The 57,671-nt window shown below is 45.5% G+C and carries 52 protein-coding genes, 1 tRNA gene and 3 pseudogenes (1 of these 56 running past the window's edge); 5 read left to right on the top strand and 51 right to left on the bottom strand.

Annotation, left to right across the window (positions count from 1 at the left end; translation table 11 throughout):
• The 3 genes in view from QYT14_RS13235 to QYT14_RS13225 are tightly spaced (at most 16 nt apart) and all read right to left on the bottom strand, a layout consistent with a single transcriptional unit that may run on beyond the window.
• On the bottom strand, nucleotides 1-602 hold the 5' portion of the coding sequence (locus tag QYT14_RS13235; protein ID WP_008772033.1) for a helix-turn-helix domain-containing protein. Its footprint begins 220 nt before the window's first position; only the first 602 of its 822 coding nucleotides appear in the window; its start codon is at nucleotides 600-602; its stop codon lies beyond the left edge, outside the window.
• A 16-nt stretch (nucleotides 603-618) separates the two neighbouring features.
• Nucleotides 619-1,293 (bottom strand): HAD hydrolase-like protein, encoded by a 675-nt coding sequence (locus tag QYT14_RS13230; RefSeq protein ID WP_008772034.1) that lies wholly within the window; start codon nucleotides 1,291-1,293, stop codon nucleotides 619-621.
• Nucleotides 1,294-1,295: 2 nt separating this feature from the next.
• Complete coding sequence (locus QYT14_RS13225; protein ID WP_288325785.1) at nucleotides 1,296-1,895, bottom strand: sugar O-acetyltransferase; 600 nt, start codon at nucleotides 1,893-1,895, stop codon at nucleotides 1,296-1,298.
• 127 nt (nucleotides 1,896-2,022) lie between these two features.
• Between QYT14_RS13225 and QYT14_RS13220 the strand changes: the two genes are divergently transcribed.
• Complete coding sequence (locus QYT14_RS13220; RefSeq protein ID WP_008772036.1) at nucleotides 2,023-2,865, top strand: AraC family transcriptional regulator; 843 nt, start codon at nucleotides 2,023-2,025, stop codon at nucleotides 2,863-2,865.
• A gap of 565 nt (nucleotides 2,866-3,430) precedes the next feature.
• Here QYT14_RS13220 and QYT14_RS13215 read toward each other — a convergent pair.
• The 39 genes from QYT14_RS13215 to QYT14_RS13025 form a co-directional block, all read right to left on the bottom strand.
• Nucleotides 3,431-4,732, bottom strand: a complete 1,302-nt coding sequence (locus QYT14_RS13215) for an ATP-binding protein (RefSeq protein WP_286156708.1) — start codon at nucleotides 4,730-4,732, stop codon at nucleotides 3,431-3,433.
• Between the two features lie 11 nt (nucleotides 4,733-4,743).
• Nucleotides 4,744-5,292 (bottom strand): DUF4157 domain-containing protein, encoded by a 549-nt coding sequence (locus QYT14_RS13210; protein ID WP_286156707.1) that lies wholly within the window; start codon nucleotides 5,290-5,292, stop codon nucleotides 4,744-4,746.
• A 29-nt stretch (nucleotides 5,293-5,321) separates the two neighbouring features.
• Nucleotides 5,322-9,593, bottom strand: coding sequence for a contractile injection system tape measure protein (locus QYT14_RS13205; protein WP_286156706.1), 4,272 nt, complete (start codon nucleotides 9,591-9,593; stop codon nucleotides 5,322-5,324).
• A 15-nt stretch (nucleotides 9,594-9,608) separates the two neighbouring features.
• Entirely contained in the window at nucleotides 9,609-11,834 is a 2,226-nt protein-coding gene (locus QYT14_RS13200) for a hypothetical protein (protein WP_286156705.1), read from the bottom strand.
• 21 nt (nucleotides 11,835-11,855) lie between these two features.
• Nucleotides 11,856-12,539 (bottom strand): hypothetical protein, encoded by a 684-nt coding sequence (locus QYT14_RS13195; RefSeq protein ID WP_286156704.1) that lies wholly within the window; start codon nucleotides 12,537-12,539, stop codon nucleotides 11,856-11,858.
• 8 nt (nucleotides 12,540-12,547) lie between these two features.
• On the bottom strand, nucleotides 12,548-15,160 hold the full coding sequence (locus QYT14_RS13190) for a hypothetical protein (protein WP_289307567.1): 2,613 nt from the start codon (nucleotides 15,158-15,160) through the stop codon (nucleotides 12,548-12,550).
• A 696-nt stretch (nucleotides 15,161-15,856) separates the two neighbouring features.
• Nucleotides 15,857-16,669: a KilA-N domain-containing protein gene (locus QYT14_RS13185; protein WP_288325787.1), complete on the bottom strand. Its 813-nt coding sequence runs from the start codon at nucleotides 16,667-16,669 to the stop codon at nucleotides 15,857-15,859.
• 500 nt (nucleotides 16,670-17,169) lie between these two features.
• A complete protein-coding gene (locus QYT14_RS13180; protein ID WP_288325788.1) occupies nucleotides 17,170-17,376 on the bottom strand; it encodes a hypothetical protein in 207 nt (68 codons plus the stop codon).
• A gap of 129 nt (nucleotides 17,377-17,505) precedes the next feature.
• Nucleotides 17,506-18,369, bottom strand: coding sequence for a RhuM family protein (gene rhuM, locus QYT14_RS13175; protein ID WP_288325789.1), 864 nt, complete (start codon nucleotides 18,367-18,369; stop codon nucleotides 17,506-17,508).
• A 466-nt stretch (nucleotides 18,370-18,835) separates the two neighbouring features.
• Nucleotides 18,836-18,952, bottom strand: a complete 117-nt coding sequence (locus tag QYT14_RS13170; RefSeq protein ID WP_288325790.1) for a DNA-binding protein — start codon at nucleotides 18,950-18,952, stop codon at nucleotides 18,836-18,838.
• A gap of 201 nt (nucleotides 18,953-19,153) precedes the next feature.
• Nucleotides 19,154-19,417, bottom strand: coding sequence for a GNAT family N-acetyltransferase (locus QYT14_RS13165; RefSeq protein ID WP_288325791.1), 264 nt, complete (start codon nucleotides 19,415-19,417; stop codon nucleotides 19,154-19,156).
• On the bottom strand, nucleotides 19,390-19,665 hold the full coding sequence (locus QYT14_RS13160) for a hypothetical protein (RefSeq protein ID WP_288325792.1): 276 nt from the start codon (nucleotides 19,663-19,665) through the stop codon (nucleotides 19,390-19,392). Before QYT14_RS13160 ends, QYT14_RS13165 begins: the two co-directional genes overlap by 28 nt.
• 8 nt (nucleotides 19,666-19,673) lie before the next feature.
• The gene (locus QYT14_RS13155) at nucleotides 19,674-19,832 is read right to left on the bottom strand and encodes a hypothetical protein (RefSeq protein WP_237038469.1); all 159 of its coding nucleotides are present in this window, start codon (nucleotides 19,830-19,832) and stop codon (nucleotides 19,674-19,676) included.
• A 380-nt stretch (nucleotides 19,833-20,212) separates the two neighbouring features.
• Entirely contained in the window at nucleotides 20,213-20,794 is a 582-nt protein-coding gene (locus QYT14_RS13150; protein WP_288325793.1) for a hypothetical protein, read from the bottom strand.
• Between the two features lie 412 nt (nucleotides 20,795-21,206).
• Complete coding sequence (locus QYT14_RS13145) at nucleotides 21,207-21,926, bottom strand: DUF6261 family protein (RefSeq protein WP_288325794.1); 720 nt, start codon at nucleotides 21,924-21,926, stop codon at nucleotides 21,207-21,209.
• Between the two features lie 374 nt (nucleotides 21,927-22,300).
• Nucleotides 22,301-24,079 (bottom strand): fimbrillin family protein, encoded by a 1,779-nt coding sequence (locus QYT14_RS13140; RefSeq protein WP_288325795.1) that lies wholly within the window; start codon nucleotides 24,077-24,079, stop codon nucleotides 22,301-22,303.
• The gene (locus tag QYT14_RS13135; protein ID WP_237038464.1) at nucleotides 24,076-24,510 is read right to left on the bottom strand and encodes a GPW/gp25 family protein; all 435 of its coding nucleotides are present in this window, start codon (nucleotides 24,508-24,510) and stop codon (nucleotides 24,076-24,078) included. Before QYT14_RS13135 ends, QYT14_RS13140 begins: the two co-directional genes overlap by 4 nt.
• A 209-nt stretch (nucleotides 24,511-24,719) precedes the next feature.
• Nucleotides 24,720-24,884, bottom strand: coding sequence for a hypothetical protein (locus tag QYT14_RS13130; RefSeq protein WP_288325796.1), 165 nt, complete (start codon nucleotides 24,882-24,884; stop codon nucleotides 24,720-24,722).
• Between the two features lie 39 nt (nucleotides 24,885-24,923).
• Nucleotides 24,924-25,235, bottom strand: coding sequence for a HigA family addiction module antitoxin (locus tag QYT14_RS13125; RefSeq protein ID WP_288325797.1), 312 nt, complete (start codon nucleotides 25,233-25,235; stop codon nucleotides 24,924-24,926).
• 9 nt (nucleotides 25,236-25,244) lie between these two features.
• Nucleotides 25,245-25,562, bottom strand: a complete 318-nt coding sequence (locus QYT14_RS13120; protein WP_288325798.1) for a type II toxin-antitoxin system RelE/ParE family toxin — start codon at nucleotides 25,560-25,562, stop codon at nucleotides 25,245-25,247.
• Between the two features lie 154 nt (nucleotides 25,563-25,716).
• Nucleotides 25,717-26,019 (bottom strand): PAAR domain-containing protein, encoded by a 303-nt coding sequence (locus QYT14_RS13115; RefSeq protein ID WP_288325799.1) that lies wholly within the window; start codon nucleotides 26,017-26,019, stop codon nucleotides 25,717-25,719.
• A 15-nt stretch (nucleotides 26,020-26,034) separates the two neighbouring features.
• Nucleotides 26,035-27,810, bottom strand: a complete 1,776-nt coding sequence (gene vgrG / locus QYT14_RS13110) for a type VI secretion system tip protein VgrG (RefSeq protein WP_288325800.1) — start codon at nucleotides 27,808-27,810, stop codon at nucleotides 26,035-26,037.
• Nucleotides 27,811-27,814: 4 nt separating this feature from the next.
• On the bottom strand, nucleotides 27,815-28,474 hold the full coding sequence (locus QYT14_RS13105; protein ID WP_288325801.1) for a hypothetical protein: 660 nt from the start codon (nucleotides 28,472-28,474) through the stop codon (nucleotides 27,815-27,817).
• Nucleotides 28,475-28,486: 12 nt separating this feature from the next.
• Nucleotides 28,487-28,672: a hypothetical protein gene (locus QYT14_RS13100; protein WP_288325802.1), complete on the bottom strand. Its 186-nt coding sequence runs from the start codon at nucleotides 28,670-28,672 to the stop codon at nucleotides 28,487-28,489.
• A 6-nt stretch (nucleotides 28,673-28,678) separates the two neighbouring features.
• Nucleotides 28,679-29,164 carry a phage tail protein gene (locus QYT14_RS13095; RefSeq protein WP_288325803.1) on the bottom strand — a complete coding sequence of 162 codons (486 nt, stop codon included), beginning with the start codon at nucleotides 29,162-29,164 and terminating at the stop codon, nucleotides 28,679-28,681.
• 6 nt (nucleotides 29,165-29,170) lie between these two features.
• Entirely contained in the window at nucleotides 29,171-29,632 is a 462-nt protein-coding gene (locus tag QYT14_RS13090) for a phage tail protein (protein ID WP_288325804.1), read from the bottom strand.
• 52 nt (nucleotides 29,633-29,684) lie between these two features.
• On the bottom strand, nucleotides 29,685-31,232 hold the full coding sequence (locus QYT14_RS13085) for a phage tail sheath C-terminal domain-containing protein (RefSeq protein WP_288325805.1): 1,548 nt from the start codon (nucleotides 31,230-31,232) through the stop codon (nucleotides 29,685-29,687).
• 25 nt (nucleotides 31,233-31,257) lie between these two features.
• Nucleotides 31,258-33,054 carry a phage tail sheath C-terminal domain-containing protein gene (locus tag QYT14_RS13080; protein ID WP_288325806.1) on the bottom strand — a complete coding sequence of 599 codons (1,797 nt, stop codon included), beginning with the start codon at nucleotides 33,052-33,054 and terminating at the stop codon, nucleotides 31,258-31,260.
• Between the two features lie 48 nt (nucleotides 33,055-33,102).
• Nucleotides 33,103-33,882: a hypothetical protein gene (locus tag QYT14_RS13075; RefSeq protein ID WP_288325807.1), complete on the bottom strand. Its 780-nt coding sequence runs from the start codon at nucleotides 33,880-33,882 to the stop codon at nucleotides 33,103-33,105.
• Between the two features lie 12 nt (nucleotides 33,883-33,894).
• Nucleotides 33,895-34,425 carry a DUF4255 domain-containing protein gene (locus tag QYT14_RS13070; RefSeq protein ID WP_288325808.1) on the bottom strand — a complete coding sequence of 177 codons (531 nt, stop codon included), beginning with the start codon at nucleotides 34,423-34,425 and terminating at the stop codon, nucleotides 33,895-33,897.
• Nucleotides 34,422-35,006 carry an N-acetylmuramoyl-L-alanine amidase gene (locus QYT14_RS13065; RefSeq protein ID WP_288325809.1) on the bottom strand — a complete coding sequence of 195 codons (585 nt, stop codon included), beginning with the start codon at nucleotides 35,004-35,006 and terminating at the stop codon, nucleotides 34,422-34,424. The genes QYT14_RS13070 and QYT14_RS13065 overlap by 4 nt, the downstream gene beginning before the upstream one ends.
• Before the next feature lie 110 nt (nucleotides 35,007-35,116).
• A complete protein-coding gene (locus QYT14_RS13060) occupies nucleotides 35,117-36,136 on the bottom strand; it encodes a fimbrillin family protein (RefSeq protein ID WP_288325810.1) in 1,020 nt (339 codons plus the stop codon).
• 171 nt (nucleotides 36,137-36,307) lie between these two features.
• On the bottom strand, nucleotides 36,308-37,246 hold the full coding sequence (locus QYT14_RS13055) for a fimbrillin family protein (RefSeq protein WP_288325811.1): 939 nt from the start codon (nucleotides 37,244-37,246) through the stop codon (nucleotides 36,308-36,310).
• 39 nt (nucleotides 37,247-37,285) lie between these two features.
• The gene (locus QYT14_RS13050; RefSeq protein WP_288325812.1) at nucleotides 37,286-38,275 is read right to left on the bottom strand and encodes a fimbrillin family protein; all 990 of its coding nucleotides are present in this window, start codon (nucleotides 38,273-38,275) and stop codon (nucleotides 37,286-37,288) included.
• 35 nt (nucleotides 38,276-38,310) lie between these two features.
• Complete coding sequence (locus QYT14_RS13045) at nucleotides 38,311-39,237, bottom strand: fimbrillin family protein (RefSeq protein ID WP_288325813.1); 927 nt, start codon at nucleotides 39,235-39,237, stop codon at nucleotides 38,311-38,313.
• A gap of 17 nt (nucleotides 39,238-39,254) precedes the next feature.
• Nucleotides 39,255-40,208, bottom strand: a complete 954-nt coding sequence (locus tag QYT14_RS13040) for a FimB/Mfa2 family fimbrial subunit (RefSeq protein ID WP_288325814.1) — start codon at nucleotides 40,206-40,208, stop codon at nucleotides 39,255-39,257.
• A gap of 674 nt (nucleotides 40,209-40,882) precedes the next feature.
• A complete protein-coding gene (locus tag QYT14_RS13035) occupies nucleotides 40,883-41,845 on the bottom strand; it encodes a tyrosine-type recombinase/integrase (protein WP_177797670.1) in 963 nt (320 codons plus the stop codon).
• Nucleotides 41,846-42,527: 682 nt separating this feature from the next.
• Nucleotides 42,528-42,872: a type II toxin-antitoxin system HicB family antitoxin gene (locus tag QYT14_RS13030; protein WP_288325815.1), complete on the bottom strand. Its 345-nt coding sequence runs from the start codon at nucleotides 42,870-42,872 to the stop codon at nucleotides 42,528-42,530.
• The gene (locus QYT14_RS13025) at nucleotides 42,869-43,120 is read right to left on the bottom strand and encodes a type II toxin-antitoxin system HicA family toxin (protein ID WP_288325816.1); all 252 of its coding nucleotides are present in this window, start codon (nucleotides 43,118-43,120) and stop codon (nucleotides 42,869-42,871) included. Before QYT14_RS13025 ends, QYT14_RS13030 begins: the two co-directional genes overlap by 4 nt.
• A 144-nt stretch (nucleotides 43,121-43,264) precedes the next feature.
• On the opposite strand from QYT14_RS13025, the pseudogene QYT14_RS13020 reads away from it, so the two are divergent.
• Both QYT14_RS13020 and QYT14_RS18895 read left to right on the top strand, forming a co-directional pair.
• Nucleotides 43,265-43,339, top strand: a pseudogene (locus tag QYT14_RS13020) (DUF3873 family protein); the annotation flags it as partial.
• A 6-nt stretch (nucleotides 43,340-43,345) separates the two neighbouring features.
• Nucleotides 43,346-43,432: pseudogene (locus tag QYT14_RS18895) on the top strand (type II toxin-antitoxin system HigB family toxin); the annotation flags it as partial.
• 48 nt (nucleotides 43,433-43,480) lie between these two features.
• Here the strand turns inward: QYT14_RS18895 and QYT14_RS13015 are convergent.
• The 6 genes from QYT14_RS13015 to QYT14_RS12990 form a co-directional block, all read right to left on the bottom strand.
• Nucleotides 43,481-43,554: transfer RNA gene (locus QYT14_RS13015), tRNA-Arg, on the bottom strand.
• A gap of 77 nt (nucleotides 43,555-43,631) precedes the next feature.
• Entirely contained in the window at nucleotides 43,632-44,339 is a 708-nt protein-coding gene (locus QYT14_RS13010; RefSeq protein ID WP_237038443.1) for an AbgT family transporter, read from the bottom strand.
• A complete protein-coding gene (locus QYT14_RS13005) occupies nucleotides 44,329-45,057 on the bottom strand; it encodes a DUF5932 domain-containing protein (protein WP_237038442.1) in 729 nt (242 codons plus the stop codon). The genes QYT14_RS13010 and QYT14_RS13005 overlap by 11 nt, the downstream gene beginning before the upstream one ends.
• 30 nt (nucleotides 45,058-45,087) lie before the next feature.
• On the bottom strand, nucleotides 45,088-49,482 hold the full coding sequence (locus tag QYT14_RS13000) for a DUF5113 domain-containing protein (protein WP_288325817.1): 4,395 nt from the start codon (nucleotides 49,480-49,482) through the stop codon (nucleotides 45,088-45,090).
• Nucleotides 49,483-49,729: 247 nt separating this feature from the next.
• Nucleotides 49,730-49,906, bottom strand: coding sequence for a histone H1 (locus QYT14_RS12995; protein WP_237038440.1), 177 nt, complete (start codon nucleotides 49,904-49,906; stop codon nucleotides 49,730-49,732).
• A 100-nt stretch (nucleotides 49,907-50,006) separates the two neighbouring features.
• The gene (locus tag QYT14_RS12990) at nucleotides 50,007-51,506 is read right to left on the bottom strand and encodes an L-lactate permease (protein WP_288325818.1); all 1,500 of its coding nucleotides are present in this window, start codon (nucleotides 51,504-51,506) and stop codon (nucleotides 50,007-50,009) included.
• Nucleotides 51,507-51,739: 233 nt separating this feature from the next.
• On the opposite strand from QYT14_RS12990, the gene QYT14_RS12985 reads away from it, so the two are divergent.
• Nucleotides 51,740-53,500, top strand: coding sequence for a 1-deoxy-D-xylulose-5-phosphate synthase (locus tag QYT14_RS12985; protein ID WP_288325820.1), 1,761 nt, complete (start codon nucleotides 51,740-51,742; stop codon nucleotides 53,498-53,500).
• 308 nt (nucleotides 53,501-53,808) lie between these two features.
• Here QYT14_RS12985 and QYT14_RS18890 read toward each other — a convergent pair whose 3' ends face one another.
• Nucleotides 53,809-53,967, bottom strand: a complete 159-nt coding sequence (locus tag QYT14_RS18890) for a transposase (protein WP_353886573.1) — start codon at nucleotides 53,965-53,967, stop codon at nucleotides 53,809-53,811.
• Nucleotides 53,968-54,495: 528 nt separating this feature from the next.
• On the opposite strand from QYT14_RS18890, the pseudogene QYT14_RS12980 reads away from it, so the two are divergent.
• Nucleotides 54,496-54,655: pseudogene (locus QYT14_RS12980) on the top strand (IS66 family transposase); the annotation flags it as partial.
• A 485-nt stretch (nucleotides 54,656-55,140) separates the two neighbouring features.
• Here QYT14_RS12980 and QYT14_RS12975 read toward each other — a convergent pair.
• Together QYT14_RS12975 and QYT14_RS12970 are read right to left on the bottom strand one after the other, a co-directional pair.
• A complete protein-coding gene (locus QYT14_RS12975) occupies nucleotides 55,141-56,484 on the bottom strand; it encodes a mechanosensitive ion channel domain-containing protein (protein ID WP_288325819.1) in 1,344 nt (447 codons plus the stop codon).
• Between the two features lie 923 nt (nucleotides 56,485-57,407).
• Nucleotides 57,408-57,671, bottom strand: a 264-nt coding sequence (locus tag QYT14_RS12970) for a hypothetical protein (protein WP_289714099.1), incomplete at its 5' end; no start/stop codon positions are given.

The following is a 57,671-nucleotide window of genomic DNA, read 5'->3' as shown; positions in this document are numbered from 1 at the left end:
AATCCAGTGAATTGTTTAAACTTCCGCTCAAAATGCCGTTGACAAAGACAGATTTTATCAACAAGATTTTGAATAGGCAATACCCCATAAGAGAGGTCTATTTGCCTAACCGCATAGCGAATATTTTTATCAACTTCATAGTAATTGCGGTAAAGGTAGTTTTGCAAAAATCGTTCAATGAAAGCAATTTGTTCTTCAACGGTTTCTTTTTCACATAAAATATCGGTTAGAGTATCTGTAAAAATTGTCTGTAAGTCAGCTGTATGTATTCTTGTATTTGAGAGTTCATATAACGGTTGCCGAATGAAAGAAGCGACACCACATGGAAGAAAGCGGATAGCGAATTGGTGTACACAATCTGTTTCTGCTACCAATGTTGAAAATTTCGTCATGTTCCCTACAAAATAGGAACGGTACGGACGAATATAAAATGGATTTTCCACCGTATTCAGAGACCCACCCAATGTAAATACAAAATCAGTACAGCCATCCGGTAGGATGTTGAAGCGAGTACCTTTTGTTACATTACCCTTAAATACCCAATACTTATCTATATATGAAGACAGTTGGGAACATGGAGAATATTCACGGTATAAATCCATACAGCTATTTTTTACATTATCTGTCAGTATGCAAAGTTATTCTATTATCTGATGCCAAGAGATAATCAGATAAGGACGGTATCGAACAAAATACATTTTTAGGGTTACTGCTTTCTAAGGTTGTCACTTCATTTTGTGGAATACTCCAAGCGGCAGACAGGCACATCACATTGGCTTTCCTGCACTCCGTTATATCTGAAAGCGCATCCCCGACATATACAATTTCATTTGCAGCCAAATGATAATCATGTAAGAGACCTTTCAATGCTTCCGACTTGATGTTCCTTTCTGCATTTCCCGTAATGACCTTTGCAAAGCAAGTCTTCATCTTGAATTGCTTTAAGGTTATATCACAACTGTTCATCCCCTTTCCGGTGACAAGCACCACAATGATACCCTTTTGCTTTAACAAGGCTATCAACTCACGTATTCCCTCGAAAGGTGTCGGACACATTTCCTGATGCAGTTCCTTATAAATCACATAAAAGTCATTCAATGCCTGTTGTCGATAGGGTTCATCAACGACACACCCAATCATGCCTTCTTCATTCAAGCCAAAAGTATGAACCACTTCTTCGTCCGACAATTTATGTCCGATATATGGTTGTGTGGCTTTCTTGAAAGCCTGTATGCACATTGGCAAGGTATTGCCTATCGTGCCGTCCAAATCGAAAGCGACTAATTTAATCATAGCTATATGGATGTATTGATTTTCCGAATTACTTTACATGGATTTCCTACGGCAAGGCTGTTTGCCGGAATGGATTTGGTGACAACACTTCCCGCCCCGATAACGCTTCTCCGACCGATAGTAACACCCGGCAGGATAATGACACCGCCGCCAATCCAACAACCGTCCTCAATGGTAACAGGCAGGGCATACGTGTGACGGATATATGCTGTCCCGCTTTCCGTTTCTGTCGGTGTCAGCCGCTCATTCAAATCAACAGGGTGGGTAGCCGTATAGATTTGCACATTGGGGGCTATCAATACATTGTTGCCGATAATGATTTTGTTACAGTCCACAAAGGTGCATCCGGTGTTTATGCTGACATTGTTACCTATGCTGATGTTACAGCCATAATCACAGATAAAAGAATGTCCTACTGAAACTTTCTTGCCGATACTTTCAAACATTTCTTTCAGTATGGCATACTTCTCTTCCTTACACTCATACGACAAAGAATTGTATTTCAGCAACAACTCATGCGTTTTTCTTTTAAACCCCATAAATACGGGAGCATGGCAATCGTACCATTCGCCTGACAAGCATTTTTCCAGTTCATTCTTCATACCTAATCCTAATAAGAGTTACTGATTTATTTTGTTTGTGGCAAAGTTATACATATTCAAGTGTAAATATATGTATTACTTTTCTTTTTATTTGTATATTTACACCCAAATAACAAAAAATCATAAGATGAAAAGGGAAAATCTACACCAACCGTTTGAAATCTGTTTCAGTGAACTGGACGAATCGCAATTAAAGGAACACGACCATACTTTCTTTGAACTGGTCTATATTCTATCAGGAACAGGTATTCAGTGGATAAACAACAACAAATTTCCGTATCATGACGGACATCTTTTTATGATTACTCCCGGTGACATACATTCTTTCGACATTCACACTACCACTAAGTTTGTTTATATAAAATTCAATGACATTTACATCCATTCGGCTGTCTTTGGAACGGAGAATATTCAACGGTTGGAATTTATATTGCAACACGCCAATCACCGTCCCGGCTGTATATTGCGCAATCAAACCGATAAATTGCTGGTAAAGCCGATGATAGAAGCGATTATCCGTGAATATGTGAACAGGAACATATACAGCAGTGAAATTATTACGCAGTTAATCAATACGATTGTGATTGTTGTCGCCCGCAACATTGCCATGTTCCTGCCAGAACAGATAAATGAAAATTCGGAAGAAAAGTCACTGAACATCTTGCAATATATCCAATCCAACATTTGCTATCCCGAAAAGATAAAAACCAAAGCGATAAGCCAGCATTTTGGCATTTCCCCTAATTATCTTGGGAGGTACTTCAAAAAGCAGACCAACGAAACTATGCAGCAGTATATCTTAAACTATAAGATGAAAATGGTGGAAAGTCGGCTTTTACACAGTGAAATGAGAATCAGCGAAATTGTGGAAGAACTGGGATTTACGGATGAAAGCCATTTGAATAGGCTATTCAAGAGATACAAAGATTGCAACCCTACTGATTTTAGAAAGAAACATAGGGGACAATAAGGACAATTTTTTAGTGCAAGGTGCAAGTATATATCTATATATATAGCTTGCACCTTGCACTAACCTAAAAACATTTATTATCAATGATTTGCGAGTTTCAAAATAAAGTTGTATCTTTGAACCGAAGATAAAGGCAGACACAATACCGACAAGGGAAGCCAAATGTTCTTTGAAAAAAGTGTCTAATTCGTACCCCCTAAAAGACTGTGGTACGCTAAAATATTGATTTTAAGACTTGTGAACCGCTCGGTTCAAGACCCAGGCGGATCACTTGAAAAAAGAGAGTTACATCAAAGTAACTCTCTTTTTTTATGCCTGAATTGCGCTGGTTTACATGGGGCCAGCCGGGTTCTCCCACGGAAACCGGTAACATCAATCACATCCTGCTACACATACGGTGGCATAAGCCTGCACGTATATATGTCATTGTGTTAGGTTCCGCCGCATCATAGGCATCTTCATCAGCCAATCCTAAAAGATCAGCTTTTATTCCTAATAAAATAAAGAACGGAAGTTTTTGAAAACAAACGGAACTATTCCCACTGAATTTCTATTAAAAATATAATCAGACTTTCATTTTCTCTTTTTCCAACGCCTCCTTCAATATTGTTCTATCAAGTTGCCCGGTACCAGAACGGACTATATACAGGGCGCACCGCCGCACCACATTGGCTATGGAGCCACCTGAAAGCTCTGTCTGGGCTGCCATATTTATCACTTCTTCAGCATCATTGTCCAACCAGTCCAACCAGTCGGAAGGGAGCATCTTGCGCCACAGTTCGGCACGCAGTTCCTCGGTGGGCATGGGGAAATAAATGACCGACTGGAAGCGGCGGGAGAACGCCTCGTCAATGTTCGAGCGCAGGTTCGTCGCCAGGATGATGATGCCTGGAAAATCCTCTATACGCTGTAACAGATAAGCCACTTCCTGGTTGGCATGGCGGTCATTGGAGGTGTTCGTGGAGGTACGCTTGCCGAACAGCGCGTCCGCCTCATCGAAGAAGAGAATCCAGTTGCGGTTCTCGGCAAGGTCGAACACGCGGGCAAGATTCTTTTCCGTCTCGCCAATGTATTTCGATACAATCATTGACAAGTCCACCCGATAAACATCCATTCCGTTCCTTTTACCCAACAAGGTGGCTGCAAGCGTCTTTCCTGTGCCCGGAGGACCGTAGAACAGCGAACGATAACCGGCTTTTAGGAATCTGGACAGCCCCCAATCATCCATTATGATTTTTCCTGATTCTATCCATGTGCATATCTCGTCCAACTCGGAAGCGACCTGATAATCCACGACCATATCTTCCCACTCCAGTGCCGTAGTTATGCGCTTGGCAGGAAAGCCTATATTATAGTCCGGCTTGTACTCCTTATCAAGCATCACGCGGCTGAGGAATTCTTCCGACACCCTCAGTTGTCCGCTCAGGAAAGGCTCACCTTCGTTGGCTCCTTCCAGCCGGAGGATGTTTCTGCCGTAGAACCAGTGGTCTTTCTGGAACATGCTGACTACCGATTTCCGTTTCTCCACATCCTCTCCGGCGATGATGAACGAGGCCGTCTCGCCTGTAGGCAGGAAGCCTCCGTGCGAGAGTCCCTTCCAGCCGCCGAACTCCGTATATTGGCGGTCGAAGTTCTTGTTCTGCACGAAGAAGATGTCCAATGCCTGCGGACAGACATGGGGCATCAGGGCCAGCATCACGACTGTCCGTTCCTGAAAGGTTATCTGCTGTACTCCTGTCTTTTCCTCCATCCAGCCGTTGGCAGGTGGTTTTACTTCCGCCAGTGAGGTATATTCGCATTCTTGCTCGAAATAGAGCTGTATGGCAACCCTCAGAACTTGGTTGAACCAGACAATATAATCATTCATACCTTTTCTATTTACAGACTGTTAGCCTTTGCACCCATCACATCCGCTTCATGTTCCAAACCGGCATTATCATTCACAGGCATTCCGCCTATTTCTGTTGTCGGTTCCACACGTCCCGCCATCTGTTGTGCCACGTGCCATGCCTCATGGGGCAGATGCTGTTCCTGTCCGGGAGCCACGTGTATGTCCGTTCCCTGTGTGTAGGCCAGTGCCTGCACGGTGGCAGGTTTGTCCGAGTTATAATGCACCCGCACATCGTCCATCGCAAAGCCGGACAGACTTTCTACACCGGCTTTCAGATTGTCCGGCATTCCGGTCTCATTCGGTTTCTGTTGCATAGTAGTGTCCGATTTCATCTGTGAAGCTTCGTCCTCCTCTTCCTCGCGTTGGATGGTTCCGTCAAATTTTCCTTGCAGCGTATCGTCCTCTTCATCTTCGCCCACACGCTGCAATGCGGCATTCAGACTGCGGTTGTCAACGAATTGCAATGCGCCGCCACCGTCCTGCTTCTGCTGGAGGGTGCGTGCCGTCTTTTCCTGATATACTTTCTCTGCTTCCATATTTTCTATTTTTATAATGGATAATCCGATTAAAATCTCTGTTTCTCATGCCAGGATACCTGTATGTATTTCTTCAGCCATGGGAAACGTATCTGCCGGAATGCCCATGGGATGGTGTCGAGCAGGATGTCGTACGCACGGCTTTCAATCGTCAGCAACCATTTCTCGTCCTGTTGTTCCAGCCGTCCGTCACGCTGGATGAAGCTCTGACGGAATCCGTTTACCGATGTACCGTCCATTCTCGACCAGTTGTTTTTTATGCCTGCCAGCATTTTGTCGGCCATGTCTTTTTCTTCGTCCGTCAATTCTACCCGTTTCGGCAGCGGAACCTGTGCGGGCAGGGCGACAAGCAGCCGGTTGAAGGCCAGTTCCAGCTCCCGGTAGTCTTTTTCTTCTGGGTTTACTAAATATTGCAGCAGGAACACGGCGCGGATTCTTGATGCGGTGTCCTTGAAATTTCTTCTCTCCTCGTCCTGATAACCAAGTAGGAAGAACAGGCGCGGGAACCAAGGCCAGAGCAGGCACAGTCCGGCATTGCCGACAAGTGTCACCTCCAGTTCATCTTCCTGGCTACTCTCCAATACTCTTTCTTCTTCCGGGGTTATCCCCAGACTTTCCAACATGTTACTCATAATTTCTTCTTTTTTATTTTCAGTTATATTTTGTATGACAGGAAGCGACAGCACGAATGAGTGTGTTACTTCCATTTTATCTACATAATAGGCGAACTTTACGGCATCATTTTCCGCAAGGTATGTTGCCACTCCGTATGTCAGCGTCGCTTCATCCGCCAACTTGCTTTGTTCCAGATATCCAACGACCTGCCGCAACAGTTCCTCCAAGGTGAGGGACACGCTTGCCGCCAGGCACAGCCATTCTGAAAGTTCGGTCCATTCCGTCCATTTATCCAACGGCAGCCTGCCTTGTGCCGCCAATCTTTGTATATAGCTCAACAGTTCCGTTGGACGTGAACGCATATAGCCGCGAAGCAATCGTTTCCGTACCTCTTCGGGCAGAGCGTCATCCGTAAGCATTTCCAAAGGAAGGCCGGTAGCATCCTCACTTCCATAAAGGTGTGACAGGAAGAAGACCGTCATCTGCCGGATGCTCTGTCTTTTCCAGTCCGTAGTGCCTGTCCATAGCAGAAGAGCGTTCATCATGTTCGTTGCCGATATCCGGTCAGCCGACCGGATACCCAGCCATTCCATCAATTTTATAAAAGCGGTAGGATTCCCCAATCCGGATACGGAAGAAAGCACGGTTATCATACGTCTGAGCATTGCCTTGTCCGCCACATGGGATATACACCGAATAAATTCCGTATCAGAATTATTCTCTGACAGTTTAACGAACGCTTCCGGCTCTTTATCCAATACGCCAGCTACAAGTTGATATAGTTCCGCATCATTCAACCGGCTGTATTCAGCCAGCAGTCTTTCGGAAGTCGCGTCCTCTGATGACGGGAGTGCTGTAGTATCCTTGCCTCCCAAGCCCAGTCCATCGGTCACTTCGTCCTGCAAATGCTTCCATTCCTTATTGTCGTTGTAGTCCGTTCTCCTTGTATATACATAATACAGATGTTCCAGGAACTTCCCGACCACTTCCTGCTCCGTCAGATTCCTTCCCCTTAGAGTGTCTTCGTCCTGCATGAACAGCAGAAACGCTTCCGACAACGCGGTTGTAAAGGACAAGTTGGTATGAGAGAGGAAAGCGAACCATCCCCGCTCTTTCTGCAACCAGTCCACTGTCCGTGCAAGCAACAGAGCCTGTTTCGCATCCACTTTTTCCACTACGCCCGACAACATTTCTGTAGGAATACAGGTTGACATAAAGGAAACCGCTTCTTCGTTCTGTGGCAGCTTACGGAGTATCATGATCAGTTCCTGCGGCTTCTCCCGTGCCAGTGCCTGCAACAGCTCGCGTTTGGATTCGGCAATGACCTCGGTACTTTCCAGCCATTCCATAAAGCCGTCGGAGGTATTCCAATCACTTTCCAACAGTGTTTGAACAGTATTTGAATGCACCTTGATATGCTGCGACCATTGTTCAAACACGGATATGGTACGACGCACACGGAAACCACCGGTATAAGACAGCAACTCCATCAGTTCAAAAGTCTCGTCCTCTTTCATTCCGTCAGCCGCAATGTCTCCAGCCATTCCATATAATAACCATTTTGTTGCCGCAGAAACATTTTCCTTTCCGAACAAGGCAGTTAGAAAAAGAGAGGATAGTATCGGGAACGGACTTGCCATACCTGTTTGTACTTTTACTTCTTTTGCCAGCCATACGAGCACCTGTACGCTCAGTGTCAGGGAGCTGTCTTGCAGGTATGCGGAAACCGCGTTTCCCTCGGCAAATAACCGGTCAATCAACAGCAGCAATTTTTCCGCCTCTTCCGTCCCGATGTGGCGGACAACCATCCGCCTGATGACGGATTCCGTTGCAGAAATGCTGATCCGATTGATTGCACTTGCCAAAACGCCTTGTCCATACAGTTTTTCTATTACATTCTCATAGTTGTCCTTATGCTGTTCCAGAAAAGAAACAATCAGCCTCCGTTTCACCGTCTCAGAAATATTCCCAGCAGCCAATAGCATTCCGAGCCGTCGGATGCTTTCTTTTATTTCCTCATCGTCTTTCATGTCAAAAGACTCAAAAGCTTCTGCCTTGTTTTCCGACAAATGAAGTTCATTCATCCATTCCTCAACCACCGTCTCATCATTCTTGCCGGTTGTTCCGCTTATTTCCTTGTGCATCCATTGCAACAAGGACTTACTCTTTTCATAACCGAGAAGGGCATAGTCGTTGCCTTTTATCCAAAGCAGCACCGCTTTACGGAATGCAAAAGAAAAACTTTCGTGGGATAATCCGTCCGCCAGCCTGTTATCTTTAACAAGACCAGACAGATACCTTACAACTCCATCCATCGTTTTCATCGCCGCCAACGATGTGGCTGCAAGCAACCGTTTCCATGTCCTCTCATCCATCAGTCTTGCAGCAATAGCTATCAGTTCACCATCATCCGTGACCTCGCTTTTTAGCCATGAGATAAAAGCCTCCGGTTTTTGCCGCACCATTATGGCTATCAACATTCGCTTGTCCGCGTCACTTCGCTTTGCATCTTTCAAGAAGGCGCTTACATTTTTCCTGCTGAAATCTGTCAGCGAAGAAACCATCTTTTCCACTGAAACGGTTTCATCAGTAGTTTCATCTCCTGAAATATTCATGCCGGGCGAGAAAGCCAGCAGCGACAACTGCATGAATACACGATAAAGTTGAAGATTGTAATATCCGTCAGACGCAGGCGAACCGTCGGCACGGCGTGGTTGCATATTGTATATCGCATTCAGCACCTCCTTGTAGTAGGTTGCTCCGAACACTTCCAACAGGAAGGCTGCGGTCAGTTCCGGCTTTGACAGGTAGAGCGTATGGTTACGTTTGCGGACAAAGGTCAGCAGCCGGTAGTGCAGGTGGCTGATGAAGTCACTCTTACCGCCGAATATGGCGACCCCATTATATGGGTAATATTTGATAAGCCATTCGTACAGGTAATGCCAGTAGGGTGGCAGGTCCACCTCGGCGTGCTCTCCGGCTTCCTCCTCCATAATCTTGCGTACGGAACGGGTGCCGAGCAGTTCCGCCATACCGTGCAGCCGCCCGTCCTCCTCTGTCTCGTGGATAAAGCGCATGGGGACATCCGGCTGTATCTCCAAGAAAATCTCCATGAAGCGGCGTTTCCCGTCCTTTACGGAAAAAGTCCGGTCCATGGCGATGGAATACAGGCGGACAAGCATGGCGGCATGGTCTGTCTGCAACAAAATCCGTCTCAATACATACTCGTTTGCCATGCATAGGCCGGCAATCTTTTCCAGACAGCTTTTATCCGGTCCAGCCACGCTTTCAAGTTCTCTTGAAAGGTCAAAATCCATGTCAGTCCATTCAGTCTTCTGTATTCCATATTCCAGATAATACAGCAGATTGGCCAAACGCGCCTCCGCCGTTGTCGCTTCTTTCCCATCCGCAGGTGCGGATGGCAAGTAAGGCAACGCTTTCATCAGTTCCTCGCGCAACCTCCTTGGAAATTCCGAATAGAAATCCTCCTGCGGAATGCTGCCCAAGTCAAGGTCGAGCTTTTCTATTTCGTGCAGCACCTTGTCTTTGTCATACACGGAAAGGCATTCCTCCACTATATTCTCAAGACAGGTATGGCAGAAGCTGTCCCAGTCCGCATACAATCCTTGCGCGAACCGTTCGTCATCCATGACGAAATCAAACGACAGATGGTCAATGCTTATCATTATCCCGCCTTTTCCTTATTTTACTTTTTCAAGCAGGTCGCACATGCTCCTGTACAACACCATCTTGTATTTATACATCTCCTTGTTTCCCATCGCCATCATGATTCCCCTGTAGCATTTCTCGAACTCCATCATCTGCTGCTGGTCGAGCCAGTAGAGGCGGTAAGTCAGGTGGGCCGGAATGATGGTCCGTAACAATCCGTCGCACATCTCGCGGAAGCGTGCCGAGTGGAAACGGCAGGTCCATGACGGGAGCACAAGGTCAAGCTCGAAGGGCCGGCTCTCGTCCAGAAGCACCGGTTCGAACACATAGAGGGTCTCGCACTCCCTGTTGAGCTTCCACAGGAATCTGCGCAGGACTACTGCCAGCGCGTTCAGCTTATTCCTGTCCCGGTCACGTCCGAGGTTCGTCCAGCCCTTCCTTTCCCGGTTATGGAACACCAGCATGTAGTAGCCCCGGCCGGCATTCACTATCCGGTAGTTGTCCAGCCGGATGCCGTTGCGGAAAAGGTCGCGGCTTATCTTGTTCTCGTTAAATATCGGCAGGTCCTGGCGCAGGCGGGTGTAGTCGTCACGCGGGTCTTCCTCTTCTTCCGCCTTGTCCATATCTATCTTCTCCACCTTGTCGGCATCCAGCATCCGCTCGTCAATCAGTGCGGATTCCGCTTCCGCCGACCAGCTTTCCCCTTTCTCCTCCTCGATGAACCTCAGATTGTAGCCGGGCAGCACGTTCCCCACCGTACGGTCCTCGCTTCCGTTCGTTCCCAGCATCAGGCAGAACCATTCCTTCACCACGGGCACGTTGTCCTCGAAACGGGGGTAGGTGATGTCCCTCGCCTTCGGGCGGTTCTTGGTCAGATAAGCCGCATGCCGCAGGAAAGCCATACGCCGTTGCAGGGTTTCGTGGGGTGTTTCCCCATAGCTGTCGAACTCGTTGAGCCATCCGGGGTGGCTCTCCACTCCGTATAGATTGTCGAGGAAGTCGAGATAGAGGCTTTTTAGTCTGTACAGGCCCTTTGCCGCCGGACGTTCCGCTTCTTCCTCCTCAATGGAGAGTGCCTGCGGCAGGTTTTCCACCTCGTCCAGGCCTTTCTGTATCACCCGGTCATACAGTTTCAGATACGCCTCGAACGAAGTGGGCTTCTCCCGGTTCTCCGTCAGGCGGTAACACAGGGGGAAGTCCCCGGCCAGCGGAGCCTGTGCGAAGATGTCCCGGTAGTTCGCTTCCGGTCCGTCCCAGTCACATACCTTTGGGGACACGTCTTTGTTGATGCGTCCTTGCGTATAATAGAGGGTACGCAGCAGGTTTCCGAACCGTTCGATGTCCACGGGCATCTCCGTCTGTCCGCAACGGATGCGCACTTTCAGTTCGTCCTTCTCTTTCGGGATTTCCAGGCCATACCCTTTCGAGAAGTCGCTCTGCGGCTTGCCGTCCTTCATCAGATAGCAGATGCTGAACGCGCGTATGCCGTCCAGTCCGCGCAGTTTCTTGTAAAGCTCGTATTCCGTATATTGTTGGCTTGCCATGATGATACGCGTGCCGTCCTCCGAGCCTTCCAGCCATTCCTCCGGCGGAAGTTCCGAGGCCAGGCGTTCCTCCTCCGTACAGAAGTGTGCCGTTCCCGACAGGTAATGCAGTATCGTGCCGTATATCCGGGCGAGCAGCAGTGTAGCGTCGCATCCCGGCTCCAGTTCCAGTTCGGCCTGGAACTCCAGCTTGTCCTGCAGCACCACCGCCACATGGTTCAGCCGTTCGCACAAGTTGCGGTGGCTGTTGTAAATCTCCTTGATGCGCTTCACGATGGCGGCCTCGTTCCCCTCCTCGAAAGGGGAAGGCGTGAAGCTCACTTTGTATCCGCCCGTTTCATCATCACACTCCACCGCCACATTCTCTATCTCCGGGAGGCGGGCGAGCAGCAACCGCCGGTAATCCTCCGTCGTGACGGGGGTGGTGGTATAGACCTCTTCGGGAGGCAGCAGTCCGTAGCGTTCCGGGCGGAATGTCCCGTCTTCCGTTGTCAGATAGTCGGCAATCGGGAAGCCGAGCTTGTAGTCCAGTTCCGCCAGCGCATAGTCGGCCACATCCGTCAGGGTCACCCCGGGATCGTGCGCGTTGAAGTCCGTCCACACGTTCCCCGACATCCGCTGCACCTCCTCCAGTGTCCGCGCCTGCAGGCGTGAGAACAGCTCGTCGCTCTCCGCCTGTTGCCTGATAAATGGCTGTTTCCGTTCTTCACCCATTCTTCTTTAATTTTTAATTTACTATGCCTTGTACACTTCCACAATCCTGCACCGCACCTCGCCGCCCAGCCGTCTCTTCGTGCGTATCTGCAGGCTTGAACTTCCGTTCCAGCGGAGCCGGATGCTGCCCGACCATCCCCACCAGTGCTTCTGCGGCGATTCTATCCATTGCTCCACATTGTTCATCCATACCGCCGTGGCGCGTGTCAGCCGGCAAAGCCCCACATTGTCAGTACAGGAGGCGTGGATGCGGAACACGCGGCAGTCCGCATCCCCTTGTGCGGGACTGACAGGCGCATCATGCCACTTCCTGTCGGCGGGGATGGTGAAATATCCGTCCTCAACGGCAGGCGTGGGTTCCGCTCCGCCGCCACCGGGCAGTGTCACCGTCTTGTCTTGCGAAATCCCGACGACCGTCTCTCCGTCTTCGTTGCTGATGACCAGCCGCTTGTCTTTCGTCACGCTTATTGTCCATGCGGCTCTTGCTCCGTCTTCCGGCTTATCCATAAACAGTCTGATGTCCAGCTTTCCGGCTTGTGCGGGGTAGAAGGCCCAGCCGGTGGCGGTCTGTTCCACCTGCCCATCCTCGGCGATGTTCGCCATGGAGTCTATCAGTCCGGCGAACTGCTCTTCCGTGGGCACGCAGCCTTTCTTGAAATATTTCTTCAACTCCTCCCTGTTCTGTCTGATGATGTCTCTGTCCATAAGCTTTTTTATTTTATGATGAAACTGCTTCCTATCTCGGTACTGTCGATGCCGTAGTCGGGAGAAAGCAGGATGATTTCTATTTTAGGTATCAATACACTCCAGGGTCTCTCACCTTTCAGGATGATGTCCCTGCTGTCGAAGTCCACCGCCGGAAGGCTCGTCTTATCGACGGACAACTCTGCTATCGCCTGCAGGTTCTCGTGATTGGCCATCCGCGAATGCAGTTCCTTGTACGAGAAACTCTGTTGCAGTTCGGGGATTTCCCCCTTGCGCTTCCAGGGGGCGAGATAGTTCTGTGCCAGTACGGTGAGGTCACGGACCACCTTGCCCTCGTCCCGCACTTTCTCACGCAATACCGCCTTGCAGACTACCTTCATTTCCTGATATGCCGGATTGATGACCTTCAATCCGGCAAACGGCGGGACGTATCGTTGCATCATCCGCTGCATCTCTGTCAGCTTCCACAACGGTGAGAGATAGTATTCCCCATCCGCCGAGCGGCTGAAGGCCACCAGGCGCACTTCTCTTTTCTCCTTTCTGGTGCAGGGGATACAGACCGCCTTGTCCACCTCGGGGAAGTGTTCCAGCAGTATCTGCTCATAGTCTCCGGCGTTGACCGCCCTGTGGCGGTTGCCGATGCGTGAGGTCAGATGTGCCGAGAGGCCGCTTTCCGTTCCGGCAGGTCTGCCGCCGAATCCGGGCAGGGGCTGGACGATACTTTCTATCCGCCCGTCCGCCTCCGGCATCTGCTGTATCGTTCCGGCAGGCAGCGGCTGTCCGTCCCCGTTCTGTGCCGTCAGCAGGATGTGGTTCGTCCATACGCTGCGGATGGCCAGGCAGGAACTGGTGTCGCCTTTCACCGAAGCGCGCAACACTACCTTTCCGTCCCGGTTGCTGTCGTTTTCCGTAATCTTTTCGGGCAGTCTGATTACGATGAGTCCGCTTTGCGTCAGTCCGCAGGTCTCCTCGCCGGTCACCGCTGTGGAAGGGAGTTCCGTCCATACGCCGTTTTTCCGATATTCCCAAACAAGGCCGGTACCACTGTCTCTGGATTCGGGCATCCGGTAGGGGATATTCTTCGGAGGTATCACCATGTCAAGATAGAACCGCAGGGTCTGTTCGCCCCCGGCATGAAGGAATGAGATGTACAGCGCCTTGTCTTCCCCGTCGGCAAACCGGCTCTTGAAAGGAGTCCCGCCGCCGTCCGGAACCGCTATCAGCTCGGATTGGGGGATGACGGACAGCTTTTCCACCGCCTCGTATTCCAGTTCCACATCCGCCAGTACCGGCACCGGCGGTTCTTGTGGCAGTTCCTTCCGCGCCTTCTGCTTGCAGCGGTTGTTGTATATCATGATGTCGGTGAACCGCTTGCGGTATTCGTCCGTGCCGAAGCCGATGGAGGGGGAGACGAGCGTGGCGCGGAAGAATCCGTCCTTGTCGCGGCTGTATTCATAATCGCTGCCTGGCGTATATTCCCCTGCTCCCGAAAAATTGAAAAACACATCGGCAGGGCGGAGTTTCCCTTCCCCGTCAAAATTGAAAAGCGGTTGGGAATTGCCCTCGCAGGGATTCCAGACTCCTTTTTCCTGCCATTCAGTACTTACTTTGAATGAGGACGCATTCACATCGTAACCTTTGTACAACTCGTTTAGCCCCTTTTCCGTATCGGGCACTTTCTTCCAGTTGCCTTTTATATGCACCCCGGTTAGAGGCTTCAATCCCATTTCCTCGTTGCCGGACAGGAACCATGCGCCGCATTCCGCCTGTATGCCGAACGGCTGGAACGGCTGCGTGGTGTCCACCTCGCCCAGTTCGTTGTAGAAAGTGAAGTTGCGTATTCCCTTCACATGGACCCGTATCTCCGCTTCGCCGGTTTCCATCCGGCTTATCTGGTCGTATGCCCCGTCATCTCCGTTTGTCAGGATGCGCAGGACGGGATAGGCCGTACTCTTTCCGTGTATTTCCTCGTTGCACGCCGTCGGCAGGGTTCCGTCCCGTTCGATGGGGATACGGAAGCATAGTTTGCCGTCTTGGGCAAAGCACTCGCCGTGTTGTTCCTCCCAACCGCTTTCACCGCTGAGTTGAAAGGTGAAGCCTTTGATTCCCTGTCCGTCGGGAGGCAATATGTCGGTCGGGGCACCTTTGATGCCGAAAGAGACGGTTATCGTTCGTTCGCCCTCGTTCAGGATGAACATGGAGGATTCTATCTGCCATCCGAAAGCCAGCACCTCGCCCTGCTCCGGGTCGAACAGCGTTTCGGCGGCTGCCGTATCCTCTGGGCGGATGGTCTGTCTGCGTATGCCGGTGGTGTTTCCGTTTTTCAGGAGGTACACGGCATCCACTTCCGCGCACTCCATGGGGCTGACTGTCTCGTCTTGGGTAGTCCGGTAAATCAAATCCTCGCCTCCGGCATTCTGTCCGGCGATGAATCCTTGTCTGGCTTTCAGGGTGAATCTCTTTGTCGGACGGACTGCGATATAGGCATGGTCCTGTATGACAGCCTCCGGCTTCACGTGCAGTATTTCATTCCGGTAGAAAGAGGGAAGCTCTGCCAGGCGTTGGTTGAACGCATCTGCAAGGCTGCAATAATTTCTTACGTAGGCAATGAGCAGCGACAACGCCCCGTCCACATCGCCGCCGTTCTCTATCTGCTCCAGATAGTAACCGGCATGTTCCTGTATGGACCTGACGGTGCGCAGCATACGGTAATATCCGTGCTTCTCCGCTTCGTCCTCCATCGGGAGCGACTTTTTCAGACTGTCCCTCAGTTGGGCGGCAACCGTCACGGCGGGGCTTTCATTCAGTCCCGTCCTCCAGCTCTTGTCGATAAACGCCTCCAGCCGTGCCGTCCATCTTCTGATGTCGGTTTCCAGCTTGTCATGAAACTCCGATTCTCCGGTGGTTCCCTGCGCGTCGGCAAAGCTCTCGTCATAGCCGGACAGCCGTTTGCGCATGAGGTCGGCAACCACGGTCAGCACATGGTTCTCCAGCAGGGGGGGCAAGCGTGCCTTCCTGTCCGTCGTCATCGCGATACTCCAGCCCTTTGCCGTAGCGCACTAGTCGGTGCAGCAGCCTTTGCCAGCTGCTTTCCATTGCCGGGAGTCCGTGCAGTTGCGCCGGGTCGGTCTCATAGTCTGTGCGGAGCGTGCCGCTGTGTCTGTCGTTTGTTGCCATAGGCTTGTTATATCGTTTTAATGTCTTACTATTTCTGTGTTCTTCGATAGTTTGGGAAAAAGAAACCGCCTTCCCACTGCGGCGATGTGTCGCAAAAGGAAAGCGGAATAATAGAGACCAAATATCTTGTTTACCGGCAATTATTTCAACAGCTTGCGGCCGGTCATATCTTCCAGCACCTGCATCTGCTGTATGGCGATACGGTTCAGGCGGATAAGCCGTTCACGCTGTGAAATCCCGTCTTGAATGAACACAGCATTCAGGCTTTCCATATTCGAGAGACATATCAGTTCGTTTATGGACGCATAGTCACGGATATTGCCCTTCATGTCCGGGTGTGCATCGCGCCATTCCAATGCGGTCATTCCAAACAATGCCATGTTCAGCACATCGGCCTCGTTAGCATAGATGCGTGAGGCCTGTGCCGGAGTTATCTCCTGCGGAATGAGGTTCTGCTTGATGGCATCGGTATGGATGCGATAGTTGATTTTTGACAGTTCTCGTTTTGCGTTCCAGCCTATCTGTGCCTGTTCCTGCTCTTTCAGCCGTTGGAACTCTTCTATCAGATAGAGTTTGAAAGGGACGCTGATGGCAGTACCAAACTCGAAAGCGATGTCCTTGTAGGCGTATGTGCCACCGTATCGTCCTTTTTTGACTATGATACCGATGGCATTGGTTCTTTCAATCCATTCAGACGCACTCAGGACGAAACTCGGCAGACCCGCCTGCTTTCTAAAGTGGTCAAATTCGACCACTTTAAAACCGGAATTGTGAATCGTCTCCCACGTACCTAGAAACTCAATGGTATATCTGTTGCGAATCCAGTTTTTGATGATGTCAGCGGCGCGGCTATCTCCATCTTTGGCACTCGCCATGTCTGTCAGCGAGATGTAGTCGTGGTCGTTATAATTTAGCACGGTTATGTCCGTATTCAACACTGAAATTTTAGCCATATTCTTTATATGCGATTAATACGTGTACAAAGATAACTCTAAATAAAGACATTACATCCTGTTTTCACGGGTAATTCTAATCCTCTCAATTCGGTGGGTTCATTTTAATTGTGTCGAATTCTACACAATTACCTTCGGATTATTAGTTTCTCCATTATTCCTTTCTTTTCCAGTATGTCAAAGAACACATTTATCATTTCGGGTTATAAGGTTATCGAAATTTTCGATAACCATTGTTCTTTCCTCTTTTGTCAGTTCAAGGCTGTACGAGCAATTAATGAAACCTATATATCAACAGACTTTGCCATCAAGAAGCAATGTGCAAAAATGCACATTGCAAATTCAGTCCGTAACTTTTGCCAAATTAGCGCAATTTCCGAACAGTTGAAGATTCTCGTCATTAGCCACGTGTTCCAAAATGGAACATGGTTTCCATTATTCCTTTTTCCCAATATGTCAAAGAACATTTTTTATTTTTAGACTTAACAGGGCTAACCTGGCTAAAGTCTGTATATTCTGTTTTCGTTCAATCGGATTTGCAATCCGATTGTATTAAGTATGAGGATTTTTAATCCTTTGCTGTAGCGCACTAACCGGTGCAGCAGCCTTTGCCAGTTGCTTTCCATTGCCGGGAGTCCGTGCAGTTGCGCCGGGTCGGTCTCATAGTCTGTGCGGAGCGTGCCGCTGTGTCTGTCATCTGTTGCCATAGGCTTGTTATATCGTTTTAATGTCTCACTATTTTCTGTGTTCTTCGATGTTTGGGAAAAAGAAACCGCCTTGCTCTGGCAACATCGGATTGCAAAAACAAGGCGGAATAATGGGGATGAAACGGGGACTTACAGCAAGTCCGTAATGGCTTTCGCCGGAATTTCCAGCTTGGAGAAGGCGAACATCTTCTTTCCTAAATCTTTTAATGAGGCTCCGATGTGATACACATCCGTGCCGTCTATTATCAGAAAGCGGTCGTGACTTTTTTTGTAGACATGTATCTTTATTGGAGGGTATTGGCTGTTGTGGCGGTTCAAGTCCAGTTGAAGCTGGCTGCTTATTGTCTGCGTATAGATGTCGGCTTTCACTCCGTTGTTTCGCTTGCTGAGCATCAGCAATACAGATTCGTCCACATAATTGTCTATCAGCAGGATGGATTTCTTTGCCGTCCGTATCAGGTCTGTGGCGAACTTGTAGGCATCGAACAGCTGGCCGTCATAGAATATGCCTTCTACCGGTGGCAGCGAGGTGCGCACGAAGAAGTCTATCTTGCCGTCTATCCTGTCTAAACGTTTTTCATGTTCTATAAACTTGCTTTCCACCCGGTGCTCAAGGTTACTTAACCGTTGGTTCACTGAATATCCTTTCAATAAATATTCCTTCAGTACCTTGTTCGCCCATTGGCGGAACTGTGTGCCTCTTACCGACTTAACTCGGTATCCGACAGATATTATCACATCAAGGTTGTAAAAGTTTGTGCGGTATTTTTTACCGTCAGCGGCAGTACGTAAGGATTCCTTACATACTGAATTTTCGACCAATTCACCCTCCTTGAATATGTTACGAATGTGCAGGGTAACATTGTTTCTCGTGGTTTGAAACAACTCTGCCATCTGTGCCTGTGTCAGCCACACCGTTTCCTCTTCCAGCCGCACTTCCAGCTTCACTTCGCTATCTGGCTGATAGAGTATGATTTCTCCTTGATTCTCCATTTATATCGTTTTTATTTTTTCAAGAGGACAAAGGTACTATATTTTATCTGTCTGTCAGCCAATTGTCATTGCTTTCTTTCCATTATTTTAACCCACCAAATTCATTGAAGAAAACGGCGTATCCCTATCGTTGTATTAACATTCTTTAGTCCGTAACTTTTGCCAAATTAGCGCAAATTCAGAAAGGACGGCAGTATAGGCAAATTTTGCTCAAACTGCCAACTGTTCGGAAATCCCAGACAGTTGAAGATTTTCGTCATTAGCCACGTGTTCCAAAATGGAACATGGTTTCCATTATTCCTTTTCCCAATACGTCAAAGAGCGTTATGCTATTTCAGACTGAACAGGGCTGACCTGTCTAAAGTCTATACATTCTGTCTAATACAATACCCCCGTTGTTACTTGGGGTTCACTTCGCGCAATCCCGGCTGCATTCGGCATAGCTCAAACAAGTTTGGCTCTGCTCTCACTTGCACGGGCTTTCGTCCACCTGTGCGGTGGTCACTTGTACTACGTACCATTTCTTGGCGGCATCCTTGTCGAGCGGATTGGGACGCTGAATGGGTTTTACTAAAATTGCCATAATACTTTCGTTTTTTATGGTTTGATTTATAGGTTCCGTTCCTTTTGCTTTACTTCCTCGAACGGGTTCGGGAAGGTTGTTTCCGGCTCATCTTGTCCTGCCGAGACAAAACGGAAACCGCCTCTCAATTCCATCTGTTGTAAAGAATGGAATTGAGGGCGGAAAATAAGAGAATAGGAATGCTATGGGGAAAGATACGATTTATTTGACAAGTTGCATTAAATCGAAATACATGGGAAGGGTATCTTCACAGGGCGTATTCAGAAGCAGACGAAAACCGTTCTTCTCGTAAAAAGGAACAGCCGAAAGATATGCGTCAACAGTGAGGAAACGAGTGGCGGATACTGACTGCCGGTTGATAAGCATCTGCTTTACGGCGGAAACGATGTCCGTGCCGATACCTTCGCCACGATGAGAGGTCGCTACGCCCAGTCTGCCTATCTTGACAGCCGGATAACTGCCCAAATGCTTTCTATAAGGAAAAAATTTACGCAACTTGCGCCAAAGGTTCTGTCAATGGTTGTCTGGGAAATCTTATCATTAAGCAAGCTGAAAAAGGCGATTGTCGTTTCCTCGTCCTCCATTATAAACGTATTGGCTATCAATTGCTCTTGGTAATAGCGGGCATCTTCCAACAAAAAGCCATTCAAGTCGTCGTCACCGCAATTGAATGGCTTTATTTCGTTGGTATCTTCTATTTTAATCAGTCTCATAGAAAATATTACATCATGAATGTGGCTATTTTCTTCATTTTCTCGTAAGCAGACTTAATCCGCTGCTTTTCTTGTTGGGAAGCCGGCTTGACATCTTCAATTGATTTCAAGAACTTCTTTGCATCTTCCCCGAACAAGATTGGGGTTTCTTTAATGGGTCTTGCCATACATTATCCTCCTTTCATTTGATTTACAACGATAAAGATACGCCATTCGCACTTCATCACCAAATATATTATTCTCTTATTTTCCGTTTTGTCCCAACATGTCAAAGAACGTATTGTGTTAAGCACCATGAAATGTGCTTATATAGTCTGCGTGATGTGCTTGTACTTCGGACAGGTGAAGATATCCACCCAGTCCACCACCATAGTGGTGATGAAGTACAACTCATCCAATACTTTGTTTGCTATGTTCATATTTCACTTCTATTTTATTTCTTCTTTTGTTCTTCGTTACGTTCAATCGGATTTGTAATCATAGCTGGAAGAACGGAAGCCGTTTTTGGGCACATCCTCTTCATTACTTTAAATGTGCGACTAAGGTTTTAAGAACCTACCCATATCATAGCGTTTTGTGTAACGCGATAAGTACCGCTTGGTTCCGAAACATGTTCAATATGATTTGCATGTGCGCATATTGCATTAACGCATGCTTGGCAAGTATTTCTATCAACCCCGATGTTCCTAACGTTTGCACCTCCGTGGAATATTAATTTTCGTTCAGCATGATTACCATTTATAAACCCTCCGGGAACAGCTCCTGCAAGATTTTTCCTTTGAAAATGATTGGCGGCGATTGAATGCCGAGATCTGGCAATAGGATCCGGAGTTAAGGCGTATAGAGTTTCTGATGTAGCAGCAGTATCAGGCATTGAAGAATGTCTGCCATTCATGGGGAGACTCTGTGCTTGAATTCTAAAAGCACGAGCAGTAGCAATATTCATCTGTATCACATTATTCATTTTCATCTGAACAGGTTTATCTTTCTCATTAAGTACTTCTCCATCCACGACTGTCATCTTCCGGTATGCCTGCACAGCATTTGCAATAGAAGTCCGCTTAGATGCATGCAGATTGTCATCCAAGGTACGTGACTGGAATCTGATTTTTTGTATATATTCTCTCATCGTTGCTGAATTTAGCATAAAATATAATTAGCTCTTTGTAGTATATAAAAACGCCTAAAATCTACCACTGCGAAAGCAGTTCCCAAATCTCGTTTTATCTAAGCAGATAGTCCTCTTGTCCCTTGTCCACACCACCATTGGCTTTCGTCGCCGTGTCGCAGTTGATGCTCAGTCCCACCTTGCCTGCGACGTCGCGCATCTTCTGTTTGGGGGTGAACACGATCTTCGTGGTGTTCAGCGCATCCTTGAGGTTCCCTGCGCAGGTCGTTTACAAAACCGCCTTCCCATTTCAGTATGAACGGTTTTAACTTTCTTACGTCTGACATAATTGTAATTTTTAGTTATTATTGGTTTTGTTCCATCGGGTTACAAACCCTGATACCCATGACCAGCGGATATGTCATCCGGTGTATTATACGCTACCTTTCTTCTTCTCCGCCCTTGTGCTTCTCCCTGCCAGCACCGCATTCGCCTGATCAATAATCACATTCACATGATCAATGAACGTGGCATACGCATCTTCGCCATTTACCAGCGCAAGCGCATTCACACGCTCCGCTAGCGTACGGAAAGCATCATCGGCATCATTGCGGGTCTGCTTCACAATGCCGGTGATGCGGAGGGCGGCTTCGGCATCGCGGGCGGCGGAGGCGGCAGCGAACTCGTCACAGCGGGTCTGAAGCTCGGTGACCCAAGCGTCGATATAGATTTGCTTCTGCTTCTCGACACCGAAGGCGGCGAGGTCTTGCAGGAGATTGTGCAGACGACCGTACTCTTCGTTGTAGGCCATGGCCGTGGGGTTGCCGTACTTGGCGATGAGGGCGGAAGCTTCGGCGGCAACGGTGCGGAGGGCTTCGACGGGGTGACCCAGCATCGCCTTTGTCTGGGCATTGAGTCCGCTCCATGCGGCATCCGCCATTTCATCGGCACGGGTCACGGCGGACGACAGAGAGTTGCTTGTGCTGCCTTTCAGGGCATCATCGAAGGCGGTGAGGGCGGCTTTGTAGGCGGCTACCATCGGCTTGTCGGTCTCTACGGTGAGCAGGGCGGTTTCGGCCTCGATGCGTTTCTGGAAGCCGAAGTCTTCTTCGGTACGAAGTTTCTTGATATTGAAGTTTTTAATCTTTGCCATAATTTTCTGTTTTTAATGGTTATTTTTTAATATTATTTTAAACAGACAGGGCAACTTTCTGCAAAGTTGGGCTGTCGCTGATGGCGATATAGCTTCTTTTAACAAATTCGGGCTGTCGCCGGTAGCGACAAGGCATCTTTTTACATTTTTGCACTGTCGCTGACTGCGACGAAGCAACTTTTAACAAAGTTGTGCTATTGCCCGGAGTTTTTATTTTCCACTGAATCAGAGTTCCCACTTCATGGGCTGCACGGAATTCGTTTATCTTCGTTTCACTTTGCATCCCCCCGAAGTCATGCTTCGGATAGCGGATTATAAATCCTTATACGCATAGCCTGCGGATTGCAAATCCGTAGGAACGGAAAGAACGAAAATTACCAACTACCATACCCATCCGTGAACTTATTGCCGTTGAACGTGCCACCGGGGAATATGATGGTACCATTCCATTCGCTTGAACTTCCAATATGTCCTTTTCCTATTTTATATCCGGAACTATGAGATCCATTTTGGCTTTTAAGATTGGCAAGGAAATCAGATTCATTGTCGCAGGTAATAGTTATCGTGCCACATTTATAGGTAGGTGCTGAGTTATTGACTGCACCACAAAGACCAATGCAGGCTCCAAATTCATCAAAACTGCTACCATAAACAATTGCTTCAATGGTAGAGCCGGAAATCGTTATATCCTTTACTTCGTTACTCTCAGGAGATCCTAATCCAATAGCAGCAGGCGAGCAATCCGAGGCATTATTGGCAGTATAGGCAATGACATGGGCATTGTTTATCGTGATATTCCCACAATTGGAGTTGGTTGAAGATGTCCCGATAGCAGCACCAGCCTGCATAGTTTGATCACCTGCTGCACCACCAGATACGGTCACTTCTACATTTTCAATACGAATATCTCCGCAAGTTGCATTTGATGCTGCTCCAATACCAACTGTTGAAACATTTTGCTTACTACTATTTCCAGCCCTTACTATCAGACTACTATTGTTTGTTCCATTGCCTTGGATGATAAGGTTCGCACCGCCAGACATCGTAATGCCGCCCCATTGGGAAGACTGGAGCGTGTTGTTCGTTCCCTCTATGGTCATCACCACGTTGCCGCCCGTGATGTCGATGGCGGGCTTGTCTTGTCCGCTGATGGCTACATTGGCATTTTGCAGCGTGAGATTGATGCCATCCGCATTCAGGATAACGGTTTGAGTGATGTTGCCAGTTATGACATAATTTCCCGGTTCGGTAATGGTTTCACCACCAATAATGGGTGTAGGTTTTGCCTTCACCTCAATATTGAAAATATAAGATTTCGCTTTATCCAGTGTGGTTATATTGCTTACACTACAAATATAAGTCACATTGTTCTTATCCGTCAATTGGACAAAATCAGTGGTACTAATAGTTCCCGGTATCACATTGGCTTCCCAATACTCACTGTTCCCTTCTGGCTTTTTCATGGAAATGTAGCCTTCGGTGCCAGAACTTGAAACGACGCCTTCTGTAACGGTACATTTCGTGTAACCCTTTACGCTGACAGAAGTCACAGCAGATGCTTTTGTTCCTGTCAGTTTTACTCGTATTTGGGCGAGTTGGTGCTTGAATTTCAATTCCGGTTGGGTGTTGTATTTCACATTGCTTGCCTCCGATTTCAGCACATACGCCAACCCACTGCTTGGGTCGCTTGGGTTGTTTTGGTTGCTGAGATCTACAGTCTTGTCACTGGCAGCAGCAGGGTAGCAATACCATGACGTAATGGTACTCTCACTTGTGGAATGCCAATAAAGTTCCTTGCCTATTACGGGGGCAAGGCTTTGTTTATCATCCATAGCCACTTGGTATTCCCCTGTTTCCGTATAGGTCGTTCCATCTGCCAGTGTGCCACTTAGCTGCACCGTTATTATTTCTTCGCCTACCCAATGGCTGCCTTTTCCATCCGTCTCTTCCGCCACGCGTGTCTGTGGAGTATCCGCCCCCCACGGCTCGGCATTGCTTCCCGCCGTTATACTTACGCCTGCTATTTGCAAGGGGTATTTCCCTTCGGGCAAGTCCTGCACCGTGCCGTCCGTCAGTTCATCGCTTGCACAGGCGGCGAGCATGAGGCACGCCAAAGCGGTGTAGGCTGTCTTTATCAATCTTAGTCTGTTCATATATTTTCGTTTTTTAAATTTGTTCCTTCATTCAGATAAAACGGATAAACCATATTGTTGCGGTTGTTCGTGCGGATAACCGTGTAGGCGAGGTGTATCAGCAGCACGCCCTGCTCCGGCTGTTCCTCGAACGACACCTCCTCCAGCGTGATGCGCGGCTCATAGAGGATGATGGCCCTTGTGATGTCGTTGCGCATCCGCACGGTGGTTTCCGTGGTTATCGGCTCGAAAGCGTAGCGGCGCAGGGGGCAGCCGTAGTCGTAGCGGTTGACACGCTCGCCGGGCGAGGTGCTGAACAGCACGCGCAGGCTCTCCTCTATGTCCTGCTCGTAGGCGGACATCCGCACGCCTCCGTCGGTAACCTGTGGCGGAAAGCTCCAGCCCCGGCCGAGGAAGGCCTCGTTGTTCAAGATGGTTTTCAGTTCGTTCATATCGTTTATCCTTTCTGTTGTTTCCTTTCTATTGTTTCCGGTTCAGGGTGACATATTGGAAAACAAACGTCCCACAAAGGAGCTACAGGCTTCTTTGTGGGACGAGAAACGTTCTTTCGTATTTTATGAATATCAGTCTTGCATACTGTTCTTGTAATCTGCCAAGTCAAAATGGAGCAGGCGTGTCATTTCGCCATCGTCTTCTTATGTTAGTCATCTTTCCCTTTTTTAAAGATACTCATGGCTATACGATAATGTTCGCGCACGCGTTCTATTTCTTCTTTCGGCACAATACGCTTCTGCTTCATCCGCTCCTCAAACCGTCGGGCATCATTGCCGGAAAGTATCGGAGTTTCTTTTATTGGTCTTGCCATAACTGTTTTCCCTTCTTTGTTCTTTCGTATGCTGGGATATTACAACAGAGCCGCGAATTTGCGTATTTGTTTCAAACGCTCTGTGAGCGAGGGGTCGTTCATGGCTTGCTGCATGTTATATTTCAGTTGCAGTCGCATCAGCGAATCGGCAGGTATGTCGAGTGCCGCCTCAAACATCATGGCGGTGGTGGTGGTCAGCGTGCGTCGTCCGTTCAGCAAGTCGTTGAGTGCCTTGTAGGAGATGCCCATTTGCTCTGCCAGCTTCCGCTGTGAAACCTTGCGGTATTCTATTTCATCCTTCAGCACTTCGCCGGGATGGGTCGGAGTATATCCAAATCTTACGGTTGCCATATCTGTTGTTTATTTATAATGATTAGACAATTCTATAATGTTACACACGGTGACTACAATTTCGGAAACCACTTTCGTCGTTTTAAATTCTATACGATACTGATCGTTTACCCTCACCGATTCTAAACCTGCCTTATCGCCAACAAGCACTTCGTAGTGCAATGAGTGGTATCTGAAAAGGTCCTCCACGGTCGATACCGATTCCAGCAAGTCTATCGTCTTGCGGTATTTGGTAACGATCGGGGGCTGAAAACGATGTTTTTTATCGGAGGTCTTTCCTTTGAGGTATAGTTCCTCCAAATAATCTTTTTCGAACTTAATCTCCATGCTTCAATTGTTATCTTCAACTTTGGCAAAGGTAGTATAATTTGCTCTAAGTCCACAATATATGAGGACTTTTTTTGAAAGTTTCTCGTTTTCCAATATGTCAAAGAACGTTTCGTTTTCGCAATCCTCTCTTTTCGGGAGGGGATTGCGGAGCTTATCCTCCTATCATCACCGTGGGGCATCCGGCGGCTATCGTTCCGCCATGTGCCGTACTGTCACCCATGCGTGCTGCCGGTCTTCCGCCAATCATCACTGTGGACGAGCCTTTCACTATCGCATCGGGCGGACCGACGCATACGCACATATCACCCACTACCGCTGCCGGTAGTTTTCCTATCAATACATTGGGCACACTGGGACCCACTACGGGACCACCCACATGAGGAATCGGCGCGGGAAACGCCGGGGTCTGCATGGGGCAGGTGTGCATATCTGTTATTCTTGCTGCTGGAGGCATAACTTATTTTTTTAATTAGTTTATCATTACCATCGCACCTTTTACAGTGGTCTGGCCACTTGCCGAGAGTTCCGCCGTGGCGTTGCCCTTGACGGTGGCTCCGATTTTCGCCTGCACCTTCACGTTCAGCCCTTCCAGACTGATGTCCTGCTTGGCGGTGCCGCTGATTTTCATCGTGGCATCCATCGTGATGCCGCCTTTGGCTTTCAGCGTAATATCTTTGACGGACGAGAGCGTGATGCCGTTCTTGTCCATCGTTATTTCGTTCTTGTTCGGGTCGGTCAGCTTGATGTGCTTTCCGTCGTCGCTCAGTTCCACCGTATTCTTTCCGGGGGTGGACACCGTGATTATCTTCTTCTCCTCGTCAAACTCGATGCGCATCTTCTCGCGCGTGACGATGGCTTTCGTGTTGTTCTTCGCCTCGTATTCGTAGGGCGGCTTGTGCTTCTCGCCGTACAGCGAGCCGAGTATCACGGGGTGAACGGGGTCCTGGTTCATGAAGCCGATGATGACCTCGTCACCCGGTTCGGGCAGGAAGAAGGAACCCATGCCGCCGGTGGCGTACAGCGTGGAGAGGCGTGCCCAGAGCAGCTTGCTCTGTCCGTCCATCCACGGCAGTTCCACCTGTATGCGCTGTTCGTTCAAGGGGTCGCCGTCCAGTTTCTTCACCACTGCCGCATGGAGTCCCTGCAGGCCGGGCAGGAAGCCGGAGGCGGAAGGGCTTACTACATCCGGCTCGTCGGTGATGCACAGCGGTGAAATGCCTGCACCTGCTTCGGTGAGCCACTCATTGTCTTCGAGGGTATGCGTCACCGAGCCTACGAACAGGTTGCCGTTGAACCGCTTGCCCAGTCCTTTCAGTTCGATGAGGCAACCGGGCTTCACCTTGGCAGAGCCGTAGAAGCTGACGGAACCTTGATAGCGTGCCAGTCCTGCCCTCAGTGCCATGCCGTCCGCCCATTGCTTCAACGCTTTCTCATCGGTCGGTGCATCGGTCTGTAGTAGCAGGCTGTCGCCGGAGGCGATGCTCTTGGGTTGCAGGTCGCCCTGCTTGTTGAGCGAAGGGGAGGAGGCGGACACTTTCACCGCCTGCTGGGTCTTCGGATTCCAAGAAACAGCTTCGTACTGCGTAAACTGGTCGTCCGACGAGAGTTCGAGGTCGAAAGAGACGATGTCCGTACCGAAAGTGACGGTATGTACGGGTGAGCCGCCCACATCGGGCTTCTTCACCTTTATCTTGCCGCCGTCCGTACAGACGAACAGGCCGTTGGCATCGGCACGGGAGAGGGCAAAGTCCCAGTCGGAACAGTAATACTGCACCAGTGTGGGGTGTTGGTAGGGCGTGGCATCCACTTCCACGCTACCATAATCTTTCAGCACTTCCTTGATGATGTCACTGTCTTTCTTCTTTTCGAAGATGCGGTTCTTGCGTCCCTGCGTGGCAGGATAGGCGTTGTCGCGACATTCCACCACCATGTAGGAACGTAAGTCCTTCCCGGTGAGGATGCGCAGCCCGATGATACTGCCCTCGAACAGCGTTTCCTGCTTGTCAATGCCTCCGGCATCCAAACGGATGCTGTTGCCCGGCTTGAACAGCGTGTCGTCGCTCTCGTCGAAGGTCTGTTTGTCCATGTTCCCCGCATTGAATTTCAATGTGGCTTTGCCAATGCGGTTCAGTTCGAGCCGCACCTTGGCGGACACCAATGAGAAGGTGTCTGGTAGCTTGCTGCCGTTGCAATAAACGGAGCAAGACAATACCCGGTCTTTATATATGGAAGGCGAATCTGCCATAATCTTATTCTTTTTTCAGCATCGGCATCAGCAGTTGCGTACCTGCCGGTATGCTCCTGTAGCCGTTGAGGTTGTTAAATCGTGCGACTTGCCCCACCAGGAGTGCGTCGCCATATATCTCATAACAGAGGGAGGCGAGTGTCTGTCCCTCTTTCAGGGTGACCAGCCGCGACACGTCGGGCGAGCGTTTGGAGAAGTGCTTCTTCTCTTCCTTCTGGCTGCAATAGCCCGTCAGGGTCACTTTCAGCTCGGCACGCAGCGGCAGTCCTTTGGGATTGAAAAGGGAATACTCCGTTTCCAATGTCTTCAGTTGTCCGAAGAAAGTGATGTCGCCGTACTCCACCTTGACAAACGAGGGGCGGTGTCCTTCGGTGTTGTAGTCGTAGAGCAGTCCTTCGAGTCCATCCACCGTGTCATGTATGGGATTTTCCTTCTTATCCTCCTCCAAGGCGTTGGTCACGTCGAGCAGGCACTCGAAATAAAGCGTTTCGGGCTGATAACGCACGTACACGTTGGATCCGTTCAGGCTGCCCAACTGCTTGTCCTCCGCATAGCGGATTCCCTTATTGAGCTTTACCTTGTCCGGACTGACAGGCAGTTCCATGGTTTTGTACAGAGTGTTGAAACTGTCATCCGTATAGGCCGTTATTTGCATTTTTTTCATATCGCTTCTGTCTTATCTTTCGTTTCTTCTCTTCGTTTGCCGCCGTCCGGCAGGCTGTCCGGTGATGTTCTCTTCGGACAGCCTGTCCAGCACGCGGCTCTCTATCTTCCGGATGATTTCATCCGATACTTCCGTTTCCGTGACGATTCGTTTCTCCACCACGGTGCGGATGCGCATTTCTTTGATTACTATCGGCATACTTGTTTATATAATGTCCAAACGTTTCATGCTGCCATACGCCAGCGTAATCGTTTCACAAGACAATGCGCTCCCTACCGAATCCAGCGCTTCCAGTTGCCACTTTATGGGGTAGGCATGTCGGCATAACCATCCGGCCAAAGGTTTTCCTTTCAAATCCAGCAGTTTGATTACCAAGTCGTACACTTCAAGATGTCCGTCCCTTCCTTCCATCCAGTTCTGCCAGCTATTCACCCACGAGGTAAATCCTTCAGAGCAGGATGTCAAAGGACGTTTCAGCGTAATATCGCTGTGCGAAATTCCGGTAGGCATTTTATACTTCATCACCGAGCCTTTCTCTTCTGTGCTTATCACCATATCCAGTCCGCTGATTTGCATGAAGGATGCCTGAAAATGGGTTGATCCTCTCTGAAAGTCCACACGAAAATAGAATGATACCGGCTGGCTCCATTCCTGTTGCTTGTTTTTGGAAGATGTGGCGCGTTTCTCCATAAATTATTACTTCACATTTACACCTTCATGCGCGATAACCAATGTCTCGATGGAGGTGGTGTTTCCGTCTGATTTGAATCCTTCCACAGTCAGTTTCTTCGGCCATGCGTTCACCGCTTCCCATGTCTTTACCGGGCTGCCCGATTCGTCAAGCAGGCTTACTGTTACCACTTCGCGCTGGACTGTATTCAGTTTGACACTGTTCAGCCAGTCCCACATTGCCTTGTCATCTTTAAAGACACCTTTCTTCAAGGTCAAGTCACCGGCCTTTCTCAATCCGGGCATTTTCAGCTTGGTGAAGACGGGGCTGTCACCTGCACGATAGGTTATTTCCTCGTATTCCGATTCAAGACCTGACACTTCGCTGCACGAAATGTCCCCCACATTGGAAATTGACACTTTGAAATAAAAACTCGGTAACGGCCATGCCTGAGTGCTTGCACTCTGTGCTGCTCCATTGTCTGCCATAATATCTAAATTTTAATGGTTAATATTCTATTCTTGATTTATTCTCGTAGCCTTAGCTCTTCTGCATCTGCTGCTGGAACGTGATTTCGATGAACTCGGCCGGACGGCTGATGGCTACCAGCACCGTGATGCGCATGATGCCTTCCAGAATATCCTCGGCCGTCATGGTGTCACCTAGTCCCACGTGCACCTCGTAGGCGTCTTCGGGAGTTGCCCCTGCCAGTCCGCCGCGTTTCCACACGCTGCGCAGGAAGTTCTCTATCATACATTTCATGTTGATCCAGGTACTCGCGTCATTCGGTTCGAACACGTAGGCACGGGCGGCGTTCTTTACAGATTGTTCCAGGAAAGTCATGGTGCGGCGCACATTGATATAACGCCAGTCCTGAGAGTTGCCGTCCAGCGTGCGTGCCCCCCATACCTTGATACCCTCGCCGGGGAAAGTGCGGATGGCATTCACCGCTTTTCCGTTCATCGGCATGTTCAAGTCCTGCTGGTCATAGTCGGTAATCACCTCTGCCGGTTTGTTCACATAGTTCACGGAAACGTTTGCCGGGGCTTTCCATACACCGCGTGTTCTGTCCACCATGGCATAAATGCCTGCCATCGCTGCTGAAGGAGGAAGATGGTTGAGGGATGCTTTTACCTTGTCGGCAAGCTGCTTGTATTCCGGCCAGTTCTGTAGCAGGGCATTGTGGAGGTCGTTTTTCATTTGTGAAAGTTCTTTAGCAGTGAGATCCACTTCCTTTGTTTCACCGTTCACTGTTACTGTCTTTTTTCCTGCTTTTATAGTACTCCACGACTTATCAATGAATTTGTAAATAGTCGAATTCTCATTAAAAATGTTTTTTGCTTCATTTTTCACAAAATCTTCTGTCATGAAAAGCATCTCTCCATTGATATCATTGTCAGACAACACGGATGTTTCCAACCACGGATAGTAAGCGGCGGCACACTGCAAGTTGGTTGTCCCGATAGCGTTGCGGAACTTTTCCACATCGGTGTCACCCTCCACTTTTTTATCATATTTGGTGGGAATATCCAGTATGGCAAAATACTTTTTACTTTCGCAGAAACTGAGTAGATCCTGGTAGATGCCTATTGCGCCTTCCTGGTCTGCAGCTTCAGGTATCAGCAACATGGTTATATCCTGCACCTTCTTCAATTCCGGCAATATAGTATCGCTTATTGCTTTCTTGTCTATTTTTCCTGTCTGATAGTCTCCCAATGAAACAATGTAACAAGTACTGCCTCCATTGGCGAAGAACATGGTTATATGATAGTATAATGTACAGACTGTTTCGCCGGTTGGCAGTTTGGCTTGCAGCTTCTTATCCCCACACTTTACTTGTATGGCTTCCGCATCATCGTCTGCAACGACAGAGACATCGAACTTATGTGTTTTCGCCCCACCGAAATAGTTATAATATTCCGTCATGGACGTAATCTTTACGGGTTTGTTCAGCAAGGATTCGTTGCCGTTCAGAGCCTTTTCGGTCAGACCGATAAAGACGGGAATGGCGGTTTCGGCTTCTACTACCGAGTTGCCGAAGGCGTTCTTTTCTTTGATGTAAACGCCCGGGGTTTTGTATTCTCCCATATTATTTTTCTTTTAAGTTTAACAATCAACTCTTTTGCATCTGCTGCTGGAAGGTTATTTCGATGAACTCAGCCGGATGCGTGACGGCTACCAGTATCGTGATGCGCATGATGCCCTCCAGTATGTCATCGCCGGTCATGGTGTCACCCAGTCCGATGTGTACCTCAAAAGCATCTTCGGGGGTGGCGCCTGCCAGTCCGCCGCGTTTCCACACGCTGCGCAGGAAGTTCTCTATCATGCACTTCATGTTAATCCAGGTACCCGCATCGTTCGGTTCGAACACGTAGGCGCGGGCGGCGTTCTTCACCGATTCTTCGAGGAAGAGCAGCGTGCGGCGCACGTTGATGTATCGCCAGTCCAGAGAATTTCCGTCCAGTGTGCGTGCTCCCCACACCTTTATGCCTTCGCCACGGAAAGGACGGATTACATTAACGGCCTTTCCGTTCATCGGGGCGTTCAGATTTGCCTGTGCATCATCGTCTATATCTTCTGTCACACTATTCACGTAGTTCAGTGTCACATTTGCCGGAGCTTTCCACACGCCGCGGCTTCTGTCCACCATTGTATAGATACCTGCCATAGCTGCCGAAGGGGGAAGCAGGTTCAATTTCGCAAGGACTCCCTTGATTGCTTGCTTGTAGAGAACAGAACTGCTGGATAATGCCTGATGAAAGGCTTGTTTGTCTTCCACAAGATTGAAAGAGGGAAGCCATGTAACTTTTATCTTTTTAGATGTAATTTTCTCAGTATCGTCCTTTATCTCTTCCACTTTTTCTATCTTTCCCAGTGTTTTCCTATCCTCCTTCTTCTTCTCAGCATCTGCATCCGCATATATTTCTCCCTCTTCCACTTCTCCGAATTTGAATGTATGCCCGAATTTTTCAATTTCCTTTAGGTCATTCGGCTTGAGTTCCAGTTCTTCGGATTTCCAGCAGAATGCTTTTACAATTTCCACCAAAGCAGGGTCGGTAAACTTTTCTATTTGTGCGCAGGCATTATCACTCCATGAAAACATTTCTCCGTTCAAATCGCGTTCACTTAATACCGAAGTGTTCAGCCATGGAAAGTAAGCCGCACCGTAAGAGAAATAATTGGTTACGGTATTCTGGAACGCTTCCATACGTTTGTCCAATGGAGTGTTTGCTGCTCCTGACGGCACATCCAGTATGGCGAAACGGTTGCCCATCTCTCCACAATGCTTCATCATCAGCTGCTGTATATTGGCACATGCATCACTTTCTACCGCTTCCGGAACTATAATCATGGTCACTTCCTGTATTTTCTCCAGAGCTGCCAACGCCGCTTCTACATTCTTATCGTTCAGTGTATCCTTGCTGCCATCCCCATAACTTCCTACCGATACCACATAGCAAGTGCCGCCTCCGTTGGCGAAGAACATCTGCATCTGATAATATAAGGTATGGAGATTCTTGTCGTTCAGACTAAAAGCATAATTTATCTCATATTCGTTTTCTCCAAATTTATCTTTTTCATTTCCCCCTACACAGATTTGGAATAAAGCACCTTCCGGCTTTAAGGTAGCTTCTTTAGGAATGGCGTTTCCATCTTCATCTTTTTGGGCTTCCGGATGGAATTTTTTTATATCCACATCAAACTTTAATTCCGGCGCTCCGCCAAAATACTTCACAAACTCCGTCATCGACGAGATTTTCCAGGGAATGTTCTCCAGTTCATCATTCCCGTTTTCAGCTTTTTCGGTATATCCGATAAAGGCAGGAATGGCGGTTTCGGCTTCCACTACGGAGTTGCCGAAGGCGTTTTTCTCTCTAATGTAAACGCCGGGGGTCTTGTATTCGCTCATAGTCCTTTGATTTTTTGGTTTAACAATATCTTTATCTACTTTTCATTATCAATAATAGCATATCTGCCGGATAAGCCCTTTTCCGGTCACGAAACGTCCGGGGATGGGAGGCTCGATGTTTGCAAGCACGATGCGTTTCGGTTTGCTTTCTTCCTGCCACACAAGGCGCAGACGGCTTCCGTATGCAGCGCGCATCGGTATCACTTCCTTGGTTGTCGTGACCATGCCCTTTCGTCCGTATGCGGTTGTGGGCTGCAAGTCCGGGAATACGATTTGCTTGTTCGCATCTTCCAGTTTCAGTTCCGTTTCCGGTATGCTGTTTCCATTGCGCTGAAAGAAGATGTATTCCCATTTCACCTTCCGCGAACGGAAATGCAGCACTACCTGTCCGGATTCGTTGCCGTCTGATGCCGGCTGCATGGCATTGGCAAGGTGCAGGGATACGCTGCAAAATCCGGAACCTATCTTTCTGCGTTTGTCCGATGGTAGTATGACATTTGCAGCATTCGTTTCGGTTTCCGTCACGGGAAGTTCCAGCTCGTAGGCATCCGAGGGACAAAAGTCCTTCCATTCTGTATAAAGCGTGAAATCGGGGTCTGCAAGATACAGTTCCAGACTCAGTATTTCATCGTCCCTGTTGAATTTCGCACCGTTACAGTCGTAAAGCACAGCCCATTCGTCCGCTGCCGTCTGACGGAAAAGCAGGTTGCGCTGCCTTGCCAGCTCAAAGCCTTGCGGCGTGAGGCGGCATCCGATGGCAGTGCACGGTCTTCCTTCAAAGTAGTCGTGCTGCACGCGCAGGCGGTATAGTATCCGGTAACTTTCCATTCTTTTCTTGTTTTACATCTCTATAACAGGTCCTTTCGCAACACTTCCGCCGGAAGTTATCTCTTCCGCGTCAATGACGAGGCGGCGCAGCTTGCATACCACCGAGGGGTAATATTGTCCGCCCAGCAAGGTCCATACATTATTCAGGTCCTGCGGTGATAAAGTTACGATTTCTACGGTATAAGTCGTCTCTTCCACCTCGAATTTCGGTACGGACTGGATGAATTTCAACGTGTCGGACAGTACGGAGAGCGATTCGGCATACCGACGTTCGTCATACACTGCCGCCAGCATCACATTGAGATTGAGCAACAGAGGGGGCGAAGTGCGTGTGTAGCCTTCCGCCGTGCGTTGCACCGGTGCGGAAATGCCGCCCGATGTTTCTCGCTCGATACCGAACAGCGACACCACCATCTTGTTGGGCTTCTCTTCCGAACCGTTGCCCACAAAACCTGCTTCCACCAGTCCTTCGGGCTGGTGATGCAGGCGGGAGAGGTATTCGTTCAGCCGCCCGGCATAGCAGGTCAGGATACGTTTTATCATTTATCTGTCAGATATTTTTTGATACCTTCCACTATGATGTCCGTGACGCACTGCTTGCCTTTTTCGGAAAGCAGGAAATCCACATCTTTCTCGTTGTCCATGAAGAAATTCTCTACCAGCACCGCAGGGCAGTGTGTGTCTCTGCAGATACAGAAGTCTTTCACCCAGTAGTTGCGGTCGACTGCCTCTTTACGCACTGTCACGCCTTTCTTTTCTGCTACATCCGCCAGTGCAGTGGCGAGTCGCTTACTGTTCTGAGAAGCATTGAGACCGACAAACACACTCCATCCATGTGCGTTCATCCACATCGAGCCGCTACCTTCCGCATCACAATGGATAGAAACCAGAATGGCTTGCTTGCCGCTTTCGGCGTAATACTTGTTGGCACGCGCCACACGTTCTTCCAGCGGAATATCTGTTTCTTCGGGAACGATGCGGATGGCATCCAGACCTGATGCCTTCAAATCATTTACCACTCTGTTCGCAATCTCACGCGTATAAGCGTACTCTATCAATCGTCCGTCCGGCGAACGTTTACCTTCTGTGTTCACTCCATGTCCGTTGTCAATCAATACTTTCATAATTTCTTCTTTTTAAGGTTAATAATAATCGAACTTATTTTAAAATTCTTATTCAATTTATGTCATTCGCATAGCATATCGTTATGCTTCTTTTCGTTGTTCTTTTCAGCTTATATCTCCACGCTGCCATTGCCGCCAGAGCCGCCATTGTCGCCATCTCCCCACGTCATTTCGGTGCCGGAAACGGTGGCGGTAACTTCACTGCCTTTTATCGTAAGATTGTAGGTGTACTGCATGCCGCTTTCCCATGTTCCGAATCCGTCTGAGACGGTTGGAACATATTTGAAAGGCGTATATCCCTTCATCTTTATGGTGATAGAGGTTTTGGATATATTGGTGTCCGGAAGAACCAATGCCTGATAGCTGGCAAGGGCGGTTTCAGCAGGCTCATTAGCCTCAAAGCTTACTTTATTCTGAACGATGAGCTTGTAAGGTGTTAAGTCACAAGGTGCATTTGCAATACCCGTAAACTTCAGCTCCCCACCGTCTTCATAAGTTCTTCCAGTTAACAGAGTATTACAGATTGTTATGGATTCTATATCTTCGTCATCAGTGGCCACTCCGTATTTACGGATGTTTATCACCACTTTGGCGGTTTTATGAGAAAAAGTGAGTGAGCTCGTGCCACCAAAGCTACAGGTGGTCTGTGGGGCATAAAGGAAGTCGCTCTGTTGATAGCCGTTGTTGTTGTTTTGGTTTGATTGTACGCTCCACAGCCACCACGGATTCGTCTTCGTTGGCGGATTATTATTGTATCCTGTACCGAGATACCACGCACTGACTTGTTTTTTTTCATCTGTGCTTTGCCAGTAAAAGGCATCGTCAGGACCTGCCGGTTGCAGCGTGGTGCTTTTGCCATAACTAGCGGTAACATATTTCTTCACTACGTCACCCACTTGTACCGCCACATATTCGCCGCCGTCCCAGAAGTCGTCGGCCGTGCCACGTGTTGTCGCCGTAGCTTCCAGCCCGGTGACGGTAAAGGTCATGGGGTATTTCCCTTCGGGCAGCATCTCGCCTTGCGTTGTGTCCGCCAGTTTATCCTGCGCGCATCCGGCAAGCAACAGCATACCTGCCATCCATCCGATAACGGCTGATTTCTTGCAGCCTTGTAGTTTGTATATCATCATATTCTTCTATTGTTTTTTTGTTTCTTTGTTTCGTGCCACCGGCAGCGGCGAGGCTGTCCGTGTGCTACCTTTATAGGGTTGCTCACTCCGGGCTTACGCACTAAGTGCCCGGCGGTGGCTGTGGCGGATTTGTAATCCGCCGGAATGAGAGATCTACTGCGGTCTCAATAACTATTTCATCGTGGCATCGCCTTGATGGGTTTCAGGAATCCAATCCTCAATTTCGGCATCTCCAATCGTTAATTCTGTCTTGTTGATAGTCACGACATAGAGCAGCTTGTATCCTGCCTCAAACTTGTTACCCGTAGTTGCAGGTAATGCCAGTTCCGCTTCGTATGTTTGCTGATCTATCGTCACTTCAATATTGAATTTATTACCCGTTACAGACTGTGGAAAAAGAATTATAGGGTCTTTTGTAATCATACTACCGGTTGCAGTGACAGGATCGAATGATAAATCTTTAATATTAGTAGCAGTCGTATTTGCAGCAGCAACTCCTGTTTCGATATCGAATGTTCCCGCCATATTCAATCCAATTACTTTGTATCCTATCGATTTACTGGTTAGCTCTATACCATGTCCGGAATGGAACTCTAATTGTAACTGGCTCATGCAATGCTTGAAACGGCAATCCATGCCACCGCTATTCTCTGTGAAATTTATCGCAGGAGCTTCTTTCTTTGCCTTCGCATCGGTAGCAAACATAAAGTCGAAGGTGCTTTGTTGGGTCTGGTCCGCAGTAGAGGCGGATATTGTTTTTCCGTCGGTCATCTTTGCTGTTTCTGTGAACGGATAGTAGGCTCGGAAAGTCACTTCTTCTTTATCTTGGAAATAAATAGGAGAAGAAGCTTCAAATCCTCTATTGTCGCTCTTTCGGGTGTACTTCACGTTGGTACCAGCGGTTGCCCCTTGATTAGCCACACTTGCCACGGAAATACCTATTGCATCCGTTGTCTCCCAATTTTTATCGTACGCACGGCTGGTTGCCATGTTGTAGATTTCGGCATTGACTTGTGCCGCCACCGGCCCGTCGTTTACTTCATTCTCGTCATTGCTGCAAGCCGTAAGCAGCATGGCTACCGTGGCTATCATTAAATACTTCGTTTTCATTTTACTGTTATTTTATTTGTTACTTCTTGTTGTTTCTTATCAGTTGGCGTTAAACTCGCCTCCGTTTGCGTTTTTCCATGCAGAAATCTCGCATCCGGTCACGGTCGCTTCTTTTTTGTTGAGCACAATGCTCAGGTTATACTGCCTTCCGGCCACGAGTTGGTTCTTCGGGTCGGCATCCCCAGCATCGCGGTTAGCTGTGGTGAAGTCCAATTGTGTAGAAAGCGTCTGCCCCAGCACCGCCTCGAATGTCATGCCGGAGGCAGTATCAAAACTTTGGGGGAACAGTATCAGTGAGTAGGTCACGGTTTGCTTCACTTCGTCCGTTGCGGATGGGGCGTTGTAGGCCTTCCCGGTATCATCCTTGTCGGCGAACGGCTTGTATTCAGTCGGAGTTTCGGCTTCGGCGGTGGATGTTCCGGTGGTGACGTTGAAAGAGCCTTTATACAAGTAGCCGCTCAGCATCAACCGGGCGGTTTTCACCTCGTCATAGCTTACTCCCGTTCCGGGCTTGATGGTCAGAGCCAGTTTTGCCATCTTATGGGCAAAGCTGAAAGCCACGTTCATTGAGGCCTTGCTGCCAGTGCCCTGCGCCCGGAGGAAGTCGAAGCCCTTCTGTGCGGACTGTTCACGGGTGTCGGCGGGGATGGTGGTTACGCCGGTTGCCAGATTGTTCCATGGGTAATAGGCGGTGAAGGTCACGGCATCCGTAGTCCGATAATAAATCGTCGTGCCGCCCGGCACGATGGTAAAGTTGCCGTCGCCATTCGTTGTCTCGTAAGCCACGTTGGTGTAGGTTACATCGCCCGATGTGCCGGAGATTCCTATCTTGTCGCCGTTCTCCCAAATCTGGTCATAAGCGCGGGTGGTCTGTTGTCCGGCAATGTCCGCCGTGAAGCTCACCGGGGTGTTTTCACCGGAGTTGCCGGCCGCTTCTTCTTCGTTGTTGCAGGCGGTCAGTGCCAGCAGCAGTGCCGCGGGAAGCATGAAATACTTTTTCATCTTATTGTCTTTTATAGGTTTAATCATCTGTTGTATGGTTTTTCCGTATCGCTGCTTGTCTGTCATTCCGCTTCTATCTCTCCATTGTCCACCTCGTTCCACTTCTCTATTGTGGCTGTGACTTCCACGCCGCTGCGGTTGATGGTGATGTTGTAGATGTTCTTGTCGCCACGCTCGAAGCTTTTGTCATCGGGTACGGACCAGCGGAACACCTCGCCTGTAGATTTTAAGGTGAAAAGGAATTCGCGCCTTGTCACGATGGGGTTGATGCCGTCCGCGGCAGTGGTGGGCAGCAGGATGGCTTGCGCCAGCGTGCCACCGGCATTGGTGTTCAGTTCTACGGTCTGCACCGGTTCGCTGTCCACACCGAAGGTCTCGAACTGCGGGTCATAACTGCCCGAAGTGCGCTGCTTGGTGACTTCCACTTTCAGCCCTTTCAGGTCTTCGGTGGTGATACCCCTGCCGGTGCCGATGTTCAACTCCAATTTGGTAAGGCGGTGGGCAAACTTGAAATGCACCTTGTAGTGGTTCTTGTCCAGCGGTTCGGCTTCGGTGGTTTTCGTCCCGGCGGTCATCAGGTCGATGGCGGAAAGGTCGGTTTGTGTGCTGATATCCAAGGTGAACGCTCCGTTGGTCAGGTTTTTTTGATAAGGATAATAGGCGATGAAGTCCACTTTGCTTCCATCAAGGGGGAAATAAATGGTCTGTTCGGTGGTGGCGGTGAAAGCACTGCCACCGTCCGCAGTGAAGTACCGGCGGTTCTCCGCGCCCTCGCTGATGGTGGCGGTTCCGGTTTTCAGCATGTAGATGCCGATGGCATCATCGCTTTCCCATTTGTTGTCGTAAGCACGGGATTCTATGCCGCTGCTCACTTCCAAGGCCACGCGTCCATCGCCTTCCGGTGTAGCCGCTCCCTCGTTGTCGTTGCTGCATCCTGCCAATAGTAGGAGGGCGGCAACCATTAAAATACTTTGTTTGTTACCTTTCATATTTTACTTCTTACTTTCTAATTTACAGTAATATCCCCATTGTTCATTATGTCCCAGTTACTGATGGTGGCACTGATTTCCGTTTCGGCAGGCAGTGTCAGCGCGGCATCCAGCGCCAACGGTTCCATCTTGCCGCTGCCGAAGTTCTTCAGGGCTTCGGTCAGGTCGGTGACGATGGTCTGCACCGTGCCGTTGGTCAGGGGCACGACAAGGGTAAGCTCTTGTTTTTCACCCGGTATCACGCCCGGCAGACGCAGGATAGCGGTCAATACCGGATTTCCCGCGGCACGGGTTTCTCCGCCCGGTGTTGCTGTACGTTTTTCCCCACCGTTCGTTTCTATCGTGAATGCAGGACTCATTGTTTTTACTTCCGTCGCCGTCACGCTGCCGGTAGCCAAATCTACTGAAGAAGCAATGCCTGTCAGGGTAGCAGCGGTGCTTGCGATACGTTGCTCGTCACCGGGATTCAGTTTCAAGGTCAACGCCAGGCTGCGGATGCGCTGTGTCATGGGTATGGTGACCCTCAGCGTGTCGTCCTTCTGTATGTCCAGCTCTTTGGCGGCGGAGAACAAAAAGCCCGGCATCGGGTTGAGCGTACCGTCTTCCAGCGTGTTCACCGTGGCGGTGGTTCCGCTGATGGTGATTCCTTCCGCCTGATGATAAACCAGCAGATTTTGTGTTCCCGGCAGGAACAGTGATTTAAAAGCGTTCGTCTCGCCTTTTACCGTCTGCTCCTCGTTGCCGATACGCAGAATATAGTCCGCCGGCAGGACGGCGTCCGAGGAACGGTTCGTCCAGTCGGTAGTTACTTTTACTGCACCTTTGTCGGGATGGGAGGTGTTATCGGAATCGTCCTTTCCGCAACTGATTAGTTGCAACACTGCCAATGCGAATATCAGCAACCTGCCTTTGCCAATCAATGTCTTTTTTGAGTTGGCGTCATATTTCTTATAAATGTTCATCTTATCCATGTATATGGTCTTTTTGTCATTTTACGAACTTTTACACCAGCGTGATGTCGAATCCTAATAGTTCTAGCATTTCCCAAATTGAGAAAAGATTTAATAAAGAAAGGATATTTTAATCCGTGGGGAATGTCTTCTGTTTCTATATTTTTTAACCATGAGTGTAGGTGTTCCACTCTATTCATGTAATGGAACGAATAGTAGTAAATCCCTTCTAAAGTAAAAGAAATCATTGGTTGAAAGCGTATTTTCAGGAATGCGTCAGACAATGCAGATGTTATAGATTTCAAATATTGTTCCCTCATGTTGAATTTACTATTTTTCCGTTACTTACCAAGTAACGGAAAAATAGTACTGTCGGAATGGTGAAAACAAGGGTTTTGCTTGGGAATTTAACGAAATAAGACACACAATGGAGTAAATAAGAGAAATAAGTAATAGTCCGTTTTTGAGCAGTCAAGGACGGGGAAGAGATTCATATACCTTTATAGTAAGAATGAGGTGCTTTATGTCGTTCTATTTAAATCTGTGTCGAGTTACGAATGAAATTTTAAAAAAGCAATGAGAAAATCATATCTTTTATTTTGAAAAATGAAAAAAAACGTTTAAGTTTGTCGGATTGAAATGGCGTTACTTGGTAAGTAACGCTTCTTTTTTTAACAGACTGTCACACATCGTTTTCACGCGGCTTCCCCGCTTCCCATAACAGATAATATCAACCCGTCATTTGCTGCATCCACCTTTTCATTTTCAAAAGGCTTCAGATAAGTTTCGGTCACCTTGATGGACGAGTGTCCCAATGCCTTGCTGATAATCCCGATGGGAATGCCGGCATGAAAAGCAAGCGTGGCCCATGTGTGGCGCGGGGTGTAGGAACTCAGCTTCACATCGGGCAGCAACAGTTCCGCCATCTTTTTCAGCAGTCGGTTGAATTTTCTCAAAGCGTCCAGATAATTTTCATACTGTTTCTTTTCATCCTCTATATCCTTATTTAAAATGGGAAACAGATAGTCGGAATCCGGATGCTTGTTGCGGAACGCCTCGAACAATTCTATCGCCTCTTTGGGGATGCGCAAGGTGATATGGCGTTTTGTTTTATGCCGGGAATATGAAATTGTATTTCCTTTTACATCCTGTTTCCGCAGGCTGGCAAGGTCGATGAACGGCATCCCGCGGAATAAGAACATCAGCAGGAAATAGGCCAGCGCGCACCTTATTTCTTCCGGCAGTCTCTCAAAATCCGTTTTGAGCAATGCCTGCATTTGTTCATCTGAAAGTGAGCGTTTCGTTTGTGACTCCACTTTGGTATATACGTCATCGAACAAAGTCGGTTCGTAGGGCATCCGTTTGTTTGCCACCAGGCGGTTGTGTACCGCTTTCAGGGTACGCATATAGGTGGACACGGTGTTCCATTTCGCCTTGTTGTTGCGTAGCCAATTCTCGTATTCCTTCAGCCTGCCTTTGGTGAACATTTCCTCGAAGGTCATTTTAAACACCTTCTCTGTGGAAAATGTGATGACCGAGTTCATCGTAGAGGTATAGGTATGCACCGCCGGATGCTTCTTGTCTTCTTTCAACTTCCGGATAACCGTCATCATATAAGCGACCAGTTCTGCAGCTTCTGTTATTTTTGTCTCATTCATAATTCTCTGTTTTTTTAGTTCAATATTCCTTGTCCTGCTTGAACACGGGCACGGATGGAATAGTTTGTGAATGCAAAGTAAAGGATGTTAGGGAGTAACAAAGAAGGAAAGGCGGCGAGAGGAATTCTCCCTTTATGGGTTTTTCGGATTTTTATTTCTATTATGGGTATGGAATATACATTCGGTCGACAACAAACAGATAACATTAACAATGATAAGTTGTACATCATTGTGCTCTCATGCTCTCACCCTATATATAACAAGCTAATTATAAATGACTTATGTGATGATGGTAAAAAATGTTAGCTCTCACTTGTACTCTCATGCTCTCACTACATTTTGAAGCATATTCCTGCATAATACGCTTTCCATCAGCTATATAGCCTTTTTTACAGGCTGTTCCGGCTTGATATAGAGTAGGGTGTTTTCAGACGTTTTCATTATAAAAAGTGCGCATAAAGCATGGAATATAACAGTTGACGAAATCTTGGCGGGGTAAAGAACAAGACGTTTTCAAAAAAGCTCGTTATCTTTTTGGAAAAGCTCTTGCTCTTTTTTTTAAATGTCCTTGTCTTTTGGGAGGTGGATGATTGCACGTACGTACGTATAAGCCCACACGTATATATGTATAGCCCTACACATACGTATGTGTGGCTTCATGCGGACGTACGTGTGAAGTTGGTTATAACATAGTTGCAACTTGCTTTTCTACGGCAGATTTAATAAAAGCGTTTATTGATATTCCAGCTTGTTGGGCAAGAATGGCAATTTTGCCATGTACCTCTGGGGAAATTCGTATGTTCAGAGAACCAGAGTAACTTTTTCGCGGTGTTATTCCAGCCTCCTTACAATATGCTATATAATCATCCACAGCCCCTTTAAAATCCTCCTTCAATTCAGATACAGTTTCACCTTCATACGAAATCATTGTATCTTTTGGCAAATCAAGGACCTTCCCAAATAGGCAATTATCTTCATCGCTTATCTCAACACTTCCTATGTATCCTTTGTAAATCAATGTTTTCATATTAATTTATTTTTAGTCAAAAATTCAAATACTTGTTTCATTACATACCCTTTTACAATGCTTCCTGGATGTGGCTTATGCGCAGTATACGAGCTTTCTCCTTTTGCGAAAATGACACGTGACCCACTTGTTTTTCCTTTGTTATCTATCTTATATCCGAAAACAGAGAACAAGCGTACAAGTTCATCCCAATTAAAGTCTTTTGGCTGGTTCCTATACCGTTCTATTAATTTCTCTTTCGTACCCATGCCTTTGATATTTTTACAAATGTAACTATTTTGTAGTTGCAAAACAAATGATTTAATGTTTTTCTTTAATTGATATCACTATTTTCTTTATCTCCTCTCTATCGTGCTGGCTTTATAGAAGTCTCCTTTGTGCTGGATTAGGGCGGTGAATTATTCGCCTGTTGTGCGCCTACCTTAGAAGCGTGCAGAGAAAGGCGTGATAAATGGCTGAAAAAATAATGCGTTATGAGAATAATATCATTTGTAGCTATAAGAAATTACGCCAAAAAGCACGCTGATGCTGATGTACCTTTGCGTGATTGGTATAAAAAATAGAAAACCGCAATTGCTTGATATTAAAAGCATTGCGGTTCTTCTTTGTGATTCCGCTGCGATTCGAACGCAGGACCCACGCCTTAGAAGGGCGTTGCTCTATCCAGCTGAGCTACGGAACCAGCCTTGTTTGCGGGTGCAAAGGTAATAGCTTTTATCAAAAGTTCCAAAAATATCAGAGTTTTTTTTCTCTCATAACTCACTTTTTTCTATTTAACATCCCGATAAAAGGAATAAAACAACAAATATGATAGGCGTAAACCACTATGTTTGAGTCTATTCCAATCCATTCAGTCAAATTAGTATATAGCAACGAAGAGAAGAACTGAACAATAAAAAACAAAATAACAAAGTAATCGGCAAAGCGAATAAACAAGAAAGTCATTCCTCGAATTATATCTCTGTCATTACGAAAGCGCCCGGAAGTATAGCCAAAAACTACTCCTGATAAACCTATCCCGAATGAAATAAGATAATATATGCCTTGTTGAAAAGGTGAATTCTCTATGGAACCGGTAATGCTTCGCAATATAGTCCAAGGAGCAAAAGTAGTCATGATGATTATCAACGAATAGATAAACAAAATACAAGCAGAAAACAGTAAGGCACGCTTTTCTTTTCGCGTCAACTGCTTTCCTCTCTTCAAAATCCTGCCAATGGCATTAGCCATGCCACTATAATATGCTACTCCAAGACCGAAGAATAAAATCATTACAATTCCCAAGGCAGGAGTTTTAACATAATTACCTGTAATATGTCTAAGTTCCCAACGGATACCTTCCGGACTAAGCAGGCTTTGCACAGTACCAAGTCCATAAATACTGCCTATCCATGAGACCAATGCCACTATTACTGTCAATAAAAAGAATAATGTAGCTACATGGGGAAAATAGTAATTATTCTTCATCCGGCTCTAAATTATCAATATCAATGATACGTAACTCTAAAGCACGTGTTACGAGACGGCACGCGTTGACACCACTTCGCTCATCAAGAGTAAACAAGCGATTAATAAGTTCGTTTTGGCGCTTTTCTATTGATTTTACACCGAAAGGCATACCTTTTAGATTCGTAATCATTTCTTTGGTATACCCTAGTGCTAAATGACGAAGAAGACGTTCGTCATATTCATCAATATCATAATTGATGATAGCTTCCTGACGACGTTGCTCTTGCGCGACAGACTGTTTGAAGCGTTCTATTATTTTTTCAAGTATGGGGTAATTAAATACAAATTTCTTACCATCCATTACGGCTTGCACATCGGTCGCTGTCAGAAGCTCGCCTGTTTTGAGAATAATGCCATCTGCACCAGCATTCAAAACATCTACCCAAAGCTTTTCATTTAATACCTCACCGGTGAATATAAGTACTTTTATTTCAGGGTGATTCTTCCGCAAAGAAGAACATATATCTACTCCTATGGTAGTGGATCCCCCCAGTCCTAAATCGAGTAATACCATATCAGGAGTATGTACTTTAAGAAGTTCCCAAAATTCATTTTCAGTCATAGCTGTACCAATCACCTCGGCATTAGGAATTTCGTGTCTGAATATCTCTTCAGTACCTTTTAGTTCTAACTTAACGTCTTCAACAATTATAACTTTAAATTTCTTGCTTTCCATATTGTCTTGATTTATTATATTTCATTATTGTTATTTTGCGGGAATAGTAAACCATACCATAAAACCTCCATTGCTTACCGGCTGGGCATTAATACGGCAACCACGCCGGCCTGCAAACTCGTCATGGTCACGGATTACCTGTTTGCATATTAAATATTCCGTACCTGTCAGCACTCCTTCGCTACCACGTTTCATTCGTGATAAATGTGGATAGAATAGTTGATTCAGTTCTTCTTGAGTCTTATCGCGACGCTGGTCTATAAAGTCGAACCTGACAAAGTCTTTATCCTTATATATATGTAGGTATAGACTTCCGTCAACTTCATAAGACAAAGCTTCATCTATTAAATTTTCAAGCATATATTTTAATTGAATCATATCTCCAAGCATTGAAACATTTTCCACTTCTATTTTTAGCTCCACTTTATAAAGAAGTCGCTTTCCTGCACGTTTCATGTAACGTTTTGCATAATCAGCTAAATCCTGAGCCTTTACAATGCCTCGCTTGAAAGTTATTTCCTCTAATTGACGGGCAGCACAGGAACTTAATATCATGAAAATATCTTTATAATAGCTGATTAGTTCGTTTATGGTTTCTATCTGTTTTCTCTCGTTTTCATGAACCGGTTCATTGTTTAGTTTGTCAATAATCTGTTTTATTTTATTGGGATAATAAATAGTTTCATGCTTGATGGTGGACAAACAGTTGTCCAAAACTAAATTTTGTACATGAAGCTGATTCTCTTCGCGGATAGCCCGACGAGCATCGTCTTGAGCTGTCTCTATATCACGATATTTTTGTGCCATCAGTACTACCGCATTATAAGCGATTATAGCGACATATCCGGCTACCAACTCTACCATTAAACGGTCATCTTCGCGCTCGCTGTCAAATGAACATTTTAAGGCCAGCACACCGGTACAACGATTCTCTCCTCCGGTTTCCACCCACAAAGGGAGGCATTTAATGCGATTTTTCTCCGTCCAATATATCGTCTGCGTTTCAAAACAACGTGCCATAAGTTCGCGCATATCTTCGTTTTCTTCATCTGATAAAGAAAAACCGTATTTCAAATTATGACTGTCTTCACTATAAACGGCTATGCCGAGTATATCAATGGCAATCAATTCATCCATTCCTTCAAACATGGCGTTGACTAAACATTCTGCAATGTCTTTGTCGGTCTGTCCGGTCAATAATGACCCTGTAAACGCCTGCTTGTTTATCTCAAGAACTTGCTCCAAATTATATCTATACATCAAACGATGGCGAAAATAGAGCAAATAATAACCTATCAGCAATAACATCAATATGACGATACAAAGAATGATAGCGACAATCTTATTATTTGCCGACAGTTGCATTTGCCGGCAATATTCCTCAAGAGAAGTGTCTTCACTAATCTGTTTATAAAGAGCTGTATATGCATTGTTGTTGTATCGATAAGCATCCAAATGGCCCAATGCCAAAAATGCCACAGCCGATTCATTACGTACGTCTAGCAGGGTATAATAATCCGTGTCAAAATGATTGTTGAACCACTCCAGTTCGGCTGCAGTTCCTTCGCCTTCTAATCTCAATAAAGGTGTTGTTTGATGGGAGTATTGTTTATAGTGGGCATTCAGGCAAAATAAAGCACTGTCGGCATATGATAAGGCTTGTTGGTAAAGTCCTTCGATATTGCAATTATATACGTCATAAGCATATTCATTTGCTGCCGTCAACCATCTGTCATAGCGTTGGATGGAATCCTCCGGCGTCATTGCTTCCTGACGTTCCAAATGTTTTTCTCCACAACCGGTCAATAGCGATAGGGTAGATATAAGAATTAGCATCAGCATTTTCCGTACCCCTTTAGGGAGACGAAAATAAAAGCGACTGCCTTTACCCAGTTCACTTTCAATATTAAATGTACATATTCGAAAGATATCGTTCGTTTTTCTATATTTATCGATAATGCCTTTGCAATTCATCAATCCGAATCCATGGCCTTTGTTCTTTTGAAGTTCTGTCGCATTTTCTGCATTTTGTAAACCAATTTTCCCGGAATCATATACTTTTTCACTCAGTATTCGTTCTTTGTCTTCTACAGAAAGCCCCGAACCATTATCTTGAATCGATATTTCTATGTAATTTTCTGTCTCTTCTGCATATACGGAAATTATCCCTCCTTGTTGGGTATACTTACGGGCATTTTCCGTTAAGGTGTTAATCATAAAGAGTGTCAGTGCCTTATCTGCTTTAACTACGGCCTCAGTTGGTATGACCGTCAATGTTTGTTGCTTCATCTCGAAGGTCTTTCTTCCTTTAACTAAGACCTTAAATAAATCATTTAATTCAAAATTTTCAATACTTAAGCTCAGCGTTCCCTGCTTCATTTTTATCCATAAGGCAAGGATGTCGTTATACTCGTTGATGCGGGTTATCAATTCGTCTATATAGCGATATTTACTATTCTTAATATCTTCATTGTCAATATAGTTGTTCGCTGTAAGTTTATGTGTCTCATTTATAATACGGTCGATATAAGGCATAATACCCGTAACAATGAAGAGGCATGCCTTTTTTACCAGATTCTGCCGTTTGTTTTCCGCCAAATGTTGTTCGTGTATATATTGTTCTTTTTCCAGCCGCTTGCGTTCATCACCCAATGAAATGAAAGCCAGTCCGTTTTCTAATGTCCATGATATATAAGGAATTATAACTCTCATCAAATCCTTGTCGTCCTTTTTCATTTTCTGTGAAGAATATAAGTTTATTTCTCCTAACGGTTGCTCTTTGCTGGGAACACTTAGAATAAACCGGGTACAAATGCCGTCATATCGCATCGGCTGTTCCATGTCGCTTTCGTAAACGATAATCTGTAATTGTGAGGCTCCTATCAATTGCAGGATATCTTTGCCTATTGCAGTGTGCATGGCCCTTATGACATCATCCACTTCATTTGCATCCGAAGGCACGGAAGCCGTAATCTTTCTACAAATATCGAGAGTGTGTTTCAACTTGGCAATATATAAAGTATTGCGAACTTTCCAGCGTTTGTTTAGTATCCAGAATAATACAATCAATACTATAATTCCGATAATGACAACAGCCAATAAGCCGGTTAATTGCTCGGATTCTTTTTCTAATGCAACATAGCGGCTTTCCAGTTCTTTGTCTTGACGTGTATAATCAAGTATGTCAAGGTAAATATTTCTGTTATAATCAGATTCTGGTTTCATTCCCAGAGCGGCATAAGTTACACTGAGTTGTTCACGAAAACGGGCAATCCATTCGGGAACAGTTTTGATACCGCCATCATTAATCCATTGAAGTTCGATGGAAGTGGATGCCATCGGAACATAGGGGCGAAGGCGGTCTGTCGTATCCGTACAATGATAGAATTTTTCATGGTGGCGGTTTACATATCCTAACGCCTCGGATAGATAATTTAATGCTTCCTCATATCTTCCTTGCTCATTGCAACAAGAAGCCAGAGTACGATAAGTTCCCGATATCTGATATAAATCTCCGTATGTCTTAAATAGCTGTAGGGCGTTTCCGGCAAAAGACATCACCAATTCTTCCCATGGTAAATCTTCTGTATTAATACCTCTCATCACACTGGGGCGGCGTGCCATCAACAAATCATAATTTTTCTTCTCTTTCAGTAATTCCGCCATTGCTTGCGAAGCATTAGCTTCAAAGTATACATACCCTAAATCGTGACTGATACGCAAGCAATCTACTAAATAATTAAATTCACCCAATACAACTTCTTCCTGTGTAGGTGCTTCATACATACCTCCTGAGCCTTTCATGTAATAATAGTAGAGAAGTTGTGCCGTATCGCGCTCCAATCCTTCGTCGACTTTAATTTCATTTATAGCTTCTAAAGATTGTTGCTCTTGCTGTAGATAATAATAGTAAATGGCTGATGCAATTGAAAACTCCGAATGTGCATAGTTCAAACGTTCTAATATCATGGGCTCGGTGATGGCAGAACGGTCATCATTAATACGCTTCATACGACGTAAAGCACTGTTGCGGTAATCATAAAATTCTTTGTTCATGGCCGTACGCTGACAAATTTTCATCATACCAATATCGGCTATCAGGCACTCAAGTTCATTGGTCGTGGTTTCGTAAACCTGTTGAAAGAATTTTTCTGCCGTTTCAAAATCCATGTGAATAAAGGCACAAAATCCCATGTTGTTTAGTGCTTCGGCACGCAAAGAAGAGTTTCCCAAAGAAAAACGATATGCTTCATGGGCGGCTTTACAAGAAGTTTCTAAATCTTTGTAACGCAATTTGTAAGCCACCTGATTTAGCGAGTCAGCTTGAAGGTATAAAGATACACCTTTCTCATCTCCACACGAGAAGAAACTTCCTGTGGTTATCAATATACTTGCACAAATAAGCAATAAACGCATTTTCTTCATGGATATTTTTCTCTGGGTTATAAGCAAAAAACAAAAATACAAAAAATCCGATTATTCCATAAGGCAAAAACGAATAAGTATCAAAGAAAAAAAGATTAATTCTTCAAAACATGAAGACGATAAAGAATAGGGGACAATGAATTGCGTAATAAAAGTTACCCTCGCCACAGGTGTTGTAGCGAGGGTGATTTCAATAAAAGGGGAGTTTTGACACATCTCCTTTCTTTGTTCTCAAATAATCAAGAAATTACTTTTTAGAATCTTCCAAAGAAGCTTTTCTAAATTCTTTCAGTAATTTTTCCAGTTCTAAAGAAGCTTTGCGTGCACGTGTGCCTGCTGCTTTATTACCTTTTTCTGCCTGCAATTCAGCATCTGTAAAGAATGCATTACTTAATTCCTTGATTTTTGCAACTAAATCGTTCATCTTACTATTTATTTATTAATTATTAAATCAGATTCAAATTAAATCCTTTTTTGTTAGAATATGCTTTAACCTGCTTATTTTTTACGGTTTTTCAACATTTTCAGCTGAAAAGATAGACAATGATACCTGTTATACACACATACACCAATGCATAGGGGATTGCCGCTTTTAAGATTTCCCCTTCTTTTCCTTGTTGATTTCCTGCAGAAGTCGCAATTGCAATGCTCTGAGGAGAAATAATTTTCCCTCCTGTTGCTCCTACGGTATTTGCTGCTGATAACCAATCGGGGCTTACCTGAATATGGCCTGCAACACTAGCTTGTAATTTGCCGAATAGGATATTGGAAGAGGTGTCACTACCTGTAATGAATGTGCCCAAGCAACCGATTACGGGTGCAAAAAGCGGATAAAGCTTTCCGGTGGCGGTAGCAAGTGCAGTGGCTATCACAGATATCATACCGGCGGTATCCATGACGGTGGAGAGTCCTACTAGACAAATCACTGTGATAAATGTTTTTTCTAATTGTTTGACCGTTTTCCAAAGCACAACAAACAGTTCCTTGACAGTTGCTCCTTGAATAAGACCACCTGCGAATGTACCCACAAAGAGTAAAATACCTGCATGAGTCAGCCACGAGATTGTATAATTTACCGTCGATGTATTGATGGGAAGGCTGATGCGCGTTACCCAATTATTCTCTAACGTATTTCGCAGTCCTGGAAATAATGGGCTTGTCACAATTATCAATAAAAGAATAAGGAGGTAAATGCTCCAGGCTTTGAATATATCTTTGCTTTTTAAAGTGTTTTCTCGATTCCTTTCTTCTTTTGTTGCTGTCAATTTGCCATATAAAACAATAACAATAATGGATAATATACTTCCAATGATAGCAGGAGATTCGGCCCCCATATAACGTGCTGCTATATATTGGCTTCCCAAAGAAACACTGCCTACCAATAGTGCTAATAATACGTTTTTAGGTAGTGATTTTAATTTAGGGTCTGTAAGGAAGAGTAATATTAATGGAATTAAAAACATCAAGACTGAAAGTTGGAGGACAACATTTGTGCTTAATGTTTGTACATTCAGGCTTGTTTCTTTGGCAAGTACAAGCACTGGTGTACCAATAGCACCGAAAGCTGTGGCAACACTGTTGGCAATCAGACTGACTGTTGCCGAAAAAATTGGTTTAAATCCTAAACTAATCAGAATGGCAGCAGGAATAGCTACGGCTGTTCCAAATCCGGCCATAGCCTCTAGCAATCCTCCGAAGCCCCATGTAAGCAATAACACCTGAATGCTTTTATCTGTCGAGATAGAAGAAAATTGCTGTTTAATAATCTCCATTTTCTCCGTTTTAAGCAAAACATTATAACTGAATATGGCCATCAGGATAATAATCAAAATGGGTGAGACGGCTTTCAACGCGCCATAAAGAAAGGAGGATAATAAATCATCCAAAGGAAAATGAAACCCGAAAAAGGCAATCAGCATGGTGACCACCAAAGATATAATACTGCTTTTTTCACCTGACATTTTAAAAAATGCCATTAGTATAATCAGTAATAATATGGGAACTATGGCTATAATCAGATTCATATAGTTAATGAGGTTTATTAATTTATTATAAAACAACAGTGCATATAAAGTTAAAGTTCACGTTATGGGAACACAATTAACATCAATTTATAGAAGATATCTTTTTGTCTCTTTTTAAGATGTTCATCAGTAATTGGGGTTATAATATCAGTGATTTATCTACTAATTCTCTATTATTATGGTTTTATCTTTGCGGCATCAAAAAGAATAATATAAATTCAAATAATGAAATTATGTATTTAGAAAAAGTAAATTCTCCTCAGGACATTAAAGGATTATCTGAAAAGCAGCTCAACCAGCTGGCTGATGAAATTCGTGGCGTACTGCTTGTCAAACTAAGTGCACATGGTGGTCACATTGGTCCTAATTTAGGTATGGTTGAAGCTACCATTGCCTTACATTATGTCTTTGATTCGCCCAAAGACAAAATAGTATACGATGTATCCCATCAAAGTTATACTCATAAAATATTGACAGGACGTAAAGAAGCTTTCCTTAATCCTAATGACTATGATGCAGTTTCGGGTTACACTAACCCTCAAGAAAGTGAACATGACTTTTTTACTGTTGGTCATACTTCTACGTCTGTAAGTCTTGCATGTGGTCTTGCTAAAGCTAGAGACTTGAAAGGGGAAAATGGGAATGTTATTGCCGTTATTGGTGACGGGTCTCTGAGTGGTGGCGAAGCCTATGAAGGACTAAGCAATGCCGGTGAAATGAGAACTAATTTAATTATTATCGTAAATGACAACGATATGTCTATTGCCGAAAATCATGGTGGGTTATATCGTAATTTGCAAGAACTGAGAAGCAGTAACGGTACTGCTTCCTGTAATTTTTTTCGTTCTCTCGGACTGGAATATTTTTATATAGAAGATGGAAATTATATTCCGGCATTAATCAAGACTTTTAATAAAGTGAAGAATACTTCTCATCCTACAGTGGTGCATATCCATACTCAAAAAGGAAAAGGTTATGCTTTGGCAGAAGCTGACCGTGAAAAATTTCATTGGGGTATGCCTTTTGATTTGACTACAGGAAAACCCAAAATGGACTTCAGTAATGTAGAAGATTATTGTGAGTTGACAGGCAAATTTTTATTAGAACAAATGAAAAAGGACCCGACTATAGTTGCTATCACATCAGGTACGCCTTCTGTTATTGGTTTTACTCCCGAAATGAGGCAAGAAGCAGGTAGGCAATTTATTGATGTGGGAATTGCTGAGGAACATGCAGTGGCACTTGCTTCGGGAATTGCTGCAGGAGGTGGTCGGCCGGTATATGGTGTTTATAGTACTTTTATTCAACGCTGTTACGACCAGCTGTCACAAGACTTGTGTATTAATGGTAATTCGGCTGTGATTTCTGTATTTATGGGAACAGTAGCAGGTATGAATGATGTAACTCATTTGGGAATCTTTGATATTCCTCTTATAAGTAATATCCCGAATATTGTATATTTGGCACCGACCTGTAAAGAAGAATATTTTGCGATGTTGGAGTGGGGTATTCATCAAACGAAGTATCCGGTAGCCATTCGTGTGCCGGGGGGTGACGTAGTACAAAGTGGCGAGGTCCCTGATAAAGATTACAGTAACCTTAATCATTATAAAATAACTCGGCAAGGGAATACTGTGGCTGTTGTTGCTTTAGGGGCTTTTTATTTATTAGGTAAACAGATTGTGGAAAATCTGAAAGTAGAAACTGGTATCGAAGCGACCCTTATTAACCCAAGATATATTACAGGGATTGATTATGAAATGCTGAATCTATTAGAGGACAATCATCAGCTGGTCATTACTTTGGAAGACGGAATATTGGATGGTGGTTTCGGAGAGAAACTTGCTCGGTATTATGGTAGTTCCGACATGAAAGTACTAAACTATGGATTGCAAAAAGAATTTGTCGATCGTTATGATGTAAAAGAATTAATGCAGAATAACAGATTGACCGTGAGTCAAATTGTTGAAGATATAAAGGAGGCTGTTCTGTGACATTTGACAGAGATATAAAGTCATGTTTTACGCATATTAAAGGATAATGTCCTGCCTTACAATTGTATAAAAAGAGGATGCCCGAAAACGATGGCGCTGAAAAATACCTCATTTTTAGGCTCCCTCTCCGTTTCAATCAAAAAATCACAGAGAAAGAAGTTTCATTAACCAAAGACTTTTTTTCTTTGTGGTTTTATTCTTTTATGAAGGATATACGCGATAGGAATCCTCAATTTTCTTTCAAAAAGTCTATTATTTGCCTCTTGCTTGTCGCATGCTTCTCTGAGCGGACATTGCCTGCATCTTTTTCACAAGGGAAGGGGGCAATCTGGATTGAGACCCGGAAAATATTTGTATGACATATCCGTATAGGAACGAGCCACAAGATTCCTGGTGGAAACCGGATGCATGGTCTTCAGCAAAAGGTATTTGAACAATATTATGGGAATGACAGCTACATGTCCCATATCTTTACTGCAGTTCCTAAATTGCTACTGACCTCTTTTCTGATATTAGTGGGAAGTATAAAATCAAAAGACCCTAGCCTAAGCCAGAGTCCTTTTTTGATATGATGAGCCGCACGCTTGCGGGAAGCATTTGCAAATATAGGAAAAGATTCTGACTTTCCATAAAAATACTCAATTAAATTTTTATTTTACGCTATATTTCTTTTAAAGTACGTTTTCTTCCTTTGTTTTTGAGGATACTCCCCTTTGTAGTATCTTTCTTGCTTTATTTGAAATAGCTTATCATATTCGTTTATTTGGCGTTTAGTGTACAAATATTATATCAATTCCATTCTTAATATAATTAATTAGCTTAAGAATAAAGTTTATTTTTAGAGAAAAAACATGAAGGTATTGAAAGTTTTCATTAGTAAGCATTCAGCCTGGTCTATGTTTCTCTCAATTCTTTTTCTTCCTACCTTTGTCCTTTCATAAGAATTTTAACTTAGTCTATTATGTGTTTCATATTAGTATTTTCTAGTATAAGTCAATAATCCGGTGGAATGCTCTATTTAAACAGGAAAAACACACTTTTCTCCGTGTCACACGAGGCAGCGCATGCAGCGGCAATATTTTTTCACTGATGGAATGTTACAGGGAAAATAAGGTGAATCCCAAACGATGGATGTAGGAGGTGTTAATTAGAGTATAGGATAAAGAAGGAGAAGAGAAATACGGCTATTCCGATTGGCTGCCGTTTAATTTTATTGTAATCTGGAACGAAAAACGGACTAGGCCGAATGCTTACTTTTTATTGAGAGAAAACTATTATAATCATTTATTTGTATGCCTTTGTCGTATATAAGAAATGGAATAGAATGTTTTTTGCAAAATATCAATATACTATAAATAAATGTATTGTAAATGCATTTTTCTTTTTAGCAATTATTTTCATATTAACATATTTTTATTTCATTCGTTGTGAACATTTCTGTTTCTCTGTGCGTTATTATAATGTGTTTTTCATAGTATTAGATTAAAGGTTGAAGATTGCATCGGCTTGCGATAAGTAGTTGCATCTGAAGTAGAAGCGTCTACTATAAAAATATAAAGAGGCTGCCTTCATTCCTAAAGACAGCCTTTTTTATTTGTTTATCTCTCGCCTTTTTGGGGGAAGGGATATTGATATTTTCTTTATTTTTCTTTAGATTGAATAGAATGCCAAGGGATGGCGTCTATAGTGGACAAATCCTTTCCTGCTTCTATCAGACTACTGATGATATAGTCTCTGGCGGTAGGGTTCTGGAATGGATACAATTCAAATTCAGGTAATACAGATACAAAATGTTCCATGATTTCGGCTTGGATAGATTCATAACTAGTCCAATTCTTATTGGCGGAGAAACAATAAATCTGTATTGGAAGTCCGTTTTCAGTTGGAGCTAGTGTACGTACCATGAGTAGCAAATTATTACTAATGAAAGGGTGTCGTCTAAGATACATGGCCATATAAGCTCGAAGTAGCCCTACATTTGTATCTATGGTACCATTTACTAAACCGTCTGGATTTTCTGTGTTTATTACCTTTCCTTCAGCTGCCTGTTTCTGCTTGAGGGTGATGAATTGTGATAGTTCTACATCAAATCCTTTCATTTTTTCTAAAAACTCTGGTGTGCATGGTTTTATATAGTCCAATTTCAAAGTATATTCGCGCATAATACGTCGTCCACCAGACTCAGTCATACCACGCCAGTTGATGAAAGAACCTGAAACTAATGAGTAGGGGGGGATAGTAACAATGGTATTATCAAAGTTCTGAACTTTTACAATATTCAGAGTGATGTCCGTAACAATACCGTTAACGTTATTTTGAGGCATTTCAATCCAGTCACCAATGTGAATCATATCATTTTCGGAGAGTAATACACCGGCTACAAATCCTAAAATGGTGTCTTTAAAAATTAACATAAGCACGGCTGCAAATGCTCCTAATCCCGTAATCAAATTAAGAGGTGACTTATTTATCAGAATAGAAATAATTACAATAACGGCAATGCAAGAAAAAATAACTTGAAAGATTTGTATGAATCCTTTCATTGGCTTATTTTGTAATTGCTCTTTGGCCATTAGCACATCGCCGACTGAGTTCAGGATAGCATTGACTGAGAAGAGTAAAGCAATGAAGAAATAAATCCACGTAATTTTTTCACTCACAATAAACCAAGTGGAGTGATAGTCGAAAGCAAACGGTAGTAACGAAGCTATGATAAGGGGTGGAATGATGGCTGATATTTTTCTCAATGCATTGTATTCTATCAGTGAACTGAGTATTCCTATCTGCTTGTATTTCAGTATTCTACGCGTGAAATGCAAAGTAATGTAATGTATAGCTGTTCCGATTGCAAAAGCTATGATAATAATAAAAATAAGAAAGATAATTTCATCCAACTTATTTAATATAGAATGTGGAATCCCTATCCATAAAAGAAGAGTTTTAATCCAAGTCAGTAAAGTTTGAGCAAATTCATTTGTATTCATATTCTGATTATATATTTTTCTATATAACCAAAAAGGATAAATTTTGTTTTATCAAAAGAAAAGCTGATATTCTCCTCTTTTGTATTTTCTCAAGAATGAAGAGAATATCTGCCTTGTCTTTTTCCATTTACTTTTTATACACAATCATTGTATTATTGAATCTTTCTGCAGAAGAATGTTGCATATAATGAAATATGCCCAAACTCAGCGTGAAGAATGCTAATGTAACAGAAATAACTCCAAATACAACTTTTCCAATAGATTTAGTTTCCATGTGTCTTTATTAATTAGTTTAGTTACGTATTATATTCATTTATTATAATGCTCAAGAAGCGATAATACTGCATGGATTATTATTATTTAAGAAAAAATAAATTGCAGTAGTCGTCAGTTTGCTCTAGTTGAATCGACAAAGTTAGTATAATTATGCGATATATAATAACTTAATCTGTGTTTTTTACGAAAAAGTTATTTTGATTGAATAGATAATCGAAATTTTGGATAATGTTAACTATGGTGTAAGTGCAATTTTGGGAATATAAGAAAGCGTTTGTCAAGAGGGGGACAAATGAATCCAATCCGGATACGGGACGGAGCCTGCCACAATGACATATATACGTGTGGTCTTATGCGTACGTATGTGTCTGTCTGAGAATATTTCACTTTAAGCTATCGGGAGTGTGTCCAAACTAAACCGGGCTATCCCATCGTCAGCTGTAGGGGCAGGGTTTGCCTGCCCGGATACACAAAGCAAACTGTTTTCGGTCGAGCGAACCTCGCCCCTACGAATGAAACGACAGCATTATCCACGTTTTGACCCACCTAGCGTAAATGAAATCGTTATCGAAAAAGTTCAAAGGCATTGTATTCCTTTTTTTACGAATGAAAGGAGGCTGAAGGGGCGGTGAGGGGATGCCCCTTCACTACCGGAACCCCCACCGGCAGGGCGTTTCAACGACTAATGAAAGGAGGAAGGAAGAGACCGGTTTTCCGTTTGTAAGGTGAAAAAACACAGCCGGCTTTAGTGGGTTCAGCCATCGTATGACAAGCCATTGATGGGAAAGTCCGGGAACCGGGATTGCACCCTGTACCTGCCGCGGACTTTTGTAACCGGTTCGATTTTTCCCCTCCTCCTTCATGCGCGTACATGCGCGCCCGCAATATAGTAATGTGTCTTCATATTCTCC

The organism is uncultured Phocaeicola sp., assembly GCF_948499155.1.
Classification (GTDB): Bacteria; Bacteroidota; Bacteroidia; order Bacteroidales; family Bacteroidaceae; genus Phocaeicola; species Phocaeicola faecalis.
This window is presented reverse-complemented; position numbering and strand designations above follow the sequence as displayed.

Excerpts from the sequence above, each read along its gene's own strand:
- QYT14_RS12990 (WP_288325818.1), bottom strand. The coding sequence starts at position 51,506 with ATGAATCTGATTATAGCCATAGTTCCCATATTATTACTGATTATACTA.
- QYT14_RS13180 (WP_288325788.1), bottom strand. The coding sequence starts at position 17,376 with ATGGCAACAGATGACAGACACAGCGGCACGCTCCGCACAGACTATGAG.
- QYT14_RS13005 (WP_237038442.1), bottom strand. The coding sequence starts at position 45,057 with ATGGAAAGCAAGAAATTTAAAGTTATAATTGTTGAAGACGTTAAGTTA.
- QYT14_RS13035 (WP_177797670.1), bottom strand. The coding sequence starts at position 41,845 with ATGAATGAGACAAAAATAACAGAAGCTGCAGAACTGGTCGCTTATATG.
- QYT14_RS13085 (WP_288325805.1), bottom strand. The coding sequence starts at position 31,232 with ATGGGAGAATACAAAACCCCGGGCGTTTACATCAAAGAAAAGAACGCC.
- QYT14_RS13010 (WP_237038443.1), bottom strand. The coding sequence starts at position 44,339 with ATGAAGAATAATTACTATTTTCCCCATGTAGCTACATTATTCTTTTTA.
- QYT14_RS13205 (WP_286156706.1), bottom strand. The coding sequence starts at position 9,593 with ATGATAAGCATTGACCATCTGTCGTTTGATTTCGTCATGGATGACGAA.
- QYT14_RS13215 (WP_286156708.1), bottom strand. The coding sequence starts at position 4,732 with ATGAATGATTATATTGTCTGGTTCAACCAAGTTCTGAGGGTTGCCATA.
- QYT14_RS13220 (WP_008772036.1), top strand. The coding sequence starts at position 2,023 with ATGAAAAGGGAAAATCTACACCAACCGTTTGAAATCTGTTTCAGTGAA.
- QYT14_RS13230 (WP_008772034.1), bottom strand. The coding sequence starts at position 1,293 with ATGATTAAATTAGTCGCTTTCGATTTGGACGGCACGATAGGCAATACC.
- QYT14_RS18890 (WP_353886573.1), bottom strand. The coding sequence starts at position 53,967 with ATGGGACATGTAGCTGTCATTCCCATAATATTGTTCAAATACCTTTTG.
- QYT14_RS13100 (WP_288325802.1), bottom strand. The coding sequence starts at position 28,672 with ATGCCGATAGTAATCAAAGAAATGCGCATCCGCACCGTGGTGGAGAAA.
- QYT14_RS13185 (WP_288325787.1), bottom strand. The coding sequence starts at position 16,669 with ATGGCTAAAATTTCAGTGTTGAATACGGACATAACCGTGCTAAATTAT.
- QYT14_RS12975 (WP_288325819.1), bottom strand. The coding sequence starts at position 56,484 with ATGAATACAAATGAATTTGCTCAAACTTTACTGACTTGGATTAAAACT.
- vgrG (WP_288325800.1), bottom strand. The coding sequence starts at position 27,810 with ATGGCAGATTCGCCTTCCATATATAAAGACCGGGTATTGTCTTGCTCC.
- QYT14_RS13140 (WP_288325795.1), bottom strand. The coding sequence starts at position 24,079 with ATGAACAGACTAAGATTGATAAAGACAGCCTACACCGCTTTGGCGTGC.
- QYT14_RS13210 (WP_286156707.1), bottom strand. The coding sequence starts at position 5,292 with ATGGAAGCAGAGAAAGTATATCAGGAAAAGACGGCACGCACCCTCCAG.
- QYT14_RS13145 (WP_288325794.1), bottom strand. The coding sequence starts at position 21,926 with ATGGCAAAGATTAAAAACTTCAATATCAAGAAACTTCGTACCGAAGAA.
- QYT14_RS13170 (WP_288325790.1), bottom strand. The coding sequence starts at position 18,952 with ATGGCAATTTTAGTAAAACCCATTCAGCGTCCCAATCCGCTCGACAAG.
- QYT14_RS13025 (WP_288325816.1), bottom strand. The coding sequence starts at position 43,120 with ATGGGTACGAAAGAGAAATTAATAGAACGGTATAGGAACCAGCCAAAA.
- QYT14_RS13080 (WP_288325806.1), bottom strand. The coding sequence starts at position 33,054 with ATGAGCGAATACAAGACCCCCGGCGTTTACATTAGAGAGAAAAACGCC.
- QYT14_RS13045 (WP_288325813.1), bottom strand. The coding sequence starts at position 39,237 with ATGAAAGGTAACAAACAAAGTATTTTAATGGTTGCCGCCCTCCTACTA.
- QYT14_RS13075 (WP_288325807.1), bottom strand. The coding sequence starts at position 33,882 with ATGGAAAGTTACCGGATACTATACCGCCTGCGCGTGCAGCACGACTAC.
- QYT14_RS13195 (WP_286156704.1), bottom strand. The coding sequence starts at position 12,539 with ATGGACAGAGACATCATCAGACAGAACAGGGAGGAGTTGAAGAAATAT.
- QYT14_RS13055 (WP_288325811.1), bottom strand. The coding sequence starts at position 37,246 with ATGAAAACGAAGTATTTAATGATAGCCACGGTAGCCATGCTGCTTACG.
- QYT14_RS13065 (WP_288325809.1), bottom strand. The coding sequence starts at position 35,006 with ATGAAAGTATTGATTGACAACGGACATGGAGTGAACACAGAAGGTAAA.
- QYT14_RS13070 (WP_288325808.1), bottom strand. The coding sequence starts at position 34,425 with ATGATAAAACGTATCCTGACCTGCTATGCCGGGCGGCTGAACGAATAC.
- QYT14_RS13200 (WP_286156705.1), bottom strand. The coding sequence starts at position 11,834 with ATGGGTGAAGAACGGAAACAGCCATTTATCAGGCAACAGGCGGAGAGC.
- QYT14_RS12995 (WP_237038440.1), bottom strand. The coding sequence starts at position 49,906 with ATGAACGATTTAGTTGCAAAAATCAAGGAATTAAGTAATGCATTCTTT.
- QYT14_RS13095 (WP_288325803.1), bottom strand. The coding sequence starts at position 29,164 with ATGGAGAAACGCGCCACATCTTCCAAAAACAAGCAACAGGAATGGAGC.
- rhuM (WP_288325789.1), bottom strand. The coding sequence starts at position 18,369 with ATGGAGAATCAAGGAGAAATCATACTCTATCAGCCAGATAGCGAAGTG.
- QYT14_RS13115 (WP_288325799.1), bottom strand. The coding sequence starts at position 26,019 with ATGCCTCCAGCAGCAAGAATAACAGATATGCACACCTGCCCCATGCAG.
- QYT14_RS13130 (WP_288325796.1), bottom strand. The coding sequence starts at position 24,884 with ATGGCAAGACCAATAAAAGAAACTCCGATACTTTCCGGCAATGATGCC.
- QYT14_RS13120 (WP_288325798.1), bottom strand. The coding sequence starts at position 25,562 with ATGGAGATTAAGTTCGAAAAAGATTATTTGGAGGAACTATACCTCAAA.
- QYT14_RS13225 (WP_288325785.1), bottom strand. The coding sequence starts at position 1,895 with ATGAAGAATGAACTGGAAAAATGCTTGTCAGGCGAATGGTACGATTGC.
- QYT14_RS13150 (WP_288325793.1), bottom strand. The coding sequence starts at position 20,794 with ATGAGAGAATATATACAAAAAATCAGATTCCAGTCACGTACCTTGGAT.
- QYT14_RS13125 (WP_288325797.1), bottom strand. The coding sequence starts at position 25,235 with ATGGCAACCGTAAGATTTGGATATACTCCGACCCATCCCGGCGAAGTG.
- QYT14_RS12985 (WP_288325820.1), top strand. The coding sequence starts at position 51,740 with ATGTATTTAGAAAAAGTAAATTCTCCTCAGGACATTAAAGGATTATCT.
- QYT14_RS13155 (WP_237038469.1), bottom strand. The coding sequence starts at position 19,832 with ATGGCAAGACCCATTAAAGAAACCCCAATCTTGTTCGGGGAAGATGCA.
- QYT14_RS13105 (WP_288325801.1), bottom strand. The coding sequence starts at position 28,474 with ATGAAAAAAATGCAAATAACGGCCTATACGGATGACAGTTTCAACACT.
- QYT14_RS13050 (WP_288325812.1), bottom strand. The coding sequence starts at position 38,275 with ATGATTAAACCTATAAAAGACAATAAGATGAAAAAGTATTTCATGCTT.
- QYT14_RS13040 (WP_288325814.1), bottom strand. The coding sequence starts at position 40,208 with ATGGATAAGATGAACATTTATAAGAAATATGACGCCAACTCAAAAAAG.
- QYT14_RS13090 (WP_288325804.1), bottom strand. The coding sequence starts at position 29,632 with ATGGCAGACAATGGAGCAGCACAGAGTGCAAGCACTCAGGCATGGCCG.
- QYT14_RS13160 (WP_288325792.1), bottom strand. The coding sequence starts at position 19,665 with ATGAGACTGATTAAAATAGAAGATACCAACGAAATAAAGCCATTCAAT.
- QYT14_RS13135 (WP_237038464.1), bottom strand. The coding sequence starts at position 24,510 with ATGAACGAACTGAAAACCATCTTGAACAACGAGGCCTTCCTCGGCCGG.
- QYT14_RS13000 (WP_288325817.1), bottom strand. The coding sequence starts at position 49,482 with ATGAAGAAAATGCGTTTATTGCTTATTTGTGCAAGTATATTGATAACC.
- QYT14_RS13060 (WP_288325810.1), bottom strand. The coding sequence starts at position 36,136 with ATGATGATATACAAACTACAAGGCTGCAAGAAATCAGCCGTTATCGGA.
- QYT14_RS13030 (WP_288325815.1), bottom strand. The coding sequence starts at position 42,872 with ATGAAAACATTGATTTACAAAGGATACATAGGAAGTGTTGAGATAAGC.